Annotated in this window: 53 protein-coding genes, 4 tRNA genes, 1 other RNA gene and 3 pseudogenes (1 of these 61 running past the window's edge); 26 read left to right on the plus strand and 35 right to left on the minus strand. The window is 72.0% G+C overall.

Going from position 1 to position 55265, the window contains the following annotated elements; translation table 11 throughout:
- The first annotated feature begins 131 nt into the window (after positions 1-131).
- The 3 genes from ACIQFX_RS02855 to ACIQFX_RS02865 all read left to right on the plus strand — a co-directional run bounded on the left by ACIQFX_RS02855 (position 132) and on the right by ACIQFX_RS02865 (position 3651).
- Entirely contained in the window at positions 132-998 is an 867-nt protein-coding gene (locus ACIQFX_RS02855; RefSeq protein WP_402458569.1) for a DUF1906 domain-containing protein, read from the plus strand.
- A 306-nt stretch (positions 999-1304) separates the two neighbouring features.
- Positions 1305-1865, plus strand: a complete 561-nt coding sequence (locus ACIQFX_RS02860) for a SigE family RNA polymerase sigma factor (protein WP_402458258.1) — start codon at positions 1305-1307, stop codon at positions 1863-1865.
- A gap of 133 nt (positions 1866-1998) precedes the next feature.
- Entirely contained in the window at positions 1999-3651 is a 1653-nt protein-coding gene (locus ACIQFX_RS02865) for a long-chain fatty acid--CoA ligase (protein ID WP_402458261.1), read from the plus strand.
- 216 nt (positions 3652-3867) lie between these two features.
- On the opposite strand, the gene ACIQFX_RS02870 is transcribed toward ACIQFX_RS02865, so the two are convergent.
- Entirely contained in the window at positions 3868-7905 is a 4038-nt protein-coding gene (locus tag ACIQFX_RS02870; RefSeq protein ID WP_402458264.1) for a PAS domain-containing protein, read from the minus strand.
- Positions 7906-8017: 112 nt separating this feature from the next.
- Positions 8018-8449: an SSI family serine proteinase inhibitor gene (locus tag ACIQFX_RS02875; protein ID WP_402458266.1), complete on the minus strand. Its 432-nt coding sequence runs from the start codon at positions 8447-8449 to the stop codon at positions 8018-8020.
- Positions 8450-8689: 240 nt separating this feature from the next.
- On the opposite strand from ACIQFX_RS02875, the gene ACIQFX_RS02880 reads away from it, so the two are divergent.
- Both ACIQFX_RS02880 and ACIQFX_RS02885 read left to right on the plus strand, forming a co-directional pair.
- Positions 8690-8780, plus strand: a tRNA-Ser gene (locus tag ACIQFX_RS02880).
- 283 nt (positions 8781-9063) lie between these two features.
- A tRNA-Arg gene (locus tag ACIQFX_RS02885) sits at positions 9064-9136 on the plus strand.
- 138 nt (positions 9137-9274) lie between these two features.
- On the opposite strand, the gene ACIQFX_RS02890 is transcribed toward ACIQFX_RS02885, so the two are convergent.
- Both ACIQFX_RS02890 and sigJ read right to left on the minus strand, forming a co-directional pair.
- A complete protein-coding gene (locus tag ACIQFX_RS02890) occupies positions 9275-10462 on the minus strand; it encodes an NAD(P)/FAD-dependent oxidoreductase (protein ID WP_402458268.1) in 1188 nt (395 codons plus the stop codon).
- A 104-nt stretch (positions 10463-10566) separates the two neighbouring features.
- Positions 10567-11514: an RNA polymerase sigma factor SigJ gene (gene sigJ, locus ACIQFX_RS02895; protein WP_402458270.1), complete on the minus strand. Its 948-nt coding sequence runs from the start codon at positions 11512-11514 to the stop codon at positions 10567-10569.
- 120 nt (positions 11515-11634) lie between these two features.
- On the opposite strand from sigJ, the gene ACIQFX_RS02900 reads away from it, so the two are divergent.
- The 10 genes from ACIQFX_RS02900 to ACIQFX_RS02945 all read left to right on the plus strand — a co-directional run bounded on the left by ACIQFX_RS02900 (position 11635) and on the right by ACIQFX_RS02945 (position 23225).
- Complete coding sequence (locus ACIQFX_RS02900; protein ID WP_402458273.1) at positions 11635-12480, plus strand: BRO family protein; 846 nt, start codon at positions 11635-11637, stop codon at positions 12478-12480.
- Between the two features lie 128 nt (positions 12481-12608).
- On the plus strand, positions 12609-13475 hold the full coding sequence (locus ACIQFX_RS02905) for a DUF2797 domain-containing protein (RefSeq protein WP_402458276.1): 867 nt from the start codon (positions 12609-12611) through the stop codon (positions 13473-13475).
- A gap of 86 nt (positions 13476-13561) precedes the next feature.
- Positions 13562-13897: an antibiotic biosynthesis monooxygenase family protein gene (locus tag ACIQFX_RS02910; RefSeq protein ID WP_402458279.1), complete on the plus strand. Its 336-nt coding sequence runs from the start codon at positions 13562-13564 to the stop codon at positions 13895-13897.
- Positions 13898-13979: 82 nt separating this feature from the next.
- The gene (locus ACIQFX_RS02915) at positions 13980-14846 is read left to right on the plus strand and encodes an amidohydrolase family protein (RefSeq protein ID WP_402458572.1); all 867 of its coding nucleotides are present in this window, start codon (positions 13980-13982) and stop codon (positions 14844-14846) included.
- Between the two features lie 68 nt (positions 14847-14914).
- Complete coding sequence (locus ACIQFX_RS02920) at positions 14915-15670, plus strand: response regulator transcription factor (protein WP_402458282.1); 756 nt, start codon at positions 14915-14917, stop codon at positions 15668-15670.
- A 5-nt stretch (positions 15671-15675) separates the two neighbouring features.
- Complete coding sequence (locus ACIQFX_RS02925) at positions 15676-17196, plus strand: sensor histidine kinase (protein WP_402458285.1); 1521 nt, start codon at positions 15676-15678, stop codon at positions 17194-17196.
- A 26-nt stretch (positions 17197-17222) separates the two neighbouring features.
- On the plus strand, positions 17223-18581 hold the full coding sequence (locus tag ACIQFX_RS02930) for a glycosyltransferase (RefSeq protein ID WP_402458288.1): 1359 nt from the start codon (positions 17223-17225) through the stop codon (positions 18579-18581).
- Positions 18578-20764, plus strand: a complete 2187-nt coding sequence (locus tag ACIQFX_RS02935) for an ArnT family glycosyltransferase (protein ID WP_402458291.1) — start codon at positions 18578-18580, stop codon at positions 20762-20764. Before ACIQFX_RS02930 ends, ACIQFX_RS02935 begins: the two co-directional genes overlap by 4 nt.
- A gap of 86 nt (positions 20765-20850) precedes the next feature.
- Positions 20851-22401, plus strand: coding sequence for an MFS transporter (locus ACIQFX_RS02940; RefSeq protein ID WP_402458293.1), 1551 nt, complete (start codon positions 20851-20853; stop codon positions 22399-22401).
- 35 nt (positions 22402-22436) lie between these two features.
- Positions 22437-23225 (plus strand): TetR/AcrR family transcriptional regulator, encoded by a 789-nt coding sequence (locus ACIQFX_RS02945; protein WP_402458295.1) that lies wholly within the window; start codon positions 22437-22439, stop codon positions 23223-23225.
- A 111-nt stretch (positions 23226-23336) separates the two neighbouring features.
- Here ACIQFX_RS02945 and ACIQFX_RS02950 read toward each other — a convergent pair whose 3' ends face one another.
- Together ACIQFX_RS02950 and ACIQFX_RS02955 are read right to left on the minus strand one after the other, a co-directional pair.
- Entirely contained in the window at positions 23337-24926 is a 1590-nt protein-coding gene (locus ACIQFX_RS02950) for an MDR family MFS transporter (RefSeq protein ID WP_402458297.1), read from the minus strand.
- A 14-nt stretch (positions 24927-24940) separates the two neighbouring features.
- Positions 24941-25384 carry a MarR family winged helix-turn-helix transcriptional regulator gene (locus tag ACIQFX_RS02955; protein WP_402458299.1) on the minus strand — a complete coding sequence of 148 codons (444 nt, stop codon included), beginning with the start codon at positions 25382-25384 and terminating at the stop codon, positions 24941-24943.
- 158 nt (positions 25385-25542) lie between these two features.
- Between ACIQFX_RS02955 and ACIQFX_RS02960 the strand changes: the two genes are divergently transcribed.
- Positions 25543-25779 (plus strand): hypothetical protein, encoded by a 237-nt coding sequence (locus tag ACIQFX_RS02960; RefSeq protein ID WP_402458302.1) that lies wholly within the window; start codon positions 25543-25545, stop codon positions 25777-25779.
- Between the two features lie 121 nt (positions 25780-25900).
- Here ACIQFX_RS02960 and ACIQFX_RS02965 read toward each other — a convergent pair whose 3' ends face one another.
- The 9 genes from ACIQFX_RS02965 to ACIQFX_RS03005 all read right to left on the minus strand — a co-directional run bounded on the left by ACIQFX_RS02965 (position 25901) and on the right by ACIQFX_RS03005 (position 31633).
- Complete coding sequence (locus ACIQFX_RS02965) at positions 25901-26707, minus strand: hypothetical protein (RefSeq protein ID WP_402458305.1); 807 nt, start codon at positions 26705-26707, stop codon at positions 25901-25903.
- Between the two features lie 61 nt (positions 26708-26768).
- Positions 26769-27677, minus strand: coding sequence for an RNA polymerase sigma factor SigF (locus ACIQFX_RS02970; protein ID WP_402458308.1), 909 nt, complete (start codon positions 27675-27677; stop codon positions 26769-26771).
- A 235-nt stretch (positions 27678-27912) separates the two neighbouring features.
- Positions 27913-28758, minus strand: coding sequence for an RNA polymerase sigma factor SigF (locus tag ACIQFX_RS02975; protein ID WP_402458311.1), 846 nt, complete (start codon positions 28756-28758; stop codon positions 27913-27915).
- Positions 28759-28970: 212 nt separating this feature from the next.
- On the minus strand, positions 28971-29264 hold the full coding sequence (locus ACIQFX_RS02980; RefSeq protein ID WP_093875008.1) for a Dabb family protein: 294 nt from the start codon (positions 29262-29264) through the stop codon (positions 28971-28973).
- A gap of 9 nt (positions 29265-29273) precedes the next feature.
- Positions 29274-29438 (minus strand): hypothetical protein, encoded by a 165-nt coding sequence (locus ACIQFX_RS02985; RefSeq protein ID WP_017240520.1) that lies wholly within the window; start codon positions 29436-29438, stop codon positions 29274-29276.
- A gap of 496 nt (positions 29439-29934) precedes the next feature.
- Positions 29935-30019, minus strand: a tRNA-Ser gene (locus ACIQFX_RS02990).
- 67 nt (positions 30020-30086) lie between these two features.
- Complete coding sequence (tadA, locus tag ACIQFX_RS02995) at positions 30087-30515, minus strand: tRNA adenosine(34) deaminase TadA (RefSeq protein ID WP_402458575.1); 429 nt, start codon at positions 30513-30515, stop codon at positions 30087-30089.
- Positions 30516-30658: 143 nt separating this feature from the next.
- Positions 30659-31195, minus strand: a complete 537-nt coding sequence (locus ACIQFX_RS03000) for a hypothetical protein (RefSeq protein ID WP_402458577.1) — start codon at positions 31193-31195, stop codon at positions 30659-30661.
- 228 nt (positions 31196-31423) lie between these two features.
- Positions 31424-31633, minus strand: coding sequence for a hypothetical protein (locus tag ACIQFX_RS03005; RefSeq protein ID WP_402458316.1), 210 nt, complete (start codon positions 31631-31633; stop codon positions 31424-31426).
- 92 nt (positions 31634-31725) lie between these two features.
- Here ACIQFX_RS03005 and upp point away from each other — a divergent pair, with 92 nt between their 5' ends.
- Entirely contained in the window at positions 31726-32361 is a 636-nt protein-coding gene (upp, locus tag ACIQFX_RS03010; protein ID WP_017240523.1) for a uracil phosphoribosyltransferase, read from the plus strand.
- A gap of 83 nt (positions 32362-32444) precedes the next feature.
- On the opposite strand, the gene ACIQFX_RS03015 is transcribed toward upp, so the two are convergent.
- On the minus strand, positions 32445-33074 hold the full coding sequence (locus ACIQFX_RS03015; protein ID WP_402458320.1) for a LytR C-terminal domain-containing protein: 630 nt from the start codon (positions 33072-33074) through the stop codon (positions 32445-32447).
- A 117-nt stretch (positions 33075-33191) separates the two neighbouring features.
- A complete protein-coding gene (locus ACIQFX_RS03020; RefSeq protein WP_017240525.1) occupies positions 33192-33488 on the minus strand; it encodes a type II toxin-antitoxin system VapB family antitoxin in 297 nt (98 codons plus the stop codon).
- Positions 33489-33585: 97 nt separating this feature from the next.
- On the opposite strand from ACIQFX_RS03020, the pseudogene ACIQFX_RS03025 reads away from it, so the two are divergent.
- Positions 33586-34724: pseudogene (locus ACIQFX_RS03025) on the plus strand (helicase HerA-like domain-containing protein).
- Positions 34725-34780: 56 nt separating this feature from the next.
- On the opposite strand, the gene ACIQFX_RS03030 reads toward ACIQFX_RS03025, so the two are convergent.
- The 3 genes from ACIQFX_RS03030 to ACIQFX_RS03040 form a co-directional block, all read right to left on the minus strand.
- Positions 34781-36331: a M28 family metallopeptidase gene (locus ACIQFX_RS03030; protein ID WP_402458323.1), complete on the minus strand. Its 1551-nt coding sequence runs from the start codon at positions 36329-36331 to the stop codon at positions 34781-34783.
- Positions 36332-36702: 371 nt separating this feature from the next.
- Positions 36703-37263: an RBBP9/YdeN family alpha/beta hydrolase gene (locus ACIQFX_RS03035; RefSeq protein WP_402458325.1), complete on the minus strand. Its 561-nt coding sequence runs from the start codon at positions 37261-37263 to the stop codon at positions 36703-36705.
- A 237-nt stretch (positions 37264-37500) separates the two neighbouring features.
- The gene (locus tag ACIQFX_RS03040) at positions 37501-39789 is read right to left on the minus strand and encodes an ATP-binding cassette domain-containing protein (RefSeq protein WP_402458328.1); all 2289 of its coding nucleotides are present in this window, start codon (positions 39787-39789) and stop codon (positions 37501-37503) included.
- A gap of 109 nt (positions 39790-39898) precedes the next feature.
- Here ACIQFX_RS03040 and ACIQFX_RS03045 point away from each other — a divergent pair, with 109 nt between their 5' ends.
- On the plus strand, positions 39899-40678 hold the full coding sequence (locus ACIQFX_RS03045) for a TetR/AcrR family transcriptional regulator (RefSeq protein ID WP_402458581.1): 780 nt from the start codon (positions 39899-39901) through the stop codon (positions 40676-40678).
- Positions 40679-40788: 110 nt separating this feature from the next.
- Here ACIQFX_RS03045 and ACIQFX_RS03050 read toward each other — a convergent pair whose 3' ends face one another.
- On the minus strand, positions 40789-41448 hold the full coding sequence (locus tag ACIQFX_RS03050) for a TetR/AcrR family transcriptional regulator (RefSeq protein ID WP_402458331.1): 660 nt from the start codon (positions 41446-41448) through the stop codon (positions 40789-40791).
- Positions 41449-41610: 162 nt separating this feature from the next.
- Here ACIQFX_RS03050 and wrbA point away from each other — a divergent pair, with 162 nt between their 5' ends.
- Entirely contained in the window at positions 41611-42219 is a 609-nt protein-coding gene (gene wrbA / locus ACIQFX_RS03055; protein WP_402458333.1) for an NAD(P)H:quinone oxidoreductase, read from the plus strand.
- 76 nt (positions 42220-42295) lie between these two features.
- Here wrbA and ACIQFX_RS03060 read toward each other — a convergent pair whose 3' ends face one another.
- Entirely contained in the window at positions 42296-42583 is a 288-nt protein-coding gene (locus tag ACIQFX_RS03060) for a metal-sensitive transcriptional regulator (RefSeq protein ID WP_402458336.1), read from the minus strand.
- A 100-nt stretch (positions 42584-42683) separates the two neighbouring features.
- The gene (locus ACIQFX_RS03065) at positions 42684-43100 is read right to left on the minus strand and encodes a YciI family protein (RefSeq protein ID WP_402458339.1); all 417 of its coding nucleotides are present in this window, start codon (positions 43098-43100) and stop codon (positions 42684-42686) included.
- Positions 43101-43243: 143 nt separating this feature from the next.
- Here ACIQFX_RS03065 and ACIQFX_RS03070 point away from each other — a divergent pair, with 143 nt between their 5' ends.
- Positions 43244-43873, plus strand: coding sequence for a MarC family protein (locus ACIQFX_RS03070; protein ID WP_402458342.1), 630 nt, complete (start codon positions 43244-43246; stop codon positions 43871-43873).
- A 21-nt stretch (positions 43874-43894) separates the two neighbouring features.
- On the opposite strand, the gene ACIQFX_RS03075 is transcribed toward ACIQFX_RS03070, so the two are convergent.
- Together ACIQFX_RS03075 and ACIQFX_RS03080 are read right to left on the minus strand one after the other, a co-directional pair.
- Positions 43895-44125, minus strand: a complete 231-nt coding sequence (locus ACIQFX_RS03075) for an alpha/beta fold hydrolase (RefSeq protein WP_402458600.1) — start codon at positions 44123-44125, stop codon at positions 43895-43897.
- A 272-nt stretch (positions 44126-44397) separates the two neighbouring features.
- Positions 44398-44637: pseudogene (locus tag ACIQFX_RS03080) on the minus strand (hypothetical protein); the annotation flags it as partial.
- On the opposite strand from ACIQFX_RS03080, the gene ACIQFX_RS03085 reads away from it, so the two are divergent.
- Positions 44615-44785, plus strand: coding sequence for a hypothetical protein (locus ACIQFX_RS03085; protein ID WP_402458344.1), 171 nt, complete (start codon positions 44615-44617; stop codon positions 44783-44785). The pseudogene ACIQFX_RS03080 and the gene ACIQFX_RS03085 sit on opposite strands and share 23 nt — an antisense overlap.
- Before the next feature lie 9 nt (positions 44786-44794).
- Here ACIQFX_RS03085 and ACIQFX_RS03090 read toward each other — a convergent pair whose 3' ends face one another.
- The 4 genes and pseudogenes from ACIQFX_RS03090 to ACIQFX_RS03105 all read right to left on the minus strand — a co-directional run.
- Entirely contained in the window at positions 44795-45853 is a 1059-nt protein-coding gene (locus ACIQFX_RS03090; protein ID WP_402458347.1) for an aldo/keto reductase, read from the minus strand.
- 9 nt (positions 45854-45862) lie between these two features.
- Entirely contained in the window at positions 45863-46660 is a 798-nt protein-coding gene (locus ACIQFX_RS03095; RefSeq protein WP_402458584.1) for an alpha/beta fold hydrolase, read from the minus strand.
- A 302-nt stretch (positions 46661-46962) separates the two neighbouring features.
- On the minus strand, positions 46963-47244 hold the full coding sequence (locus tag ACIQFX_RS03100) for an ArsR/SmtB family transcription factor (protein ID WP_402458587.1): 282 nt from the start codon (positions 47242-47244) through the stop codon (positions 46963-46965).
- 31 nt (positions 47245-47275) lie between these two features.
- A pseudogene (locus ACIQFX_RS03105) lies at positions 47276-47944 on the minus strand (hypothetical protein); the annotation flags it as partial.
- A gap of 95 nt (positions 47945-48039) precedes the next feature.
- Between ACIQFX_RS03105 and ACIQFX_RS03110 the strand changes: the two are divergent.
- The gene (locus ACIQFX_RS03110; protein WP_402458350.1) at positions 48040-48294 is read left to right on the plus strand and encodes a hypothetical protein; all 255 of its coding nucleotides are present in this window, start codon (positions 48040-48042) and stop codon (positions 48292-48294) included.
- A 15-nt stretch (positions 48295-48309) separates the two neighbouring features.
- Here the strand turns inward: ACIQFX_RS03110 and ACIQFX_RS03115 are convergent, their stop codons facing one another.
- The 5 genes from ACIQFX_RS03115 to ACIQFX_RS03135 form a co-directional block, all read right to left on the minus strand.
- Complete coding sequence (locus ACIQFX_RS03115; RefSeq protein ID WP_402458353.1) at positions 48310-48519, minus strand: DUF4287 domain-containing protein; 210 nt, start codon at positions 48517-48519, stop codon at positions 48310-48312.
- A gap of 76 nt (positions 48520-48595) precedes the next feature.
- Positions 48596-50848, minus strand: coding sequence for an FtsX-like permease family protein (locus ACIQFX_RS03120; protein ID WP_402458355.1), 2253 nt, complete (start codon positions 50846-50848; stop codon positions 48596-48598).
- A complete protein-coding gene (locus ACIQFX_RS03125; protein WP_402458358.1) occupies positions 50845-51519 on the minus strand; it encodes an ABC transporter ATP-binding protein in 675 nt (224 codons plus the stop codon). Before ACIQFX_RS03125 ends, ACIQFX_RS03120 begins: the two co-directional genes overlap by 4 nt.
- A 57-nt stretch (positions 51520-51576) precedes the next feature.
- Positions 51577-51984, minus strand: coding sequence for a hypothetical protein (locus tag ACIQFX_RS03130; protein ID WP_402458360.1), 408 nt, complete (start codon positions 51982-51984; stop codon positions 51577-51579).
- 258 nt (positions 51985-52242) lie between these two features.
- The gene (locus ACIQFX_RS03135; protein WP_402458589.1) at positions 52243-52863 is read right to left on the minus strand and encodes a TetR/AcrR family transcriptional regulator; all 621 of its coding nucleotides are present in this window, start codon (positions 52861-52863) and stop codon (positions 52243-52245) included.
- A 261-nt stretch (positions 52864-53124) separates the two neighbouring features.
- On the opposite strand from ACIQFX_RS03135, the gene ACIQFX_RS03140 reads away from it, so the two are divergent.
- Entirely contained in the window at positions 53125-53553 is a 429-nt protein-coding gene (locus ACIQFX_RS03140) for a VOC family protein (protein ID WP_402458363.1), read from the plus strand.
- 126 nt (positions 53554-53679) lie between these two features.
- Here the strand turns inward: ACIQFX_RS03140 and ACIQFX_RS03145 are convergent.
- Positions 53680-53767 (minus strand) — tRNA-Ser (locus ACIQFX_RS03145).
- Positions 53768-54087: 320 nt separating this feature from the next.
- Between ACIQFX_RS03145 and ffs the strand changes: the two genes are divergently transcribed.
- Together ffs and ACIQFX_RS03155 are read left to right on the plus strand one after the other, a co-directional pair.
- Positions 54088-54186: signal recognition particle sRNA small type (gene ffs / locus ACIQFX_RS03150), an RNA gene on the plus strand.
- Between the two features lie 129 nt (positions 54187-54315).
- A protein-coding gene (locus ACIQFX_RS03155; protein ID WP_402458365.1) for a DNA polymerase III subunit gamma and tau crosses the window boundary here: on the plus strand, positions 54316-55265 show its start. It continues 1189 nt past the right edge of the window; the window shows 950 of its 2139 coding nt (coding positions 1-950); it begins with the start codon at positions 54316-54318; its stop codon lies beyond the right edge, outside the window.

Raw genomic sequence — 55265 nt, forward strand, 5'->3', positions numbered from 1 at the left:
CACCCGAGCCCTGCCCCGTACGCGCGCCCGAACCCGACCCTGTACCCGTCCCCGAGGCGTCGTCCGCGCCGCCGCCACCGTCCTCGACACCGTCGCCGCCTCCCGGGGCGCGGTCCGTGGTGGCCGCCCTGATGGCGGCGGTGGCGGGCGCGGCCCTCCTGACCGCCCCTGCTGCCGACACCTCCACCCGCGCCGAAGCCTCCACCCATGACACCCGTTCCGACACCACCGCCCATGCCGGTGCGCCCGCGCTCGCGTACTTCGCGGGCAAGGCCTTCGACACGTGTGAGGCGCCGCCGCTCGCGGTGATGGAGGCGTGGCGGAGTTCGACGTACGGGGCCGTGGGGATCTACATCGGCGGCCGGGGGCGGGGGTGCCCGGAGCAGCGGGAGCTGAGCCCGGAGTGGGTCGCCTCGGTGCACGCCATGGGGTGGCGGTTGCTGCCCCTGTTCGTCGGTTCCCAGGCGCCGTGCGTCATCTCCCCCGCCAAGCGGCCGTACGCGATCGGCGCCGACCCCGTGGGGCAGGGCACCAAGGAGGGGGCCGAGGCGGTACGCGCGGCGCAGGCCCTTGGGCTGGGCGCGAGCAGCCCGCTGTACCTCGACATCGAGGCCTACGGGCGGGATGACGCGCGGTGCGCCGCGACGACCCTCTCGTTCGTCCGGGCCTGGAACCGGGAGGTACAGCGCCTCGGCTACGTCCCCGGCTTCTACAGCAGCGCCGAGTCGGGGGTCAGGGACATGGAGGCACAGCGGAAGGCGGGCACGAAGGACCTGCCGGCGGTGATGTGGTTCGCGCGCTGGCGGGGCACGCCGTCGCTGTACACCGAGTCCGTACTGCATCCGCAGGCCTGGACGCCGCACGCCCGCATCCACCAGTACGTGGGCGACGTCGCCGAGTCGCACGGCGGTCGCCGTCTCTTCATCGACCGCAGCGAGGTGGACGCGCCCGTCGCCCGCGTCACGACCAGGACCGCGTTCGCGGCGACCCGGCCCTGACCGGTGCGGGAGCACTGAGCGACGCAGGCCCCGACCGGTGCGGGCGCGCTGGACAGGATCCGCCCGTCCGCTCCCACCGCGCTCCCCCCACCGCCCCCACCGCGCTCCCCCCACCGCCCCCACCGCCCCCACCGCCCCTCCCACGGTCGGTGACCTCCTCCCCAGGCAGGTTCCGACCCTGAGGCGGGGGTCGGGGGACTCCACCCAGAGGAGGTGAAGCCGTCCCCGCCCCTACAACCTGAGGCGGAGCGCGGTTCGGGACCTGGGGCCGATCCGCCGGGGTCCGCGCGCTCCTAGCGTGGAGTCATGACTCCGCCACCCTCTGGCCCCGTCTGCGCCGGTGCCTCGCAGTACGCGTCGTACCCGTCCTTCTCCTCGTACGTACGGGCGCGCGGGCCCGTGCTCCTGCGCACCGCGCGCTCCCTGACCGCCAACCCCTCGGACGCCGAGGACCTCCTCCAGACCGCGCTGACCAAGACCTTCGTGGCCTGGGAGCGCATCGAGGACCACCGGGCGCTGGACGGGTACGTCCGCCGGGCGCTGCTGAACACCCGCACGTCGCAGTGGCGCAAGCGGAAGGTCGACGAGTTCGTCTGCGAGGAGCTGCCGGAGCCCACGGGGCTGCCGGAGCCCGACCCGGCCGAGCGGCAGGTGCTGCACGACGCGATGTGGCGGGCGGTCCTGAAGCTGCCGGAGCGGCAGCGGCAGATGGTGGTCCTGCGGTACTACGAGGACCTGAGCGAGGCGCAGACCGCCGAGGTGCTGGGGGTGTCGGTCGGCACGGTGAAGAGCGCGGTGTCCCGGGCGCTCGGCAAGCTCCGTGAGGACCCGGAGCTGACTCCCGTACGGTGGCGAAACGGGTCGTAGGGCACGCCGCCCGTCCACTTCCGCCAGTGATCACTGGCAATTTCGGTACTCCCGGGTAGTGACATACCGCGCGGTACGTGCGCAGAATCTCCACACCCCTACTGCCACGTAGCGCCCACCGGGAGGACGCCCCGTGTACAGCACCATGCAGGACGTACAGCTGACCGTGAGCCGCATCCTCAAGCACGGGATGACGATCCACGGGAAGTCCACCATCACCACCTGGACGGGCGAGCCCGAGCCGCACCGCCGCACGTTCGCGGAGGCCGGGGCCCGCGCGCACCAGCTGGCCAACGCCCTGCGCGACGAACTCGGTGTCACCGGCGACCAGCGCGTGGCCACCCTCATGTGGAACAACTCCGAGCACGTCGAGGCGTACTTCGCGATCCCCTCGATGGGCGCGGTCCTCCACACGCTCAACCTCCGCCTGCCCCCCGAGCAGCTGGTGTGGATCGTCAACCACGCCGCCGACCGGGTCGTGATCGTCAACGGCTCCCTGCTCCCCCTCCTCGCCCCGCTCCTCCCGCACCTGCCGACGGTCGAGCACGTCGTCGTCGCGGGCCCCGGGGACCGTTCCCTGCTGGACGGCGCCGCCCCGCAGGTACACGAGTACGAGGAGCTGCTCGCCGGCCGCCCGACCACGTACGACTGGCCCGAGCTCGACGAGCGTTCGGCCGCGGCGATGTGCTACACCTCCGGCACCACCGGCGACCCGAAGGGCGTCGTCTACTCCCACCGGTCGATCTACCTGCACTCCATGCAGGTCAACATGGCCGAGTCGATGGGCCTCACCGACCGGGACACGACCCTCGTCGTCGTCCCGCAGTTCCACGTCAACGCCTGGGGCCTGCCGCACGCCACCTTCATGACCGGCATCAACATGCTGATGCCGGACCGCTTCCTCCAGCCGGCCCCGCTCGCCGAGATGATCGAGCGCGAGAAGCCGACGCACGCGGCCGCCGTCCCCACCATCTGGCAGGGCCTGCTCGCCGAGGTCACCGCCAACCCCCGCGACCTCTCCTCGATGGCCCAGGTCACCATCGGCGGCGCCGCCTGTCCGCCCTCCCTCATGGAGGCCTACGACCGGCTCGGCGTCCGCCTCTGCCACGCCTGGGGCATGACCGAGACCTCCCCGCTCGGCACGATGGCCCACCCGCCGCACGGCCTCACCGCCGAGGAGGAGTGGCCCTACCGCGTCACGCAGGGCCGCTTCCCGGCCGGCGTCGAGGCCCGCCTGGTCGGCCCCTCCGGCGAACACCTGCCCTGGGACGGCGAGTCGGCGGGCGAGCTGGAGGTGCGCGGCACCTGGATCGCCGGCTCGTACTTCGGCGGCGTCGACGCCGAGGAGATACGCCCCGCCGACAAGTTCAGCGAGGACGGCTGGCTGAAGACCGGCGACGTCGGCGTGATCAGCCCCGACGGCTTCCTCACCCTCACCGACCGTGCCAAGGACGTCATCAAGTCCGGCGGCGAGTGGATCTCCAGCGTCGAGCTCGAGAACGCCCTCATGGCCCACCCGGAGGTCGCCGAGGCCGCCGTCGTCGCCGTACCGGACGAGAAGTGGGGCGAGCGCCCGCTGGCCACCGTCGTCCTCAAGGAGGGCGGCACCGCGGACTACGAGACGCTGCGGGCCTTCCTCGGCGACGAGGGCGGCATCGCCAAGTGGCAGCTGCCCGAGCGCTGGGCGATCGTGCCGGCGGTGCCGAAGACGAGCGTCGGCAAGTTCGACAAGAAGGTCATCCGCAGGCAGTACGCGGAGGGCGAGCTGGACGTGACCCAGCTCTAGGCTCCGGCCGAGCGGCGGGTCCGCGTACGGAACCGGGTCCGCGTACGGAACCGGGTCCGCGTACGGAACCGGGCCCGCGGACGGAACCGGGCCCGCGGACGGGGCCGGTTCTCCGGACGGAAAAGGGAGGGCGGGGGCGCCCTCCCTTTTCCCTTGGTCCGTGCCTTCGTCCGCGTCTCTGCCAGGTTCTCTGCCCGGGCAGAGACGCGGGCCCGGTCAGTTGGTGCCGATCTTCGCGAGCAGGTCGACGATCCGGGCCTGGACCTCGGTGCTGTTCGACCGCTCGGCGAGGAAGAGGACCGTCTCGCCGGAGGACAGCTTCGGCAGCTCCTCCTCGTCGAGGTCGACCGAGGTGTAGACGACGAGCGGGGTGCGGTTCAACTGCCCGTTCGCCCGCAGCCAGTCGATGATCCCGGCCCGGCGCCGGCGCACCTGCATCAGGTCCATGACGACCAGGTTCGGCAGCGTCTCCGTGGCGAGCGCGACCGCCTCCGTGTCCGTCGCCGCCCGCGACACCTGCATCCCGCGCCGCTCCAGCGTGGCCGCCAGCGCGTCCGCGATGTCCTCGTGCTCCTCGATCAGCAGGACCCGGGACGGGTGCTGCTCGCTGTCGCGCGGCGCGAGCGCCTTGAGGAGTACGGCCGGGTCGGCGCCGTACGCCGCCTCCCTGGTCGCCTGCCCCAGCCCCGCCGCGAGCAGCACCGGCACCTCGGCGGCGACGGCGGCCTGGCGCAGCGACTGCAGCGCGGTGCGGGTGATCGGCCCGGTCAGCGGGTCGACGAACAGCGCGGCCGGGAAGGCGGCGATCTGCGCGTCGACCTCCTCGCGGGAGTGCACGATCACCGGCCGGTAGCCGCGGTCGCTCAACGCCTGCTGGGTGGCGACGTCGGGCGCGGGCCAGACGAGCAGCCGGCGGGGGTTGTCGAGGGGCTCCGGGGGCAGCTCGTCGTCGACGGGGCGCGGAGCCGGCCGGTTGGCCACCTCGATCGCGCCGCCGGGACCGTCGAGCGGCTCGGGGCCTTCGGCGGAGCCCTCGGCGGGCGCCCCTATGGCGTACGCGCGCCCCTCGGGCGCGGCCGGGACGAGCCCGAGCGCGGCCTCGGGCGAGGACTGCGGGTGCGGCCTCGCCTCGACCTCGGCACCGGCCGCCGCGGGCAGCGCCGCCGGCGCCGGCGGGTCCACCTCGGGCGGCGTCGCGAGCTTCCGTCGCCTCCCCGACCCGTTGGAGGGCGCGGCAGGAGCCATGGCGGGCGCCGCGGCGGTCGTCGGCGCGGGCGGCACGAAGGGCACGCCCTGCCCGAGCGTACGGACGCTGAACGCCCGCCCCTGCGTCGAGTCCTTCGGCATCGGCAGCTCGGGCGGCAGCGGTACGGAACCGGTGCCGGTCCCCGGACCCGTGCCCGTCCCGGAACCGGTGGCGCTCCGCGCCTCGACCCCGGCGCCGTCCCGCGGGGCGGGCGTCGCCACGGCCCGGCGACGCCCCGCCGCCTCGGCCTGCGCCCCGTCCCGAAGCTCCTCGGGCAGCGGGGACCTGGGCAGCGGATGCGGCTGCGGAGGCGTGTGGTCGGCGCCCGGCACACCCCGTACGGCCTCGTGCCGCCCCTCGTCGGCCACCGGCAGCGCACCGGCACCGGCCGCCGGAGCGACGGCCGCACCGGCCATGGGCAGCGGCGAGGACGCGGCGCCGGACACGGAATCGTGCCCGGGCGGAGAACCGGGTACGGGCACGTAACCGAGCCCGGGAACGGAACCCACGCCGGGAACGGCGGACGACCCGGGAACAGCGGCAAGACCGCCGTCCTCCGCAGCCTCGGGCCCACGGTCGGCATCGGCCGGCGGCAGCGCGAACGGCGTCCGCGGCCCCGCGTCGGCCGCGGCCGCGCGCTCCTGCGCCGCGGCCAGGGCCCTGCGGCGACGGCCGCTCGGCTGCTGCTGCTCCACGGGCGCGTCCTCGCCGGACGACACGGCCGGCAGGGCCCGGGCGAGCGCGGGAGCCCCCACGGGCTCGACGGCGACCCCCTGCGGCGGAACGGCGGCCCCCAGCGCGGCACGCCCCTGCGCGCCCTCGGCGGCGGTCACCACGGCACCCTCGGCGGGACGGCCCCGGCGACGCCCGGTGGGCTCCACGCGGCCCGCGGGGTCGACGACCCCGGCCGCACCGGACGGTACGACGGCGGGGGCGTCCACGGCGGCGTTCTGCTGGGCCGGGATCAGCTCGGCCGGAGCGGCGGCCTCTCCCGTACGCGCACGGCGGCGCCCACTCGGCTCGGCACCGGCCCGCGCGTCACCCTCGGGCGCGACCGCACTCTCCAGGAACGCGTCGGTGGAACTCCGCCGTGCCCGCCGCCGCCCACCACCGGAGGTCTCCGCCCCGGAGACCGGCACGGGGGCCGCGTCGGAACCAGTACCGACACCGACACCGACACCGACACCAACACCAACACCGACACCAACACCGAAACCGACACCGGAATCGGCACTCGCGCCGACCGCGGAGCCCGAAGTTGAATCGGAACCCGAACCGGAACCCGAGCTCGTGCCTGCACCCGAACCCGTACCCATGTCCGCGCTCGTGCCCGTGCCGGACGACGTGGCCTGGGCCGGCAGCGCGAGGGCCCCCCGGCCGCCGCCCTCGGGCGCGTCGCTCCGGGGCGCGGGCGGGACGGTGCCGCGACCGGCGCCGAGCGGCACTTCGAGGACGTACGCGCCGCCGCTCGTGCCCGGCACCTCGTGGGTCTGCACGACACCGCCGTGCGCCGCCACGATGCCGCGCACGACGGGCCCGTGGACTGGGTCGCCGCCCGCGTACGGGCCGCGGACCTCGATGCGTACGACGTCACCGCGCCGTGCGGCCGCGACGACGATCGTGGAGTCGGCGGGCACGGAGCCCTGGGCGGTCGCCCGGTTCTTGCCGGTCGCGTCGACGCCGGCGACGTCCGCGACGAGGTGCGAGAGCGCGGTCGCGAGCCGGACCGGGTCGACCTCGGCCTCGATCGGCGGCGCGTGCACCGCGAACTGCGCGCGGCCGGGTCCGATCAGCTCGACGGCCCCGTCGATGCCGGCCGTCACGACCCCGTCGAGGAGCGCGACCCGCTTCTCCAGCTCCTCCGCGCCCGCGTCGAGGCGCTGGTAGCCCAGGACGTTGTCCACGAGCGCCGTCATGCGGGCGTACCCGGCGGCGAGGTGGTGCAGCACCTGGTTGGCCTCGGGCCACAGCTGCCCGGCGTCGTCGGCGGCGAGGGTGCCCAGCTGGGTGCGGAGCTCCTCGAGGGGGCCGCGGAGCGACTCGGCGAGGACCGCGGTCAGCTGCTCGTGCCGGGCCGTCAGCGAGGCGTACCGCTCCTGCTGCGTCTCCCGCTCGGCCGCGTGCCGCTCGGCACGGTCGGCGAGCTCGGCGGCATGCCGCTCGGTGAGCTCGGCGAGCTCGGCGGCGTGCTGCTCGACGAGCTCCTCGTACGGCCTGCGGTCGGTGAAGGTCATCACCGCGCCGACGAGCTGGTCCCCGTCGCGCACCGGAGCCGTCGTCAGGTCGACCGGCACCCGGTCGCCCTTCTTCGCCCACAGGACCTGCCCGCGGACCCGGTGCTTCCGGCCGGACTTGAGGGTGTCGGCGAGCGGCGACTCCTCGTAGGGGAACGGCTCGCCGTCCGCGCGCTTGGCGAGGATCAGGGGGTGCAGCTCCTGGCCGCCGAGCTCGCCGGCCCGGTAGCCGAGGATCTGCGCGGCGGCGGGGTTGACGAGGACGACCCGGCCGTCGGTGTCCGTGCCGACGACGCCCTCGGCCGCGGCGCGCAGGATCATCTCGGTCTGGCGCTGCGAGCGGGCGAGTTCGGCCTCGGTGTCGAGGGTGCCGGTGAGGTCCCGCACGACGAGCATGAGGAGCTCGTCGCCGGTGTAGCCGCCGTACGAGTCGTAGGCCTCGCGGCCGTCCTCCAGGCTGGCGCTGGTCACCTCGACGGGGAACTCGCCGCCGTCGGTACGCCGGGCGATCATCCGGGCCGGCTTGGTGCGGCCCCGCTCGTCGGTGCCCTCGGGGCGGCGCATGGAGCCGGGGATGAGGCGCGAGTCGAAGCCGGGCAGCAGGTCGAGCAGGCCGCGGCCGACGAGCGCGGTGCCGGGCGTCTCGAACATGCCGAGGGCGATCGTGTTGGCGTTGACGACCGTGCCGTTGCAGTTGACGAGCACGAGGCCGTCGGGAAGGGCGTCGAGTATCGCTGCGAGGCGAGCAGCGCCTCGGGATGGCCTGCTGCTCACGACGACGCTTCCTCCCAGACCCACTGCACGTGCTTGCCCATCGACCGCGGCCCCATCTTGCCCCTCGGGCCGCAGCCTGTCACTGAGGGGAGTCTAAGGGAGCCTCCGGGCGTCATCCCCGGACGATCGGAAGGACCGGCTCCAGGTTCGCCCAGCGGTCGATCTCGCAACCGTTCGCGCGGGAGAACCGGGCGTCGACCTCACGGCCCTGCCAGGTGCCCGTGACGTGCGCGAGCGCGGGCCCGCCGTACACCTGGGTACACAGCGCGTCCCGCGGCACCGACTTGAACGGGTCCTCCCCCTCCTTCGCCAGCTGCTCCAGCCGCTCGCAGGCGTCCTCCGCCGCCGGATGGCTCCCCCCGGCCCGGTCGTCGCACGTCAGCTCGAACGTGCCGTCCGCCGTCGGATGCCCGCTCTTCTCGACCGTCACCGTCAGCGTCTCGGGCCCCGAGGCCTCCGAGAGCAGCGGCAGCGGCGGCAGCGGCCCCAACCCGGCCGTCCCGGCGGCGGTGGCGAGGGTCGCGAGGACGAGGCTGCGCAGCATGCGGATCTCCAGGAATACGAGGTGGCGTCACACACGGACGCACGGCGCGCCCGCCCCCTCTAACGCTCCGACCGCCGCCGCGTTGCGCAACCGGGTTGCTCCGTGCGGCCGCACGCCACGATCCACCCCAGGACTTTGCCCTGGACCCCCCATGCCTAGTACGGTGAGAATCGATTGGTGACACCCGGTTCGCCTGTGTCATCATCTGCACGCACCACCCGCGTATGCGCGAGGTGCGAAGGAGGCGTCGCCTAGTCCGGTCTATGGCGCCGCACTGCTAATGCGGTTTGGGCCTTCAAGCCCATCGAGGGTTCAAATCCCTCCGCCTCCGCCCCTACCGAAGCCCCGGCCCCCAAGGCCGGGGCTTCGGCCGTTTCCACCCTTCCCGCACCCCCTGTGACCCCGGTCTCTTTCCACCCCGCCCCCGCCCCCCGACCCCCCTCGCCATGCCCGCTCCCCACCCCTCCCCACCTCATCCCATCCCAACGTTTTCGCAGGTCACAAGGGGTGCGGGGAATGGATTTCACATGACGGCGGCAGTCATGTAATGTTCTTCCTGTCGCCGGGACAGCGGGCCGAAAGGGCCGGAAAACGGAGACAAGAACTAAAAACAAGCACTCGTAGCTTAACGGATAGAGCATCTGACTACGGATCAGAAGGTTGCAGGTTCGAATCCTGCCGAGTGCACACAGGTGAGAGGCCCCGGACGAAAGTCCGGGGCCTCTCGCGTTGTTCGGGTTCGGGTGGGGTGGGTGGGAAGAGGCCCCGCCGGGGGTTCGGGGGGCCTCTTGTGTTGTTCGGGGTGCGGCGGGGCCGGGGGCGGGGTCAGGCGGTGGCCTTGGCCGGGGTGGCCGGGTGGTGGAGGGCGGGGCGGCGGCGGGTGGGGAGGCCGAGGGTGGGGTTGGTGACGCCCCAGGCGGCGGCCTTGCAGACGAACTCCTTGTAGCGGGCGGCGATGCGGCCGGTGAGGGCGGCGCTGACCGCGCGGTCGTCGGCGGTGACGTACTGGATGAGGCCTTCGCGGCGGCCGAGCGAGATGCACTGGTTGAAGTAGCGCGGGGCGGTCTTGGGGAGCTTGCCGCCGGTGAGTCGGGCGGCGATGGTGTCGGCCGCCTGCCAGGCCATGGGGACGCCCGAGGCGCAGGACATGCGCAGCGGCTTGTCGCCGGGGCCCATGGCGAGGGCGGCGTCGCCGACGGCGTACACGTCGGGGTGGGAGACCGAGCGCATGGTGTCGTCGACGAGGATGCGGCCGGTCTCGGTGACGTCGAGGGTGGTGGCGCGGGCGATGGGGTGGACCGCGAAGCCGGTGGTCCAGACGGTGACCGCGGCGGGGACCGGGCCGTCGGTGGTGGTGATCCGGTCGGCCTCGACGCCGGTGACCGAGGTGTTCTCGTGCGCGGTGATGCCGAGGCGGTCGAAGACCTTCCGCACGTGCTGCCGGCCCTTGGGCGAGAGCCAGTCGCCGAGGCCGCCGCGGGCGGCGAGGGCGACGTCGAGGTCGGGGCGGGCCTCGGCGATCTCGGTCGCGGCCTCCAGGCCGGTGAGGCCGCCGCCGACGACGACCACGGACCGTCCGGCCTCCAGGCCGGCGAGGCGGTCGCGCAGCCGGAGCGCTCCGGGGCGGCTGGAGACCTCGTGGGCGTGCTCGGTGGTGCCGGGGGCGCCCTGGGTGTCCCAGCCGCTGCCGAGGGCGTAGACGAGGGTGTCGTACTCCAGCTCCTCGGTGCCGTTCGGGGCGGTGACGGTGACGGTCCGGCGCTCGGCGTCGACGGCGGTCACGGTCGCGAGCTTCAGTTCGACGCCGGTGCCGGCGAACATCTCGCTGAGCGGCCGGGGCTTGAGGTCCTGGCCGACCGCCAGCTGGTGCAGGCGGACGCGCTCGACGAAGTCGGGCTCGGGGTTCACCAGGGTGATGGTGGCGTCCTCGCGGCGCAGCTGCTTGGCGAGGCGCCCGGCGGCGGTGGCTCCGGTGTAGCCGGCTCCGAGGACGATGATGCGGTGCTGCTGCATGTGCCTGCTCCTGTCTCGCTCGCGGTGTCGTGACTTGAACCGGGCAGCCCGTCGATTCCTGACAGGTGGCGAGTGTGAAGCAGGTCACATGGCGGTGAGGGGTGTCAGAAAGCGGCCTCCATCAGCGGCGCGCCGTGGTCGGAGGCCGCCCAGATCCGCGTCGCGCGGTCGAGCTTGTCGGGGTTGACCTGGTTGCGGAAGGCGATGATGCCGTCGGGGCCGACCTCCAGGCACATGATGCCGACGACCCGGCCGTCGAGGACCGCGACGACGGCGGGGGCGCCGTTGGCGGTCGTGGCGTAGACGTCGGGCGAGCCGCCGATGATGGTGCGCTTGGCGGTGCTGGGCTTGAACAGGCCGCGCAGGAACGTCGCGACCGCGAGGGCGCCCTCGAACGCCTTCGCGCGGGCCGGGACCTTCCCGCCGCCGTCGCCGATCGCGACGGCGTCCGCGGTGAGCAGCCGGACGAGCGGCTCGGTCCTGCCGGTCGTGGCGGCCGCGAGGAACTCCTCGACGATCCGCCGGGCCTCGGCGTCGGTGATCTCGGTGCGGGCCTTGCCGGCGGCGACGTGCTTCTTGGCGCGGTGGAAGATCTGCTGGCAGGACGCCTCGCTGATGTCGAGGATCTCGGCGATCTCCCGGTGCGGGTAGTCGAAGGCCTCCCGCAGCACGTACACCGCGCGCTCGTTGGGGGAGAGGCGCTCCATGACGGCGAGGACGGCGTACGAGACGGATTCGCGCTGCTCGGCGGTGTCGGCGGGGCCGAGCATCGGGTCGCCGGAGAGCAGCGGTTCGGGCAGCCACTCGCCCACGTACGTCTCGCGCCGTGCGCGGGCCGAGGTGAGCTGGTTGAGGCACAGGTTGGTGAGGACCTTCGTCAGCCACGCCTCGGGGACCTCGATGCGGTCGACGTCGGCGGCCTGCCAGCGCAGGAAGGTGTCCTGCACGGCGTCCTCGGCCTCGCTCGCCGAGCCGAGGAGGCGGTAGGCGATGGCCTCCAGGCGCCGCCTGGAAGCCTCGAACCGGTCGACGTCGTTCAAGGTCAGAGCCATGGTTCGGATTTTAGTCCGAGAGCCCCGCTCGGCAAGGATCCACTTTTGGGTGAACCCGTCCGATTTCCATGTCAGTTGAATATGCCTTCGGCCTAGCTTGCGAGACGGAGGTGATGATCGATGGACGCGATCGACATCGATGACTTGGTGCGGGCGGCCACCGGGGCCCGGCTGCGGCGGCTGACCGCGCCGGACGGTTCGTACTGGTTCCCCGTCGCGGACGTGGCGAAGCGGCTGGGGTACGCGGGGTCCCGCGAGGCGCTGCGCGGCGCGGCGCTGCCCGCGGGGTGCCTGGCTTCCGCACGGGAGCTGGCCGGCGGCACCGGGATACTCGCCCGGTGCGGCATCCGTGCCTCGGCGCGGATGGTGAGCCTCCAGGGGCTCGTCCAGCTCGTCGGGGGTTGCCGCAGACCCGAGGCCGGGCCGTTCCGGGCGTGGACGGCGGAGATGGTGGCGGCGGTCCAGCGGGACGGCGGCTACCGGCTCGAACGCTCCCCGGTGGATGCCGGGTTCGTGCTGCCGCCGGACCTCGTCGACGTCCTCGTACGGCTGGAGGGGCGGTTCGACGAGCGGGCGACCGCCTGCGCCGAGTCCGCCGGGTCCGTCGGGTCCGCGGAGTACGCGGAGCTGCTGCGCGCGACCCGGCGCAGCCTCTCAAGGGTCGCCGACTCCCTTGAGCGGCTCGCCGTGCCGCGCCAGCGCACCTCGGACTCCGTCGTCGAACTCACCCCGCAGGAGCTCGTCGACTCCTGGGCGATCACGGGGGACGTGCGGACCGTCGCCACCTGCCTCGCGCCCGCGCTCGTCCGGGGCGGCGTCCGCTACCGGGCCCAGGACGTCACCCGCAGCACCGGCCTGTCCGGCGAGCGCGTACGGGACTGCGTACGGCTCCTCATCGAGCGCGGCTGCATGCGGGAGGTCGGCGGCCCCGACCCGGACGGCGCCCGGATCTACGTCCTGCCGTGACCCGCCCGGGGGGAGGGGCGAGAGGAGGGCGTGGAGGGGACGGGGGCGTGTCGGAGACTGGACCGTGCGACGCGGGTCGGGGTGACCGGATGGCCGGGGCGGCTCGGGAGGGCGAGGAGGTGCGGGGCGTGGAGTGGCGGTGTCGGGGGCTCGGCTGGGCCGGCGGGGTGCCCGGACTGCGGTGGCGGGGCGGGAGGGTGAGCGCGCTCCGCTACGGGCAGGAGCTTTCGTTCCGGGCCGTCGGTGTGCGGCGGTGTCCCGGGGCCCGGGGGAATCCGTGCCCGGTGGAGGCCGTGGTGCCGGGGCGGGCCACCGGCGGGCGGTGTCCGGAGTGCGCGCGGCTCGACCGGGCCCGTTCGGTGGCCGCGGACACCGTCGCCGACGACCCGCAGCCGTACCGCGTGTACCTGGCCTGGTTCGGGCCCGGGATGACCAAGGTCGGCATCACGGCGGAGGCCCGGGGCGAGGCGCGGCTCCTGGAGCAGGGGGCGGTCACGTTCAGCTGGCTCGGCCGGGGCCCGCTGATGGCGGCGCGGCGCACCGAGGAGGTGCTGCGGCAGGCCCTCGGCGTGCCGGACCGGGTGGCGTACGAGCGGAAGCGCGCCGTGCGGCACGTCCTGCCGCCCGCCGGTGAACGCGCCGGCGAGGTGGGGGAACTGCACCGGCGGGCCGGGGGCGTCGGCGGGTGGACGGAGACCCTGGAGCCGCTGGGGTTCGCCGCGCGCGACCATGCCGGCGCCTTCCACCTGGACGGGTTGCCGCCGCTCGCCGGCACGGTCGCCGAACTGGTCGACGGCGGTGTCGTCACCGGTCGGCTGCTCGCCGCCGCCGGACCCGACCTGCACCTCCTGGCGCCCGACGGGCGCTGCCTCGCCCTCGACACCCGGGTCATGGGCGGCTGGGTCCTGGAGGCCGCGGGGGCGGGGGAGGGCTTCTCGGTGCCGGTGACGGCGGCGGCTCCGGTGGTCGGGAGCGCCCAGGAAGGGCTGTTCTGAGCCCCCGTACCCCTCTTCGTAAAGTCTTGGATCCCTTTCCCCGGGCGGCGTGGACATCCCGCCGCCGTCCCGGCGAGGGTGATCACATGACTCCGAAGCTGGTGGCGGGCATCGAACCGCCCTACTACACCGCCGTGTTCACTTCCGTCCGTCCCGACGCCCCCGAGGGATACGCCGAGACCTCCGCCCGGATGCACGAGATCGTCCAGGAGGTCCCCGGTTTCCTCGGCTACGAGTCGGCCCGCACCCCCGGTGGCATCGGCATCACCGTCGCCTACTTCCGCGATCTGGAGTCGCTCGACTCCTGGCGCCTCGACACGGAGCACCAGGCGGCCAAGGCGCACGGACGGGAGCACTGGTACGAGAGCTACAGCGTCCACATCGGCAGGGTCGAGCGGAGTTACGGCTTTGAGCGCGAGTGACAGCGGCAGCGGTGGCGGCGGTCACGACGACAGCGGCAGCCACAGCGACAGCCACGACGCCAGTCGTGGCGACACGACGGCGCTGCTGCGGCGGCTCGGGATCCCCGGGCTCGTGGACGTGCACACGCACTTCATGCCGCAGAACGTCCTCGACAAGGTGTGGGCGTACTTCGACGCCGTCGGTCCGCTGACCGGCATGGAGTGGCCCATCACCTACCGCGAGGAGGAGGACCGGCGGCTCGCGCTCCTCCGCGGGTTCGGGGCGGTCGCCTTCACGGCGATGCTCTACCCGCACAAGCCCGGCATGGCCGCCTGGCTGAACTCCTGGGCCGCCGACTTCGCCGCCCGCACCCCCGACTGCCTGCACACCGCGACCCTCTTCCCCGAGCCGGGCGTGAGCACGTACGTCCACCAGGCGCTCGACGCCGGGGCCCGGGTCTTCAAGGTGCACCTCCAGGTGGGCGGGTTCGACCCGACGGACATCGAGCTCGACAGCTCCTGGGGAGCCCTTGCCGACAGCGGTACCCCCGTCGTCGTGCACTGCGGCTCCGGGCCCACGCCGGGGAAGTTCACCGGGCCGGAGCCCATGGGGCGGCTGCTCGCCCGGCACCCGAGGCTGCGGGTGATCGTCGCGCACATGGGGATGCCGGAGTACGGGGACTTCCTGGACCTGGCGCAGCGGTACGAGGGCATCCGGCTGGACACCACCATGGCGTTCACGGACTTCAGCGAGCGGCTCGCGCCCTTCCCGGTGGCCGAACACAAGCGGCTGGTCGACCTCGGCGACCGGATCCTCCTCGGCTCGGACTTCCCGAACATCCCGTATCCGTACGTCCACCAGCTCGACGCCCTGGAACGGCTCGGGCTCGGGGACGACTGGCTCCGGCGGGTCCTGTACGAGAACGGGGCCGCGCTGTTTCACGTGAAACAACGGCTGCCCGCCGCCTGAGGCCTTTCTCAGGGAATTCACAGGAAAGGGAAAGGGGGATCTCAGCGGCGCCGGACAGCGTGGGTGCCATGACCGTGACCACGCGAAGCACCAGCGCCGGCGTCGGCACCCGTGCCGACATGCTCCGTGCCGACGGCACCGCCGTCCGCGTCCTCGTCGTCGACGACGAGGCCTCGCTCGCCGAACTGCTCTCCATGGCCCTGCGCTACGAGGGCTGGCAGGTCCGCAGCGCGGGGGACGGGGCCGCGGCCCTGCGGACCGTGCGCGAGTTCCGGCCCGACGTGGTGATCCTCGACATCATGCTGCCCGACGTCGACGGGCTGAGCCTGCTCGGCCGGATCCGGCGCGAGCTGCCCGACGTGCCGGTGCTGTTCCTGACGGCGAAGGACGCCGTCGAGGACCGGATCGCCGGGCTCACGGCGGGCGGCGACGACTACGTCACCAAGCCCTTCAGCCTGGAGGAGGTCGTCGCCCGGCTGCGCGGACTCATCCGCAGGTCGGGGGCCGCACAGGCGCGCAGCGAGTCGCTGCTCGCCGTCGGGGACCTCACCCTCGACGAGGACAGCCACGAGGTCACCCGGGGCGGGGAGTCGATCCACCTCACCGCCACCGAGTTCGAGCTGCTGCGCTACCTCATGCGCAATCCGCGCCGGGTCCTCAGCAAGGCGCAGATCCTGGACCGGGTCTGGTCGTACGACTTCGGCGGCCAGGCCAACGTCGTCGAGCTCTACATCTCGTACCTCCGGAGGAAGATCGACGTGGGCCGGTCCCCGATGATCCACACCCGGCGCGGGGCGGGCTATCTCATCAAGCCTGGGGAGTAGCCCCCGTGCGCGGACGAGGTGGGCGGCCCTGGTCGCTGCGGACCCGGCTCGTCGTGTCGGCGGTCGCGCTGATCGCGGTCGTCGCGGCGGTGATCGGGACGGTGACGACGATCGCCTTCCGGTCGTACCTGTACGACCAGGCCGACGAGCAGGTGCGGGCGGTCTCGAACCGGGCCGCCGGGCCGCCGGCCGCCATGCCCGCGCCCGATCCGGTGCGGGACCGCGAGCCGCTCGCCTTCCTCGTCGGGCCGGGCGTGCCGGGCGGCACGCTCGGCGCCGTCCTCACGGGCGGAGCGGTCTCCACCGCCGGATACCAGGCGGAGGCCGACGACAGCGGCGTGTACGGCCCGAAGTTCCGGGTCAAGGAGCTCGACGCGGCCCAGCGGGCCGCCCTCGCCGCCGTCCCCAGGGACAGCCGCCCGCACACCGTCGAGCTGCCCGGCGGCCTCGGCTCGTACCGGGTCGAGTACGCGGTCGGGACGCACGGCGAGTTCCTCACGGGCATACCGCTCGCCGAGGTCGAAGACGCCCTGTCCACCCTCGTGCTCGTCGAGCTGAGCGTCACCGGCGCCGGGCTCGTCGCGGCCTCGCTCGCCGGGACGGTGCTCGTGCGGGTGGCGCTGCGCCCGCTGCGACGGGTCGCCATCACGGCCCGTCAGGTCGCCCGACTGCCGCTGCACAGCGGCGAGGTGGCGCTGAACCAGCGCGTCCCGGAGGCGGAGGCCGACCCGCGGACCGAGGTCGGACAGGTCGGCGCGGCCCTGAACCGGATGCTCGACCACGTCCACTCGGCCCTCGACGCCCGCCAGCAGAGCGAGACCCGGGTGCGGCAGTTCGTCGCCGACGCCAGCCACGAACTGCGCACGCCGCTCGCCTCGATCCGGGGGTACGCGGAGCTCACCCGGCGCGGCCGGGAGGAGTGCGGGCCCGACACCCGGCACGCGCTGGGCCGGATCGAGTCCGAGGCGACCCGGATGACGGGCCTGGTGGAGGACCTGCTGCTGCTCGCCCGGCTCGACGCCGGACGGCCGCTCTCGTACGAGACGACCGACCTGGTCCCGCTCGTCGTGGACGCGGTGAGCGACGCCCGCGCCGCCGGGCCCGAGCACCACTGGCGCCTCGAACTGCCCTCGGACACCGGGGTCGTACGGGCCGACGGCGCCCGGCTCCAGCAGGTCCTGGTCAACCTCCTCGCCAACGCCCGCACCCACACCCCGCCCGGTACGAAGGTCACCGCCCGGGTCCGTACGGACGCCTCGGTGGTGTGCGTCGAGGTCGAGGACGACGGCCCCGGCATCCCGCCGGAGCTGCTGCCCGCCGTCTTCGAGCGGTTCGCGCGCGGTGACGCCTCCCGCTCCCGGCACGCCGGATCCACCGGCCTCGGGCTCGCCATCGTGCGCGCGGTCGTCCACGCGCACGGCGGCGAGGTGGGCGTGGAAAGCGTTTCGGGGCGGACCGTGTTCGCGGTGCGCCTGCCCGCGACGGAGGACTCACAGGCAGGGCACAGGCTCATCACACAGGCGTGACAGCGGGCCCGGCGAAGGTCGGTGCCATGCGAACCACAACGATCGCGGGACCCGCGTCCACGGCCTCCGGAAGGCCCGACGGACGGTCCGGGGGAAGGCCCGACGGAACGCCCGGTGGAAGGTCCGAAGCCCTCCCCGCCCGGGAGCACCTGCCGGTGAACGTCGCCGGACGGCCCGTCCTGGACGTGGTGATCCCCGTCTACAACGAGGAGAAGGACCTGGAGCCGTGTGTCCGCCGGCTCCACGAGCACCTCCTCAGGACCTTCCCGTACGGCTTCCGCATCACCGTCGCCGACAACGCCTCCACCGACACGACCCCCGAGGTCGCCGCCGCCCTCGCCGCGGAGGTGCCCGAGGTGCGCTCCGTACGGCTGGAGCAGAAGGGGCGCGGCCGGGCGCTGCGGACGGTGTGGTCGGGCTCGGACGCGCCCGTCCTGGCCTACATGGACGTCGACCTGTCGACGGACCTGAACGCGCTGCTCCCGCTGGTCGCGCCGCTCATCTCGGGCCACTCCGACCTGGCGATCGGCTCCCGGCTCGCCCGCTCCTCGCGGGTGGTGCGCGGGCCGAAGCGGGAGTTCATCTCGCGGGCGTACAACCTGATCCTGCGGGGTTCGCTCGCCGCCCGGTTCTCCGACGCGCAGTGCGGGTTCAAGGCGATACGGCGGGAGGTCGCCGAGCGGCTCCTCCCGATGGTCGAGGACACCGGCTGGTTCTTCGACACCGAGATGCTGGTCCTCGCCGAGCGGGCCGGGCTGCGCATCCACGAGGTGCCGGTCGACTGGGTCGACGACCCCGACTCGACCGTGCACATCGTGAGGACGGCGACCGACGACCTGAAGGGCGTGCTGCGGGTCGGCCGGGCGCTCGCCACCGGTTCGCTGCCGCTCGACCGGCTCGCCCGCCCCTTCGGCGACGACCCCCGGGACCGCGACCTGAGCGGAGTGCCGGGCGGGCTCGCACGCCAACTGGTCGGCTTCTGCGTGGTCGGAGCGCTGTCCACGCTCTTCTACCTCGCGCTGTACTCGGCCTTCCGGCTCGGCCTGGGCCCGCAACTCGCCAACGCCGGCGCGCTCCTCGTCTCGGCCGTCGCCAACACGGCGGCCAACCGGCGCCTCACCTTCGGGGTGCGGGGCCGGGACCGGGCGGTCCGCCACCAGGCGCAGGGGCTCGTGGTCTTCGCCATCGGCCTGGCCCTGACCAGCGGTTCGCTCGCGGCGCTCGGCGCGGCGACGGGCGATCCGGCGCACTCCACCGAGCTCGCCGTCCTGATCGTCGCCAACCTCGCCGCGACCGTCCTGCGCTTCCTCCTCTTCCGGCTCTGGGTCTTCCCCGACCGGCCCACCTCGCAGACCTCGGCGACCTCAGCAAGGAACGAACGATGACCACCTTGTCCCCGACGGCCCCGGCGGCCCACGCCGCGACCGGGAGCGGCCGGCTCGCCCGCCTGTGGCGCGGGCGCGCCGAGGACGCCCCCTGGGTCCGGCCCGCCTTCCTCGGCCTGCTCGTCGCCACCACGCTGCTGTACCTGTGGAACCTGAGCGCCTCCGGATACGCCAACTCCTTCTACTCCGCAGCAGTCCAGGCGGGCGGCGAGAGCTGGAAGGCGTTCTTCTTCGGCTCCCTCGACGCGGCCAACGCCATCACCGTCGACAAGCCGCCGGCCGCCCTGTGGCCGATGGCGCTCTCCGTCCGCCTCTTCGGGCTCGGTTCCTGGCAGATCCTCGTGCCCGAGGTGCTCATGGGCGTGGGCACGGTCGCGGTGCTGTACGCGGCCGTCCGGCGCCGCTTCGGCGCCGGCGCGGGCCTGATCGCGGGAACGGTCCTCGCGCTGACGCCGGTCGCCGCGCTGATGTTCCGCTTCAACAACCCGGACGCGCTGCTCGCGCTGCTCATGACGGTCGCCGTGTACTGCGTGCTGCGCGCCCTGGAGCGGGAGAAGAGCGCGAAGTGGCTGGTGTGGGCGGGCGTGGCCTTCGGGTTCGCGTTCCTCGCGAAGACCCTCCAGGCCTTCCTGATCCTGCCGCCGCTCGCCCTCGTCTACGGGGTGTGCGCGCCGGGCGCCCTCGGCCGCCGGATCGGCCGGCTGGCCCTCGCCGGGCTCGCGATGCTCGTCTCGGCGGGCTGGTGGGTGGCGCTGGTCGAGCTGTGGCCGGCGTCCTCGCGCCCGTACGTCGGAGGCTCGCAGAACAACAGCTTCCTGGAGCTGACCTTCGGCTACAACGGCCTCGGCCGCATCAACGGCAACGAGACCGGCAGCGTCGGCGGCGGAGGCCGCGGCGGCGGCCAGGGCGGCGGATGGGGCGAGACCGGGATCGGCCGGATGTTCAACGACTCGATCGGCGGTCAGATCTCCTGGCTGCTCCCGGCCGCACTGGTCCTGCTCGTCGCGGGGCTCGTCGTCACCTGGCGGGCGCCCCGCACCGACACGGCCCGCTCGGCGTTCCTGGCGTGGGGCGGCTCGCTCCTGATCACCCTCGCCGTCTTCAGCTTCATGGCCGGCATCTTCCACGAGTACTACACGGTGGCCCTCGCCCCGTACGTCGCCGCGCTCGTCGGCATGGGCGCGGCCGTGCTGTGGGAGGAGCGCACCCGGTGGTTCGCCTCGGCGGCGCTCGCCGGGACGGTGGCCGTCACGGCCTGGTGGGGCTGGACGCTCCTCGGCCGCACCCCGGACTGGCTGCCGTGGCTGCGCTGGGCCGTCCTGGTCTCGGGCGCGGTGGCCGCGCTCGGGCTGCTGTTCGCGGGCCGCACCGACCGCCGCCTCGGGCTCGCGATGGCCGGTCTCGGCCTGGTGTCGGGGCTCGCGGGCCCCTTTGCGTACACCCTGGAGACGGTGAACGCCGGCCACCAGGGCTCGATCGTGACGGCGGGCCCCGCGGGCGAGGCGATGGGCGGTCGCGGCCCGGGCGGTGGCGGCCGGATGTTCGAGGGCGGCGGGATGGTTCCCGGCGGCGGGGACGGCTGGAACGGCCGGGACGGTCAGGGCGGAGTGATGCCCGGCGGCCAGGGTGGTCAGGGCGGTCAGGGTGGCGTGATGCCCGGCGGCCAGGGCGGCGGCACCCCGCCGCAAGGCATGCCCCAGGGAATGCCTCAAGGGATGCCGCAGGGCATGCCTCAAGGGATGCCGCAGGGCATGCCTCAGGGAATGCCCCAGGGTGCCACCCGTGGCGAAGGCCCCGGCGGCGGTGGCGGCATGGGCGGGCTCCTCAACGGCGCCAGCGTCGGTGCGGAGGCCAAGGCGGCCCTGCTCGAGGACGCCGACGACTACACCTGGGTCGCCGCGGCGGTGGGCGCGCAGAACGCGGCCAGCTACCAGCTCGCGACCGAGAAGCCGGTGATGGCGATCGGCGGGTTCAACGGCAGCGACCCGTCGCCGACGCTCGACCAGTTCAAGCGGTACGTCGCCGCCGGGAAGATCCACTACTTCGTCTCCGGCGGAGGCGGGGGTGGCGGCGGCATGGGCGGCAACGGCACGAGCGCCCAGATCACCGCGTGGGTCCAGGACACCTTCGAGACGGTCACGATCGGGAGCTCCACCTTCTACGACCTGACGCAGGAGAAGTAGCCCGACAGAAATCGCTATACAGCGTACGAGAGCCCTTGTACGGTGTACGAGACTCAGCCCCGTACACCGTACAAGGAGTGCTGCCCATGACGGCGACGACCGCCGCGACCGAACCGACCGCCACCGGCGGTCACCCCCAGCGCTGGCTGATCCTCGGCGTCATCTGCCTCGCCCAGCTCACCGTGCTGCTCGACAACACCGTGCTCAGCGTCGCCATCCCGTCGCTGACCTCCGAACTCCACGCGTCCACCACCGACATCCAGTGGATGATCAACGCGTACTCGCTCGTCCAGTCCGGCCTGCTGCTCAGCGCGGGCAACGCCGCCGACCGCTACGGCCGCAAGAAGATGCTCGCCATCGGCCTCGCGCTCTTCGGCCTCGGCTCGCTCGCCGCCGGCCTCGCCGACTCCACCGCGCAGCTGATCGCCGCCCGCGCGGGCATGGGCGTCGGCGGCGCGCTCCTGATGACCACGACCCTCGCCGTCGTCATGCAGATCTTCGACGACTCGGAGCGGGTCAAGGCCATCGCGCTCTGGTCCACCGTCGCCTCGCTCGGCTTCGCCGGCGGCCCGCTGGTCGGCGGCGTGATCCTGAACCACTTCTGGTGGGGAATGATCTTCCTGATCAACATCCCGGTCGCGGTCGCCGCGCTCGTCGCCGTCCTCAAGCTGGTCCCCGAGTCGAAGAACCGCCAGGGCGAGCGTCCCGACCTGCTCGGCGCGCTGCTCTCCACCATCGGCATGACCGCCGTGGTGTACGCGATCATCAGCGGCCCCGAGCACGGCTGGCTCTCCGCCGAGGTGCTGGTCCCGGCCGCCGTCGGCGTCGCCGGCCTCGGCGCCTTCGCCCTGTGGGAGCTGCACACCCCGTACCCGATGCTCGACATGCACTTCTTCCGCAACCAGAAGTTCGTCGGCGCCATCGGCGGTTCGATCCTGGTCGTCTTCGGCATGGGCGGCTCGCTCTTCCTCCTCACCCAGCACCTGCAGTTCGTGCTCGGCTACGAACCCCTTGAGGCGGGGCTGCGGATGGCGCCGCTGGCGCTGACGATCGTCGGCCTCAACCTGACCGGCGTCGGCCCGAGGATCGTCATGAAGCTCGGCACCCCGCCCACCGTCGTCGTCGGCATGACCCTGGTGGCCGCCGGCCTCACCTCGATCTCGCTGCTCGGCGGCGGCACGGACGGCAGCTACGCGGGCATGCTCCTCGGCCTGGTCCTGATGGGCGGCGGCATCGCCGTCTCCTCCCCGGCCATGGCCAACGCGATCATGAGCTCGATCCCGCCGGAGAAGGCCGGTGTGGGCGCCGGGATCAACGGCACCCTCGCCGAGTTCGGCAACGGCCTCGGCGTCGCGGTCCTCGGAGCCGTCCTCAACGCCCGCTTCGCCGCGCTCGTCGCCGTCACCGCGACCTCGCTCCCGGCCGCCCTGGCCGCCGCGGGGGGCGAGGCGGAGCGCCGGGAGATCTCCGACGCGTTCGCCTCCGGCCTCCAGACCAGCCAGCTGGTCGGCGCCGTCGCCGTCTTCGTCGGCGGCCTGGTCGCCGGTGCTCTCCTCCTGCGGGCCGAGCGCGCGGAGCGGGCCGCGGCCGAGCGTGCGGAGACGGTCGCGGGCGCCGAGAAGCCGGTCGCTGCCTAGCATGGTGACGGACCGCTGACAGACGGAGGAACGCGATGGTCAAGGCAGCCGATCGGGCCAGGAACCCGGCGCGTTCCAGCGTCTGGTTGGAGGAGAGGGCCGCCCGCAGCGGCGGCGGCCCCGCCGGGCTCGACCGCGACCGGATCGTCGCCGCCTCGATCAGGATGCTCGACGAGGAGGGGCTGGCCAAGCTGTCGATGCGCAAGCTCGCCACCGAGCTGGGCGTCACGGCCATGTCCCTCTACTGGTACGTGGACACCAAGGACGACATCATCGAGTTCGCGGTGGACAGCGCGTACGGCGAGGTCGACCTCGCCGCGGTCGACGCGGCCGGGGACTGGCGGGACCGGCTCCGGGTGCTCGCGCTGGAGTACCGGCGGATGCTGGTCCGCCACGCGTGGATGTCGCCGTGCGCCGGTCAGTACCTGAACATCGGCCCGAACGCGGTGGCCGTCGGCCAGAAGATCCACGAGACGATCAGGGACACCGGACTCCCGCTGGACCGCCAGCCCAGCGCGATGTCGGCGGTCTTCCAGTTCGTGTACGGCTACGGGACGATCGAGTCCCAGTTCGGCCGGCGCGCGGCCCAGGCCGGCATGTCGCAGGACGATTTCTACGTGGACGCGATCAAGGCGTTCCGCGACGACCCGGAGTTCGTCGACCAGGTGGGCGGGATGCGGGACCTCCTCGACGAGCGGGCCTCGCACGGCAGCGTCAGCGCCATCTGGGACCGCGACTTCGCCTACGCGCTGGACGTCCTGGTTGCGGGGATCGAGGCGATGGTCACGCGGGAGGCCGAAGGGTCCCGCCCCACGGAGGAATGACGGAGCGGTGGCCGCCCCAGGGGGAAATGACGGAGCGGCGGGCCGTCCCCTGCCCGCCGCTCCGTACCGGACCCGGCCGCGCCTCCGCTCGAAGCGCGCCCGGGAGCTCTGTTACTTCTCGTCCGCCTTCACGGTGTTGCTCTTCAGGGCTACTTCCTTGATGAACAGGGTCACGACGAAGGCGAGCAGCGCGAAGGGCGCCGAGTAGAGGAAGACGTCCGCGACACCGTGTCCGTACGCGCTCTCCATGACCGTGCGGATCGGGGCCGGCAGCTTGTCCATGTCGGGGATGCCGCCGCCCGAGCCGCCCTGGCCCATGGCGCCCGCGGCCTTCGGGCCGAGCTCGGCCAGGCCGTCCTTGACGTAGTCCGTGACCCGGTGGGCCATGACCGCGCCCAGCGCCGAGACGCCGATCGCACCGCCGAGGGAGCGGAAGAAGGTGACGACGGAGGAGGCGGCGCCGAGGTCGGCGGGGGCCACCTGGTTCTGGGTGCAGAGCACCAGGTTCTGCATCATCATGCCGAGGCCGAGGCCCAAGACCGCCATGAAGACGGCGATGTGCCAGTACGTCGTGTCGTAGCGGATCGTGCCGAGCAGACCGAGGCCGCCGGCCGCCAGGGCGCCGCCGCTGACCAGCCACGCCTTCCACTTGCCGGTCCTGGTGATGATCAGGCCGGAGACGGTGGAGGAGACGAACAGGCCCGCGATCATCGGGATGGTGAGGACGCCGGACATCGTCGGCGACTCGTTCCGCGCCAGCTGGAAGTACTGGCTGAAGAAGACCGTGCCGGCGAACATCGCGACACCCACGAAGAGCGAGGCGAGCGAGGCCAGGGTGATCGTGCGGTTGCGGAAGAGGCGGAGCGGGATGATCGGCTCGCTCGCCTTCGACTCGACGAGGACGAAGAGCCCGCCGAGCGCGACCGCGCCGAGGACCATGACGGCCGTCTGCCAGGACATCCAGTCGTACTTGTCGCCCGCGAAGGTGACCCAGATCAGGAGCAGCGAGACGGCGGCGCTGATGAAGAAGGCACCGGCCCAGTCGACCTTGACCTGGCGCTTCACGACGGGGAGGTTGAGGGTCTTCTGCAGGACGATCAGCGCGATGATCGCGAAGGGCACGCCGACGTAGAAGCACCAGCGCCAGCCGAGCCAGTCGGTGTCGGTGATGACGCCGCCGAGCAGCGGGCCGCCGACGGTGGCGACGGCGAACGTCGCGCCGAGGTAGCCGCTGTAGCGGCCGCGCTCACGCGGGGCGATCATCGCGGCCAGGATGATCTGCGAGAGGGCGGTCAGACCGCCGACGCCTATGCCCTGGACGACCCGGCAGGCGATGAGCATGCCGGTGCTCTGCGAGAGGCCGGCGACGACGGATCCGGCGACGTAGACGATCAGGGCTGTCTGGACGAGCAGCTTCTTGGAGAAGAGGTCGGCGAGCTTGCCCCAGAGCGGGGTGGTCGCGGTCATCGCCAGGAGGGCGGCGGTGACCACCCAGGTGTACGCGGACTGGCCGCCGCCGAGGTCGGTGATGATCTGGGGGAGGGCGTTGGAGACGATCGTCGAGGACAGGATGGCGACGAACATGCCGAGCAGGAGCCCGGACAGCGCTTCCATGATCTGCCGGTGCGTCATCGGGGCGGTGTCGCCGCCGCTGCCGGTGTCACCGTCCCGCACACCGGTGTCGGGCGTGGTCGTAGCCATGAACTTCCTTTTTCTCAGGCGTGGTGGGCCCGGCAGTCCCCGAAGGAGTCGCGGAGGCGGGCGAGCAGGTGGGTGAGGAGTTCGACGTCGTCGTCGGACCACTCCGCGAGGTGGCGGGAGAAGGCCTCGGTGACCCGGCGGTCGAGCTCGCCGAGCATCGCGTGGCCCGCTTCCGTGAGCCGCAGGATGCGGGAGCGCTTGTCGTCCGGGTCGGGCAGTCGCTCGATCCAGCCGTGCTCCACGGTGTGGGCCACGTGGCGGCTGCACACGGACATGTCGACCGCCATGAGTTCGGCGAGCCGGCTCGTCCGCATGTCGCCGTGGTGGTTGACCAGGGCGAGTACGGCCGCCGAGCCGCCTTGGCATTCGACGGGCAGGGCGCGGGCGAGCCCGCGCTTCACGGCCCCGATCGCGCTCACCGAGCGGGCGAGTTCCTCGTACCGGTTCCGTGTCGCCATCGGACACCCCCGTCCATCTTGTTGCTTAGGGCAACCATAGAGATGGATGGTTGCTTCAGGCAAACTAAATCGGTCAAACGGCGCTAAAGAATCGGCAAAGGAGGAGCGCGGGCCGGAGGGTTGGGGCCACCGGCCCCCTTTCGCTAGGGTCCTGGCCCATGGCACACAACCCCCAAGCACCGTACGGCCAGGGCCAGCCCCCTCAGGGCCCCGAGGGTTACGACCCCGCCGGCAGCACGCAGATGTTCCGCGCCTTCGTCGACGAGGGCACCCCGCAACAGCGGCAGCCCCAGACCGTCGCCACCTCGGGCGGCGGCCCGAAGGTCGGCGTGATCGCGGCCGTCGTCGCGGTGATCGTCGTCCTCGCTGCCGTCGCCTGGCTGGCACTCGGCTGACGCCGCACCCCCGAACCCCGAGTGGGCCGCTCCGCACCTCGCGGACCGGCCCACTTTTCTTTGGAGGTCCCCGGAGCCGCCCTGCGGTACGAGACGCGCGGCAGCGGTCCCGCCCTGCTGGTCACTGCCATGCGGCGGTGACGGAGCGGGTGTCGATGCGCATGCCGAGCGGGACGCGCCAGGATTCGAGGCAGACCGTGTAGGTGCGGGTGCGTGCCGCTCCGGCGGCGATCGGGGTGGGGAGGGGCTGGTGGGAGGTGACCGTCGCCCAGTCGACGCCGAGAGTGCCGATGACGTGGGTGGCGAAGGTGGCCGTGCCGGAGGTGGCGGCGGATCCCCCGGTGTTGCGGAAGGTCACGGTGACCCGCTCGCACCAGCGCCGGTCGCCGTCGGCGAGGTCGGGGGCGGAGACGGTGAGCACGGCGGGCCCGGGTGCCGGGGGCGGCGTGGGGGACGGCGCGGGCGTGCCGCTGCCGGGCGCCGTGGGTCCGGGCGTCGCGGAGGGCGTACGGGGCGGGGTGGCCGTACCGCCGGTTCCGGGCGCGGCCGTCGGAGGCGTACCGGATCCGGAACCCGAACCGGACCCCGTGCCTGTACCCGATCCCGTGCCGGAGGGCCCGAGGGCGCCGTCCCGGGGGTCCGAGGGGCCCGGCAGGGGGCCGTTCCCGGCCCCGGGAGGGGCGCCCGGGTGCGTGGAGGGCGCGGGGGACGGGGAGGACGTGCTGGAGGTCAGGCCCGGCGTCGTGGGGCCGTCCAGGGGGACGAGGGTGACGGCGCCGGAGGGGGCGACCGCGCCCTCGGGGGAGGGGCCGGCGCCGACCGCCGCGTACCCCTCGCCGTCCCCGCCGCCGCAGGCGGTCAGCGCTCCACCGAGGCAGAGCGCCACCATCACGAGTCCCGGTCCCGTTCCCGGCTTCCTTGGCCTCATGGGTCCAGTATTCCTGACGGATCGTCAAGTAAACCGGGTTTTACGGAAGTCGGCGGGAGGTTCAGTCGGAGATGAGGCCCTCGCGCAGCTGGGCGAGGGTGCGGGTGAGCAGGCGCGAGACGTGCATCTGGGAGATGCCGACCTCCTCGCCGATCTGCGACTGGGTCATGTTGGCGAAGAAGCGCAGCATGATGATCTGCCGCTCCCTGGGCGGGAGTTTGGCGAGCAGGGGCTTGAGCGACTCGCGGTACTCGACGCCTTCGAGGGCGGTGTCCTCGTAGCCGAGGCGGTCGGCCAGCGAGCCCTCGCCGCCGTCGTCCTCGGGCGAGGGGGAGTCGAGCGAGGAGGCGGTGTACGCGTTGCCCACGGCGAGGCCGTCGACCACGTCCTCCTCCGACACCCCCAGCACGGCGGCGAGTTCGGGGACGGTGGGGGAGCGGTCGAGCTTCTGCGCGAGCTCGTCGCTGGCCTTGGTGAGGGCGAGGCGGAGCTCCTGGAGGCGGCGCGGGACCCGCACCGACCACGAGGTGTCGCGGAAGAAGCGCTTGATCTCGCCGACGACGGTCGGCATGGCGAACGTCGGGAACTCCACGCCCCGTTCGCAGTCGAAGCGGTCGATCGCCTTGATGAGGCCGATGGTGCCGACCTGGACGATGTCCTCCATCGGCTCGTTGCGGGAGCGGAAGCGGGCGGCCGCGTAGCGCACGAGGGGGAGGTTGAGCTCGATGAGGGTGTCGCGGACGTAGGTCCGCTCCGGGCTGTCGGCGGCGGCGCCCTCGGTGTCGAGCGCGCGCAGCCGCAGGAACAGGGAGCGGGAGAGGGTGCGGGTGTCGAGGGCTCCCGACGGCACGACCACGGGCGGCGGAGGCGTGGCCTCGGCGCTTTCCTGTGCGGTCGGCGCCGTCGTCTGCGTGGGCACGGGAACGGGCGTGAGCGTGAGCACCTTCGAGCTGCCCAGTTCTGTGGACATGCCACCCCCTTGAGGTCGCGGACGGTCGCGGTGGCCGCGACCATCTGAGGAACGCAGCTTCCACCTGAATACCGGCGGCGGGGCTGCGGCAAACTCGGTTCCAGCAGAATGTCACATGTCGGCAACGCGCTGTAGTGACTTGTCGACAAGGTGAGGGTGCATATCCGCAGGAAACAAGGGGTGTAAGGCATTTGGGGCAGCGCAGAACTGCTCCGAACCGGTCTACCCGTTCTGGTTACGCCTCGATTCTGTTTGCGGATCTCAAACGCGCGAAGCTCCGGGCGAGGAGCCTTGACACGTGCATCTGGGAGACGCCGAGTTCCTGGCTGATCTGGGACTGCGTCAGATTGCTGTAGTAGCGCAGCATCAGGATCCGCTGCTCCCGCTCGGGCAGTTGGACGAGCAGGTGGCGGACGAGGTCGCGGTGCTCGACGCCGGCCAGGGCGGGGTCCTCGTAACCGAGCCGGTCGAGCAGTCCGGGCAGTCCGTCGCCCTCCTGCGCGGCCTCCAGGGAGGTGGCGTGGTAGGAGCGTCCGGCCTCGATGCAGGCGAGCACCTCGTCCTCGCCGATGCGCAGCCGCTCGGCGATCTCGGCGGTCGTGGGGGAGCGGCCGTGAGCGGTCGTCAGGTCCTCGGTGGCGCCGTTCACCTGGACCCAGAGCTCGTGCAGCCGGCGCGGCACGTGCACGGTCCGGACGTTGTCGCGGAAGTACCGCTTGATCTCGCCGACGACGGTCGGCATGGCGAAGGTGGGGAACTGCACGCCCCGGTCGGGGTCGAAGCGGTCGATGGCGTTGATGAGGCCGATGGTGCCGACCTGGACGACGTCCTCCATCGGCTCGTTGCGGGAGCGGAAGCGGGCCGCCGCGTACCGCACGAGGGGGAGGTTGGCCTCGATGAGGGCCCCGCGCACGCGGTGGTGCTCGGTGGTGCCCGGCTCCAGGTTCTTGAGCTGCCCGAAGAGCACCTGGGTCAGTGCGCGGGTGTCGGCGCCCCGGGTGCTCTGGGGGCGGGGGCGCGGGGTGTCCGCGCCGCCTGCCTCCTGCTGGGGCGGGACTTGAGGCGCTGTACTGGCCGGCACGTTCACGCCACCCCTTTGGCTGGTCCTGCTGGTCGACTGGGTCAGTTACGGTCAACTCATCCGTCAAAAGCGGTCATAGCATCACAAGACATGTCCACTGTGTGCAAGCACCGCATAGGCCCGTGTTGAGGGCATGTTGGCGGAAAAAGGGGAGGTCACGCACGGAAAAGGCCCCCCGCCACGACGGCGGGGGGCCCCTCTACGGGCGAGGACTAGAAGGCGTAGTCCGCGATCACCCAGGTGGCGAACTCGCGCCACTGCGCGACACCGGCCTGGTGCGCGGGGTGGTCCAGGTAGCGCTGGAGCGCGTCGGTGTCCTCGACGGCCGAGTTGATGGCGAAGTCGTACGCGATCGGCCGGTCCGTGATGTTCCAGTCGCACTCCCAGAACCGCAGCTCGGGGATCTGCCCGCCGAGCGCGCGGAACGCCTCTACGCCGGCGACGACGCGCGGCTCGTCGCGGGCGACGCCGTCGTTGAGCTTGAAGAGGACCAGATGGCGGATCACGGAGGGCTCCTAGTTGATGAGTTCGGTCATGAACTCGCCGACACCCTGGGCGGCGCTGGAAATGCCCTCGAACCCTACCTGCACGAGATCGGCGGCCCGGGCCGGGGACGTGACGATCGTGTACAGCACAAAGACCATGACCGCGTACAGCGCGACCTTCTTCGCTTGCACCATTGCCCAGCCCTCCCCTGTTCCCCCGCCGTACGACCGCGCCACTCTAACCGAGCCTTTATGGACCAAGGACCCGGAGATCGAGGCCCTTTGCCACCCCCCGGAAGGGTGACGGGCGAGGAGTATGGATGTCGAGCCCGGAGGATCTGGCAGGAATCCGAAGGGCTCCTGGAACCGGCCCGCACTGCGGGGTCCGCGCCGCGAGCTTCCCCCCCTGAACGCGGCGCAGGACTTGTAGGTCCGGTTCTCATCGGGGGGAACGGCTTGTCCCCCCGATGCCGTTCCCCCCGTCCTACGGAGAAGGCCCCGGCCGCGCGGCGAGCGCGCCCGGGGCCTTTCCCGTACGTGCACCGGGACCTTCTCGTGCGCACCAGGGCCTTTCCCGTACGTGCACCGGGGCCTTTCCCCGCACGCCCGGGCGTTCTCCCCCGCAAGCGCTCAGGCGCCCCCGGACACGCCGAAGGGCCCGGCGCTGATGCGCCGGGCCCTTCGATCGAAGCGGTAGCGGAGGGATTTGAACCCTCGGTGAGTTTCCCCACACTCGCTTTCGAGGCGAGCTCCTTCGGCCGCTCGGACACGCTACCGAGAGAGAGCTTAGCCGAAGTTGGCGCTGCGATGAAATCCGTATCGAAGGCCAGGTCGGAGCGGGGGTCAGCGGTCGCGGAAAAAGGCCGTCAACTGCTCCGCGCACTCCTCGCCCAGCACGCCGTGGATCACCTCGGGGCGGTGGTTGAGGCGCCGGTCCCGCACGAGGTCCCAGAGCGAGCCGGCCGCGCCGGCCTTCTCGTCGACCGCGCCGAACACCACCCGCTCGACCCGGGACTGGACGAGGGCGCCCGCGCACATCACGCACGGCTCCAGGGTCACGACGAGCGTGCACCCCGTCAGACGCCACTCGCCGGTGGCGGCGGCCGCCCGGCGCAGGGCGAGCACCTCGGCGTGCGCGGTGGGGTCACCGGCCGCCTCCCGCTCGTTGTGCGCCCGTGCGAGGACCTCCCCGTCCGGGCCGAGCACGACCGCGCCGACCGGCACGTCACCGGCCGGACCGGCCGCGTCGGCCTCCGCGAGCGCCAGCCGCATGGCGTCCCGCCAGGGGTCCCGTACGGGGTCGGGAACGGCCCCCGGGACGCGGTCGGTCCCGGGGGCGTCGCCCGCGCGGTCGGCCCCGTGGGCGTCCCGTACGGGATCGGTTCCGGGGTTCGGAGCTGGTACCGCTCGTGCCACTAGCGCACGGCCTCCAGCACCTCGGACGCGCCCAGCGCGTCCGCGATCACCGAGAGGGCGTCGCTGTCGAGGGCGCGGAGCTCGCGCTCCGAGAGGCCCAGGTCCGCGAGGACCAGGGCGTCGCCGACGGGAGCGGACGGCACCGCCCCGGCGGCCTCGTCGCCGTCCTCGTCGTCCACGTCGGCCTCGTCGGAGAGCGGCTCCCCGTCCTCCGTGCCGTCCAGGTCCAGGGACGCCAGCTCGTCGAGCTCGGCGTCGAGGTCGTCGCCGAGGATCTCCCGCGTGAGGATCTCCCCGTACGAGGAACGGGCGGCGGCGGCGCCGTCCGAGACGTAGATCCGAGGGTCTTCCTCACCCTCGATCCGTACGATCCCGAACCACGCGTCCTCCTGCTCGATGTAGACGATCACCGTGTCGTCGTCCGAGGCCTCCCGGGCGAGCTCGGCCAGATCCGACAGGGTCTCCACGTCGTCGAGCTCCGTGTCGCTCGCTTCCCACCCGTCTTCGGTGCGCGCGAGCAGTGCGGCGAAGTACACCTGACTCTCTCCCACTGATCAGAGGTGTGACGTTCCGGCGGCGCGCTCCTGGTGCCCCGCCCAATCGGCATCGTGACAGAAACAGGGCGCGCAGGAGAGGTCTTCGGTCCTTGCGTCGTGCATCAGTCTGATGGACACCGCCATCGGGCGGGCGTGCGACCCCGGCGCACACGGGGGGCGCACGGCCGGGCCCGGCCGGTTCTCCGCCGCAGGCGGGCCCCGCGGCCCTCACCAGCGGAAGGTCCGCATGCGCATGGCCTGGCGCATCCGGGCGGCCCGGGCGCGCCGCGGCTGCACGCGTTCGCGCAGCGCCTTGGCCTCGTTGAGTTCGCGGAGGAACTGGGCGCGGCGCCTGCGGCGCTCCGCGTCGGTCTCCGGTACCTGCGTCCGGGCCGCCCTCTTGGCGGATCCGTCGGCCGGTTCTTCCAGGTCGGGCATCGGCCACACCACCCCATCGCTGGGTCCCTGTGCCCCCACCTTCCCCCAGCGGCGTGGGTCGACGCCAGTGCGCGGCGGGCTACTGTTGGGTCATGCGTCTCCACGTCGTCGACCACCCCCTGGTCGCCCACAAGCTCACCACCCTGCGCGACAAGCGCACGGACTCCGCGACCTTCCGCCGTCTCGCCGACGAGCTGGTCACCCTGCTCGCCTACGAGGCCACCAGGGACGTCCGGACCGAGCAGGTCGACATCGAGACCCCCGTCACGCCCACGACCGGCGTGAAGCTGTCGCACCCGCGTCCGCTGGTGGTCCCGATCCTGCGCGCCGGGCTCGGCATGCTCGACGGCATGGTCCGGCTGCTCCCGACCGCCGAGGTCGGCTTCCTCGGCATGATCCGCAACGAGGAGACGCTGGAGGCGTCGACCTACGCCACGCGGATGCCGGAGGACCTCTCCGGCCGCCAGGTGTACGTCCTCGACCCGATGCTGGCGACCGGCGGCACCCTCGTCGCGGCGATCCAGGAACTCATCAAGCGCGGCGCGGACGACGTCACCGCCGTCGTGCTCCTCGCCGCCCCGGAGGGCGTCGAGGTCATGGAGCGCGAGCTCGCCGGCACGCCGGTCACCGTCGTGACGGCCTCGGTCGACGAGCGCCTCAACGAGAACGGCTACATCGTCCCGGGCCTGGGCGACGCGGGCGACCGCATGTACGGCTCCGCCGAGTAGAGGTCGCAGCCGGCTCCGCCGAGTAGAGATCTACAGCCGGCTCCGCCGAGTAGAGGTCGCAGCCGGCTCCGCGGAGTACTTCCTCAGCACTTTCCGGTCGGTACGGGCGCGGGCTTGGTCAGGGCGACCAGGGCCGCGTCCGCCGTCGTTTTCGGGGAGAGCGTCTTGAACGCGGTCCCGATGATCAGGTCGACGTCCGCCGTGCCCCGGGTGTCCGTCTTGGTCGTGGCGCCCGCGAGCTGGGTGCCGAGGACCGGGAAGGCGCCCTTGGTGGCCGCGGGGGCGCCGAGGAGCAGACCGGCGCCCGGGACCTTCTTGTCGTAGGCGGCGGGCGCGTTGCCCACCTTGCCGATCTTGAAGCCGCGTTTCTTGAGCTCGTCGGCGGTCGTCTTGGCGAGGCCGCTGCGCGGGGTCGCGTTGTAGACGTTGACCGTGATCTGCCCGGGCTTGGGGAGGGCGACGGCGGGCGCGGTGGTCGCCTTGGCGACGGGCTTGCAGTCGGCCTGCTTGCCGGCGGTCGTCTTCGTGCCGTCGCCGCCGGAGAAGACGTCGACGAGCTGGAGCGTGCCCCAGCCGGCCGCGCCGAGCACGACCACTGCGGCGGCGGACGCGAGGATGATCCTGCGCCGGCGGTGGGGGCGGCGCATGCGCGGGTAGACGTCCCCCGTGATGCGGTACTTTCCGCCCATTCCGGGGGGAGTGAGCATGCTCATGAACGCAGCGTAGTGCCGCCCGTCGGCGATGCCTACTTGATGATCATGTGATCGCGTCCGGATGGGGTCGAACTGACCCCGAAAGGGTCAGCGGAGAGGGGCCGGTCGGGCTCCGCCTCAGTCCATCTCGAGGACGCGGGCGTGCAGCACCTGGCGCTGCTGGAGCGCCGCGCGCACGGCGCGGTGCAGCCCGTCTTCCAGATAGAGGTCGCCGCGCCACTTCACGACGTGCGCGAAGAGGTCGCCGTAGAACGTGGAGTCCTCGGCGAGCAGCGTCTCCAGGTCCAGCTGGCCCTTGGTGGTGACCAGCTGGTCGAGGCGGACCGGGCGCGGGGCGACGTCCGCCCACTGCCGGGTGCTTTCCCGGCCGTGGTCGGGATACGGCTTTCCGTTACCGATGCGCTTGAAGATCACACGGAAAGCCTACCGGGCGAGCGGCTTCCGGCGCAGCCACGCGCGAGCAGTGGGATGCTGCTGCAAACCATGACAAAACCGAAATCGGGGTCCCGTCATGAGCGTCAGCGAGCAGCCGCCGCCCGCCGAAGCAGCCGGGTCCGCCCCGGCGGCCCCGGACCCGTCGACACCCGCGCAGGCCCCGGCGGCACAGGCCCCGTACCCGGCGACAGGGGCCCCGGACCCCGTGGCGGGGCCCGCCGCCGAGATCGCCGCCGGGTACGCCTTCGACGGCGCGGCACTCGATCTGGGGGCACTCCTCTGGGACGGCACATGTCACCCGGACGCGCCGATCCGCATCCCGCTGCCGGTCCTCAACCGCCACGGTCTCGTCGCCGGCGCCACGGGCACCGGCAAGACGAAGACGCTCCAGCTGATCGCCGAGCAGCTGTCCGCGCACGGGGTGCCGGTCTTCCTCGCCGACGTCAAGGGCGACGTCGCCGGGGTCTCCGCCCCCGGCGAGGACGGCGAGAGGGTCAGGCGGCGCGCGGCCGAGGTCGGCCAGGAGTGGCGGGCGACCGGCTTCCCCTGCGAGTTCTACGGCCTCGGGGGCGTCGGCCCCGGCATCCCGGTGCGCGCCACGGTGACCGGCTTCGGGCCCGTACTGCTCTCCAAGGTCCTCCGGCTCAACCGGACGCAGGAGCAGTCGCTCGGCCTGATCTTCCACTACGCCGACTCCAAGGGCCTCGAACTGGTCGACCTCAAGGACCTGCGGGCGGTGGTCACCGTACTGAGCGAGAAGGGGGCCCCGACGCCGGTGGCGGCGACACGGCTGCGGGCGCCGGAGTCGCTGATGGGCCCGGTCGACGCGGCGGCGCTGGACGCGGCGGTGAAGGGTTCGCCGCTGTACGGGCGGTACGCGGAGGCGGTGGACCGTGCGTCGGCGTACGAGAGGCTGACGGCCGAGCAGCGGGCGGCGGAGGCGGCGGCGGAGGCGGCGGCCGCCGAGGAGGCGGAGAAGGCCGAGAAGAAGGCCGAGAAGGATGCCGAGAAGGAGGCCGAGAAGGAGGCCGAGAAGAAGGCCGAGAAGGAGGCCGCGAAGGCCGGAGCGAGGGCCCCCGACAGAAGGAGGAGCCCTCGCTGGCCGAACAGGTGGTGGGCAGCGGGATCTTCACGCCCCTGGCCCGGTCGATCGGCACCCAGCTGGGCCGGGAGATCAGCCGTTCGATCTTCGGGACGGCCCGCCGCCGGCGGTGACGCCCGGCGGCGGGATGCAGGGCGGTGACCGCCCTGTCGTGACTGCCCGGTGGTGACTAGGCGGTGGCCTCGTCGTGGTCGTCGTGCAGGCCGCCGCCGCTGCCCGAGCCGGTGGTCGGCACGGAGTCGACCGGCTTGCGCAGCGAGGAGATGTCGTGGGCGTAGGTGCCGACGGCGTTGGCGATGACCTTGATGTTGGCGTCGAAGGCCGTCATGTTGACGTTCTTCAGGTCGTCGCCCTTGGCGTGGTAGTTCACGTCGTACGCGACGCCCGCCGTGCCGCCGAACAGGGCGGCCTGGGCCGGGGTCTTGATGCCCTCGGCGCCGGTGAAGGTGCCGCCGGAGGGGATGCCGACCTCGATGAACGGGCCGTAGTCGGAGCGGCCGCTGAAGTCGGTGCCCTCGTGCGGGAGACCGCGCTTGTCCATGAAGTCGGTGATGTCGCGCTCCAGCTGCGCGGAGCCCTCGGGGCCGGCACCGGCGCCGACGCCGTCCGAGTTGTCGCCGTCGTAGACGAACAGGCCGTAGTTCGGCGAGGCGATCATGTCGAAGTTGAGGTAGAGCTTGATCTCGCCCTTGTCGAGCGCCGTGAGGGTGTTCACGTAGTGCTCGGAGCCGAGGAGGCCGTTCTCCTCCGCGGACCACCAGGCGAAGCGGACCTTGTTGCGGACCTTGTCCTTCGACTTGGCGAGCTCCAGGGCGGTCTGGAGGAGGCCGGCGGAGCCGGAGCCGTTGTCGTTGATGCCGGGGCCGGCGGTGACGGAGTCGAGGTGCGAGCCGAGCATCACGGTGTTGGCGGCGTTGCCGCCGCGGGTCTCCGCGATGACGTTGTTGGTGGAGCGGAGCTCGCTGAGCTGGCGGATCTCCAGCGAGAGCGAGACCGGGCCGTTCGCCAGGTCGGCGGCGAGCGCGGCGCCCTCGGCCTGGGTGAGGCCGCCGGTCGGGATCTTCCCCGCGGCCGGGTCACCGAGGGTGCCGGACAGGGCGCCCTCGGTGTTGTTGTAGATGACGGCCGCGGCGGCTCCGGCCGCGGCGGCGTTCTGCTGCTTGGCGGCGAAGGTGCAGCCGCCGCGCTTGATCAGCGCGATCTTCCCGGTGAAGGTGCCGGAGGCGAAGTCGCCGGGCTCGCAGCCCGTGGTGCCGTCGGCGTCGACGGGGACGGCCGCGAGGGCCGCGGTGATGCCGCCGACCGGGGTGGACTTGGTGTACGTCATCGCCTTGATGTCGAGCGCGCGGGGCGCGGGGGCGACGACGGAGGCCTTCTCGGCGAGCGTCTGCGTGTACTGGAACTCGAACTTCTGGTAGCGGACGTCGTATCCGGCCTTCTTCAGCTGCGCGTACACGTACGCGGCCGAGGCGTCGTGGCCGAGGGAGCCGGCCGCGCGGTGACCGTCGGCCGAGTCGGCTATCGCCTGGAACTTCTGCAGGTGCTTGTAGGCGTCCTGTGCGGTGGTTTCGCGGACCAGCTTCTTCGCCAGCTTGGCGGCATCGCGGGCGGGTGCGGCCGTGGGGTCCTGCCCCGCGGTGGCGGGGGAGGCGAGGACCAGCGGTGTGGCGAGTGCGGCGGCGGCCAGGATGGCCGCGGCACGGCGCTGGGTTGCGTTCACAGAAGTCCTTCCCGTTACGGACGAGGTTGAGGGGAAGTTAGCGATATCGAGGGCATTCTGTGAACAGGTTCTGCGTAATTCCTTTCTGCTTGAACAGGATTGCCATCTGGAATTATCAATTCCCTGACGTTTTGCCCTCCTTGACGGCTTTCGCCGCCTTCGCCTCCTGCTGGTGCGCCCGCACCTTCGTCGGCGACTACGGTCCCGTGACGTCCGCCGCCGAGCGGGGGCCGCCCGAGCAGCGCGTCCGGGTCCGGCCGCCGGGCCGGGTGGATGTCGGGCGGCTTCGGCACGGCACTCATGTCCCGATCATCGGCCCGGAGCCGCCCGCCCGCCCGGTGGGTTCACCCCTTCGAACGCGGGAAGCGGGCTTACCGGCCCTTGACGCGCACGTCCGGGTCCTCGCACCACTCCAGGAGCGAGCCCCAGTCCCCGTACCCCGCGTCGAGGTCGAGGTGCTCGCCGCCCGGCACGAGGTCCGTGTCGAGGCCGAGCGGGGTGCCGTAGTGCACGTCGGCGCCCTCGGGGCAGTACGGGTCCCCTTCGCCGTACACGAGACGGGCCGCGAGGCCCCGCTCCGCCAGGTCGAGGCCGTCGGCGAAGGCGGCGATGGCCGGGATCGAGGCGGTCACCCGTGGTGAGGGCGGGGCGACCAGGAGCACCCGGTCGGCATCGGGCCGCCGCTCGCCCGCCCGCAGCCAGAGCAGGACCGACAGGCTGTGCGCGAGGACGACGAACTCGCCGTCGGCCGGACGCCGCCCGTGCTCCTCCAGGGCCGCGAGCCAGTCCGCCAGGACGGGTGCGTCCGGCTCGGGCAGCTGCGGGTAGCGGACCTCGTGGCCGCGTTCCCGGAGCCGGTCGGCGAGCCAGTGCTGCCAGTGGCCGGGCGGACGGTGGTTCTGGAAGCCGTGGAGGATCAGATACGTGGTCACGGCACGATCCTGCGTCCGGCGCCCGCCCCCGTCCACCGCCGTCCACGGAGCGGTCGGCCGGGGACGGGCGGTCCGGGGCGGCGGGCGGCACTTGAGAGCGGCCCCAGGCGGGGCGGCCGGGGGCGGGGCCGGCCGGCCCCCGGCGTACTCCCGCAGGTGGCGGGCGGCCGGCCGCCGGCGTACTCCCGCAGGTGGCGGGCGGCCGGCCGCCGGCGTACTCCCGCAGGTGGCGGGCGGTCAGCCGCCGACGTACTCCCGCAGGTGGCGGGCGGTCAGGGTGTCCCCCTTCTCGACCAGCTGCGCGGGGGTGCCCTCGAAGACGACGCTGCCGCCGTCGTGACCGGCGCCGGGGCCGAGGTCGACGAGCCAGTCGGCGTGGGCCATCACGGCCTGGTGGTGCTCGATGACGACGACCGTGTTGCCGGCGTCGACGAGCCGGTCGAGGAGCGCGAGGAGCTGGTCGACGTCGGCGAGGTGGAGGCCGGTGGTGGGCTCGTCGAGCACGTAGACCGCGCCCTTCTCGGCCATGTGGATGGCGAGCTTGAGCCGCTGGCGTTCGCCGCCGGAGAGGGTGTTGAGGGGCTGGCCGAGGCGGAGGTAGCCGAGGCCGACGTCCTTGAGGCGGCCGAGGATGGTGCGGGCCTGGCCCTTCGCCGTGAAGAAGTCGTACGCCTCCTCGATCGACAGGGACAGCACCTCGTGGATGTTCTTCCCGTCGAGCCGGTACGTGAGGACCTCGGGCGTGAACCGCTTGCCCTCGCACTTCTCGCAGACGGAGGCCACACCGGCCGCGATGGCCAGGTCGGTGTAGATCAGTCCGAGGCCGTTGCAGTTCCCGCAGGCGCCCTCCGAGTTGGCGCTGAACAGCGCGGCCTTGACGCCGTTGGCCTTGGCGAAGGCCGTGCGGATCGGGCCGAGGAGCCCCGTGTACGTCGCCGGGTTCGAGCGGCGCGAGCCGCGGATCGGGGACTGGTCGGCGACGACCACGCCCTCCCGGCCCGGCAGGTTGCCGTGGATCAGCGAGGACTTGCCGGAGCCCGCCACGCCGGTGACCACGGTCAGCACCCCGGTCGGGATCTCGACGCTCACGTCCTTGAGGTTGTGCTGGGTGGCCCCGGTGATCGCGAGGGCGCCGGTCCGGGTCCGCACCTCCTCGCGGAGCTTCGCCCGGTGCGAGAGGTGGTCGCCGGTGAGGGTGCCGGAGCGGCGCAGGCCCGGCACGTTCCCGCTGTAGCAGATCTCGCCGCCCGCGGTCCCGGCCCGCGGCCCGAGGTCCACGACGTGGTCGGCGATCTCGATGACCTCGGGCTTGTGCTCGACGACGAGGACGGTGTTGCCCTTGTCGCGCAGGCGGAGCAGCAGGTCGTTCATGCGCCGGATGTCGTGCGGGTGCAGTCCGGTGGTCGGCTCGTCGAAGACGTACGTGACGTCGGTGAGCGGCGAGCCGAGGTGGCGGACCATCTTCACCCGCTGGGCCTCGCCGCCGGACAGCGTGCCGGACGCCCGGTCGAGGCTCAGGTAGCCCAGTCCGATCTCCACGAGCGAGTCGAGCAGCTCGCGCAGGCCCGCGAGGAGCGGCGCGACGGAGGGGTCCTCGATCCGGCGGACGAACGCGGCGAGGTCGCTGATCTGCATCGCCGAGCACTCGGCGATGTTCACCCCGTCGATGCGGGAGGACAGCGCGGCCCGGGTGAGCCGGGCCCCCTCGCACTCGGGGCAGGTGCGGAAGACGACCGCGCGGTCGACGAAGGCCCGGATGTGCGCCTGCAGGGCGTCCCGGTCCTTGGCGAGGAAGAGCCGCTGGACCTTCGGCACCAGGCCCTCGTAGGTGAAGGTGTTGCTGCCGACCTTCACCTTGCAGGTCGGCTTGTGGAGGAAGGCCTCCCACTCCTCCTCGGTGAAGTCCGCGAGCTTCTTGTCGGCGGGGTAGAAGCCGGACTCGGCCATGATCCGCCAGTACCAGGAGTCCACGGCGAAGTTGGGGACGGTGATCGCGCCCTCGGCGAGGCTCTTCCCGCGGTCCACGAGCTCGTCGACGTCGATGTCCGAGACCTCGCCGGCGCCCTCGCAGCGCGGGCACATGCCCTCGGGGAGGTTGAAGCTGAACGCCCCGGACGTGCCGACGTGCGGGGTGCCGAGGCGGCTGAAGACGATCCTCAGCATCGTGTACGCGTCGGTGGCCGTGCCCACCGTGGAGCGGGAGTTGGCGCCCATCCGCTCCTGGTCGACGACGATCGCCGCGCTCAGGTTGTGCAGGCCGTCCACGTCCGGGCGGGCCAGGGACGGCATGAACGACTGGAGGAAGGCGCTGTACGTCTCGTTGATCAGGCGCTGCGACTCGGCGGCGATGGTGCCGAAGACGAGCGAGGACTTCCCGGAGCCGGACACCCCGGTGAAGACGGTGAGGCGCCGCTTGGGCAGGTCGACGTCGACGTTCTTGAGGTTGTTCTCGCGGGCCCCGCGGACCTGGATGACGTGGTGGCCGTCCGCCGCTGCGGTTTCGTTCGTTCCGACGGGGTGGTTCATGTGTGCGCCCTCCGTGGTCGTCCCAAGCTCGAACGGACAGGGTACTCTATACAGCGTACAAAGTTACGGTGCAGTACGTCTGACCTGCGATAATGAGGGTATGAGTGCCATGGCGACCGCCGGCGGGAAGAACAGCAGCGGGGCAGGCGACCCGGCCCGCACCCTGGAGCTGCTCTGGCGCGCCGAGGCCCCCGCCCCCGCGGCGCGGCGCGGCCCCCGCCAGGGCCTCACCGTCGACGCGGTCGTCGACGCCGCCCTCGACCTCGCCGACGGCGGAGGCCTCGACGCCCTCACCATGCGGGCCGTCGCCCAGCGCCTCGGCGTCACCCCCATGACCCTCTACACGTACGTCCCCGGCAAGAGCGAACTCCTCGACCTCATGCTGGACACCGTCTTCCTGCGCATGGACCGCCCGCCGTTCGGCCCCGCCGAACCCTGGCGCGCCCGCGTCACCGCCGTCGCCGACGCGAACCGCGCCCTGCACCTCCGCCACCCCTGGCTGGTCGACCTGCGCATCGTCCGCGCCCCGCTCGGCCCCGGCGTCATGGCCAAGTACGAGTACGAACTCGGCGCCTTCGAAGGGCTCGGCCTCGACGACGTGGCCCGCGACTCGGCCCTCACCTTCGTCCTGGGCTCCGTACAGTCCGGCGCACGGGCCGAACTCGACGCGCGGGCCGTGGAACGCGAGAGCGCCCTGTCCGACGGCGAGTGGTGGGACGCCCACGAGCCCCTCCTCGCCCGCGTCTTCGACGCCCGGCGCTTCCCCCTCGCCAGCCGCGTCGGCGAAGCCGCCGCCCTCGCCTACGGCGGCCTCTACGACCCGGAACACGCCTACGCCTTCGCCCTCGCCCGCGTCCTGGACGGATTGGCGGCCTTGGGTACGGACTGAGCGCGGGGCGGGGCCTGAGAGGCGAGGTACGGCCCGGAGCCGGGGCTCGCGGCCGACCCGCGCGTCGCGTCAGCCCCGCAGGTCAGCCCTGCAGAGCCGTCCCCGCAGGGTCAGCCCCGCAGGGTCAGCAGCGCCCGTGCCCCCGCCTTGAGGCGGTCGCCCGAGAGGTCCTGCTCGACCGTCAGGTGGTGCATGACGTCCGGGGAGAAGGCCGCGAGCAGCAGGTGCGCGAGGAGCGCGCTGTCGGAGCCGGGCCTGAGCTGCCCGATGAGCAGGGTCACGTGCGTGTGCATCACCCGGTAGGCGCCGCTGTGGTAGCGGGCGCGGGGCGCCGCGGAGTGCGCTGCGAGCAGCAGTTCGCGCTGTTCGCCGACCCGGTCGACGAGCGCGTCGAGGAAGGCGTCGAGCCGCTCGGCGGCCGGGGCGCCGGGGCCCAGCGGCGGAGGCCCGCTCATGTACGCCTCCTGGAACTGGCGCTCCCGGTCGTCGAGGAGGGCCCACAGGAGCTGGGAGACGTCGCCGAAGCGGCGGTAGACGGTGCCGACGCCGATGCCGCTGGCGTGGGCGACCTGGTTCATGGTGACGGCGTCGGGGCCCTGCTCGGCGACGATCCGGGCGGCGGCGTCGAGGATCTTGCGCCGGTTGCGGGCGGCGTCGGCGCGCTCGGGGGCGGGCGTGTCGACGGTGGGGAGCAGCCCGGGACCGGACAGGGGCGTGATCTCGGGCCCCGCTGCCGCCCCGGCTCCGGCCTGCGGTTTCTCCGTGCTCATCTGTCGACTCCCGCTCTTTCTTTCCGCTCGCCCGTGTTCCCCCTAGGTCGCTGCTCGTTGTTGAGCATACCCGCCCCCCTTGCGAACCGGATAGCAATCCGCTTAACTCGGGGACATCGAAGCGGAAAGCAATCCACTTTCTTGGATCGAGGAGAGTCCGCCATGTCCGTCAAGGTCGCCGTCATCTACTACTCGGCCACCGGCTCCGTCCACCGGCTGGCCCAGGCCGTCGCCGAAGGAGCCGAGAAGGCCGGCGCCGAGGTGCGCCTGCGCCGCGTGCCCGAGCTCGCCCCCGACGCCGCCATCGACTCGAACCCGGCCTGGCGCGCCCACGTCGACGCCACCGGCGACGTGGAGGTCGCCACCCTGGACGACCTGGAGTGGGCGGACGCGTACGCCTTCGGCTCCCCGACCCGCTTCGGCAACGTCTCCGCGCAGCTGAAGCAGTACATCGACACCTCGGGCGGGCTCTGGCAGCAGGGCGTCATGGCCGACAAGCCCGCGACCGCCTTCACCAGCGCGCACAACGTCCACGGCGGCAACGAGTCCACGCTCCTCGCCCTTTACAACACCTTCCACCACTGGGGCTCGGTCATCGTCTCGCCCGGCTTCACCGACCCGGCCGTCTACGCCGCCGGCGGCAACCCCTACGGCACCGCCCATCCCGGCGCCCACGGCACCCCCTCGGAGGACGTCCTCCACGCCGCCCGCTACCAGGGCACCCGCCTCACCCGCTTCGCCAAGCGCCTGAAGGGCCTCGCGGACGACTGACCGCACCCGCCACGACGAAGAGCACCCACGGGGCCCTCCCCGGGGGTGCTCTTCGTCGCTCCGTCCCGCCTCCCGGCTACGCCAGCGACAGGAACAGCTTCTCCAGCCTCGCCCGCATCGCGTGCGGGTCCTCCCCGTCCTTGCGCCCGCTCTCGATGTCGGTCAGGCACTGCTGCAGCCCGGTCGCGATGATCGCGAACCCGGCCCGGTCGAGCGCCCGCGACGCCGCCGCCAGCTGCGTCACGACCTCCTCGCAGTCGCGCCCCTCCTCGATCATCCGGATCACGCCCGAGATCTGCCCCTGCGCTCGGCGCAGCCGGTTCAGCACGGCCTTCAGCTCGGCGCCCGCGAGATCGAGTTCCACAGCGACTCCTCCACAGATACCCCACGGGGTAATTTACTCCCCGGCACGGGGTTCCGTCGAAGACCAAGGATGACACCACCCCGCCCCCACCCCTCCCGGGTCAGTCCAGGGTCGGGACCGTCTCGTCGATGGGGCGGATGACGACGGGGTGGTCGGGGGAGCCGGGAGGGACGGGGCAGCGGGCGACCTGGGCGGCGATCTCGGTGACGCGGTCGAGGGTGGGGCAGTCGAGGATCCAGTAGCCGGCGAGGACCTCCTTGGTCTCGGCGTAGGGGCCGTCGGTGACGACGGGGTCGCCGTTGGCGTCGACGGTGACGAAGCGGGTCGTGGAGGGGGCGGCGAGACCCTGGGCGTCGAGCATCTCGCCGGTGGAGGTCAGCTCCTCGTTGATCGCGTTCATGTGGTCGAACATGGCCTGGAGCTGCGCCTTGTCCCAGGCGGGGCTGCCGGCCGAGCCGCGGCCCGCCATGCCCTCGTAGTCGGCCTGCGACCCCTGGACCATCACCAGGTACTTCATGACGTCCTCCTCGTCGGCGTGTACGTCCGTCCCGCTGGGACGTGTTCTCGCAGGAGAGTCGTAGCCGGGCGCCGGTTCTCGACACCGCGCGGGCATCAGCCCGAAAAACGGGAGAAATCACCCGACCGCTTCATGATTCCCGTGTGAACGCATTCACCTTCTCCGCGGCCTTCATCGCCTTCTTCTCGGTCGTCGGCCCGCCCAAGGTCGTCCTCGCCTTCGCCGGCCTCGCCCAGGTCCACCCCGTCCGCCAGCTGCGCAGCATCGCCCTCATCTCCTCGGGCGCCGCCGTCCTCGTCGGCGTGGTCACCGGCATCACGGCCCCCTGGATCCTGAACCTCTTCCACATCAGCGAGCCCGCCCTCCAGCTCGCCGGCGGCGCCATCTTCTTCCTCTACGCCGTCGGGCTCGTCCTCGGCATGCACCTCGGCTCCGACGGCCCCCACCAGGACGCCCCCGACCTGGTCAGCGGCGTGCGCGAGCTGCTCATGCCGTACGTGGTGAGCCCGCTGGCCATGACCGCCGTACTGATCGAGGCGGCGGCCCGCGACTCCTTCAGCTGGCGTTCGACGGTCGTCGGCGCGTACGTGGCCGTCATCGCCCTCGACCTGATCTGCGTCCTGCTCCTCACCCACGTCCTGCGCCGCACCCACCACGCCACCATCGAGCTCCTCGGCCGCCTCCTGGGCCTCCTCCTCGCCGCCGTCGGCGTCGACCTCGTCCTCGACGGCCTCTACGACCTCGGCGTCACGGGCATCGAAGTCCGCCACTGACCACTGCGCCGACGGCCGGCTTCACGGGGCGGGCACGGTCGCGGCGGAGTCCAGGAACTCCGTCACCGTCGCCACGAACTCGTCCTCCTTCTCGAACAGCACGACGTGACCGGCGTCGATCTCCGCGTACCTGCCGCCGACGATCGCCGCGTGCGGCCCACGGCTGTTCTCCACCGGGACGGTCGCGTCCCGCGTCGCGCCCACGACCAGCGTCTTCCCGGTGATCCGGGGCAGCAGCGCGCGGATGTCCACCCCCCCAGGTCGAGCGCCACGTGCCGCAGGGTGCCCGGCGTGGGCGGCATGTTCGGGACGAGCTCCTCGACGCCCTCGCGGCCGATCATGTTGAGGAAGTCGCGGCTGAACCCCGTCATCGTCACGCTCCGCCCGAACCCCGCCGGGTCGAACGCGCCGAGGCGCTGCCACAGCGTGAACAGGTTCCGCGTGCACTCGTCGCCGTCGGTGTACGCCCAACCCGCCACCAGCACGAGCCGGTTGACCGGATCCGGGCGCAGCGCCGCGACCGCCGCCGACACCGGCGCCCCCATCGAGAAGCCGAGCAGGTCCACCGGACCCGTACCCGCGTCCTCGATCACCCCGATCACCTGCGCCGCCAGCGTCTCGACCGTCAGCGTCTCGACCGCCAGCGTCTCGACCGCCAGCGTCTCGACCGTCAGCGCGCCGCCGGCGAGGAGTTCGCCGAGCTGGGCCCTCCACGAGGTCGCCGTCCGCCGGCACAGCCGGATGCGCGTCGTCCATCCGGTCATCGGTCCGGTGGACCTCGACAGCCAGGTGCTCCTGGCGCCCGAGGGCGAACAGCGCCTCGTCCTCCACACCCCGCCGCCGGGCACGGACGCGGGGGAGCGCCTGGCCCTGCTGAGGGTGGTGGGTGCGGAGCAGTTCACGGCCCCGTAGGGCCGTCGGTCAGCCGGCGGCCCGCTCCTCCAACGGCCGCCTACGCAGCGAGGGCCGGGTGAGTACGGGCGAACGCCAGGCACCGTCGGGGTGGTAGAGGTTCGTGCCGGGCGGCACGATCGCGTCGATCCGGTCGAGGACCTCGTCGGTGAGGAGGACGGGCGCGCCCTTGAGCAGGCCCTCCAGCTGGTCCATCGTCCGCGGCCCGATGATGACGGAGGTGACCGCCGGGTGCGCGGCCACGAAGGCGAGGGCGAGTTCGGGCAGGCTGCAGCCGATCTCGTCGGCGAGGGCGACGAACTCCTCGACGGCGTCGAGCTTGGCGGCGTTGACGGGCAGGGAGGGGTCGAAGCGGTGCGGGGTGAGCGCCGGCCGCCCGCTGGTGAGGTCGATGGGGGCGCCCTTCCGGTACCGGCCGGTGAGGAAGCCGGAGGCGAGCGGGCTCCAGGTCAGGACGCCCATCCCGTACCGCTGGGCCACCGGCAGCACGGACGTCTCGACCCCGCGCGCGAGCAGCGAGTACGGCGGCTGCTCGGAGCGGAACCGGCGCAGCCCGCGCCGCTCGGCGACGGCGTGCGCCTCGACGATCTCCTCGGCCGGGAAGGTGGAGCAGCCGAACGCCCGGATCTTCCCCTGGCTGACGAGGTCGCCCAGGACGTCGAGGGTCTCCTCGATGTCCGTGCTGTGGTCGGGCCGGTGCACCTGGTAGAGGTCGATCCACTCGGTGCCGAGCCGCTTGAGGCTGTTCTCGACGGCGAGCGTGATCCAACGCCGTGACGAGCCGCCCTTGTTGGGCCCCTCGCCGCCCATCGGGAAGTACACCTTGGTGGCGAGGACCGTCTCCTCCCGCCGCCGGGGATCGCGCAGCGCCTTGCCGACGATCTCCTCGGACTCGCCCGCCGAGTACATGTCGGCGGTGTCCACGAAGTTGATGCCCTGGTCCAGGGCCGCATGGATGATCCGTACGGACTCCTGGTGATCCGGATTCCCCACCGCACCGAACATCATGGTGCCGAGGCAGTACGTGCTGACGTCGATCCCGGTCCCGCCGAGTACCCGATAGCGCATGCGCGCACTCTAGGAACTGGAGTGCACTCCAAGGCAAGGGGGAACTTCGGCCGACGAACCGCCCCCCGCCCCACCCTCCTCCCGCAGGAAGCCGACGACCAGCCGGTGCAGCACGTCGACCCGCTCCAGGTGTACGTCGTGCCCGGTGCCCGGCACGCTCGCGCCGTACAGCCCGGGCCGGATGCGCACCATCTCCGCGTACTCCTCGCCGCCGATGATCCCGCCCTGCGCCCCCTCCCCGAGGACCGCGAGCGCGGGGCAGGCGACGGCCGCCCACTCGCCCCAGAACGCGCCGGCGGCGTTGTCGTCGAGGGACCGCACCATGAACTCGGGGTCGAAGCGCGGCCACAGCCCGCCGTCACGCTCCTCCAGCCCGCTCGCCCACCCTTCCCCCACGGCTTCCTTCCCGCCGCCCAGGTACGCGACGGCCGCCTCCCGCGAGGCGAACGGCACCGGCCACGACCGCAGCCACGCCCCGATCCCCTCCTGCGTACCCGGGTCCGACGCGCCCGGCCCCGCCTCGACGAGGACGAGCGCCCGCGACAGCCCGGGATGGGCGGCCGCCGTCAGGAACGCGGTGTGCCCACCGAGCGACTGGCCGACCAACACGGGCCGCTCAAGACCGAGTTCGCCGACGACCGCGACGACATCGGCGACGTACGCGGCCCGCGAGGCGTCCCCGGGACGCCGCTCGCTCGCCCCGTGCCCCCGCTGATCGAGGGCGACGACCCGGTACCCGGCCTCCCGCAACAGGCGCGCACCGGCGTCCCACTCGCCCGCATGCCCGGCGAGCCCGTGCAGCATCAGCACATCGGGCCCGGACCCTCCCCAGTCACGGCACACCAGCCGCACCCCGCCCCGCACCACGACCCGCTCGGACCAGGAACCGGAACCGGACGGCGAAGAGGGTCCGGCCAGAGAAGAGGAATCGGAACGCAAAGGCGCACCGGACGGCGATGACGAACCGGGCTGCGCAGACGCACCGGACGGCGAAGGCGAACCGGGCTGCGCAGACGCACCGGACGGCGAAGGCGAACCGGGCTGCGCAGACGCACCGGACGGCGAAGGCGAACCGGGCTGCGAGGAAGAGGCCATCCCGGCATCTTCCCCTACGGGTTGAGGAGTTGGTCGGCGACGGCGGTACGGGCGTACAGCACGGAACGCCCGCTGCGGTGGGCGGTGACCAGGCCGGCGTTCCGCAGGGCGATGAGGTGCTGGGACACGCCCGCGGCGGAGAGACCGCGGTGGGTGGCGAGCTGGGTCGTCGAGCTCGGTGAGCAGCAGGGTCCGCGAGCGCCCGAGGACGGCGGCGACGGCGTCCGTGGCGTCGGTGGTACGGGGTGCCCAGACGGTTCCGATGCCCCGCGCGGGGTAGGCGAGTTGGGGCGGATCGGGGTGGACGGACCGGGTGAGGACCCGGGGCCAGGCGAAGACGGACGGGATGAGCAGCAGCCCGGAGCCGGCCTGGTCGCGGGTGAGCGAGCAGTGGCGGCGTACCAGTCGCAGCGTGCCGTCGTCCCACCGCACCGTCTCGTGCAGCTCGCTCAGCACCCGCGCCGAACCGTGCTCGGCGACCTGCCGGGCCCGATGGAAGACGTCGGCCTCCAGGACCTTCTGGATCCGGGCCCAGTAGGGGGCGAGGGCGATCTCCCCGTACGACTCGATCTCGTCGGCGACCTTGCCCAACGCGTCCTCGGGCACCTCCCGGAGCAGCCGCGTCCGGGGGTTCCCGCGCGGGTCGCTCACCTCGCGCGCCAGCACGTCGAGGTCGTGGCGGACCTGGCCGGCCGGAGTGCGGCGGATCGCGTCGAGCTCGGACTCCAGGGTGGGGAAGGGGCCGGCGGGGGTCGGGGTGAGGAAGTCGGCCAGGTAGCCGTGGCCGGGGACGAGCGCGTCGAGCCACCCGCGGTCGAGGCCCGCCCGCGCGATCCGCGGCCGGACCTGGGCGACCCACCGCCGGTGCGGGGCGGTGTCGGGCTGCCGGACGAGGATGCGGAAACTGGTGACGACCTCCCCATGGGGGAGACGGCGAAGCGGGTCTGCGCGAGGTCGGCGGCGGAGAAACTGAGCCCGGATTCCATACGTCCACATCCCCGAACTCACACGGCCCCCCCGGCCGTCCCGAATGGATTCGGCTCCAGCTCAATCATTGGAGGCGCCCGGGATCCGAGGCGCAGCCTCCTCCCATGCCCTCCTCCTTCCGCGGCCTCCCGCCCGTCGTCTGGACGCTCTTCGCCGGCACGATCATCAACCGCCTCGGCTACCTCGTCACCCCGTTCCTGGTCTTCTTCCTCGCCTCGCGCGGAGTGACCGGCACCGACACCTCGTACGTCCTCGGCGCGGACAACCTCCTCGGCCCGGCCGTCGTCGCCGGCATGGCCGCCACCCTCGCCCTCACTTCCCGCGTCACCCGCCGCACCACCCACACCCTGGCCGCGTGACGAGCCCCCGCCCCGCTACTTCCCCTCGGCCAACGTGTGGGCCACCAGCGCGTTCGCGTGCCCGTGGCCCATACCGTGCTCCGCCTTCAACCACGTCACCAACTCCATGTGCTTCTCCAGCGGCGACGTCCTGATCAGCTCCTTCCACTCCTCGATCGGCCTCCCGTACTTCTTCTCGATCGACGGAAAGTAGCTCGCAGGCCCCTTCACGACGTTCTCGGCCACGACGCTCTCCTCATCCTCGGACGGTCACCTACTTCTCAGACCGCCGTCCCACCCCGAACTCATCGCTCCCGGCCCCTCAGTCCCGCCGAATCTGCTCCGGCTCCACATGCCTCCGCACCATCGGCACCGACGCCACCCCCGCCACCACCATCACGACCAGCGCACACCCCACCAGAACCGGCAACCCCTCCCAGTCCCAATGCACCGCTCCACCCCCCGTAATCAGATAGCTCGACTCCGCCAACCACCCCGCCACCACCGCCGCACCCAGCCCCACACCCAGCGGCACCACCACCTGCACCACCTGCACCACCTTCAACGTCCCCGCCCTCGCCCCCAACAACACCAACGCCGCCACCTCCCCCCGCCTCTCCATCCCCCGATCCGCCACCGCCACCACAAACGCCGCCACCCCGATGACCAGCCCCAACACCATCCCCACCACCAACAAACTCCGAATCACCCTCAACTGCGCCATCGAATCGATCACAATCCCCACCGGATCCACCACAGCCGTAGGCGCAACCCCCCCGATCCCATCAAGCACCGCCCGCACGGTCTCAGGATCCGAACCACTGAGCAGCGTGAGCGTGCCGTGCGAATCCGCCAGGCCTGACGGAACCAGCGAAGGAGGTACGAGAAGCGCGCCCGCCTTGAAAGCGGACACCCCCCATGTCCGCAGCGACACCCGCTCGGCGGGCACGGTCATCAGAACCTTCCGACCGTCCTTCAACGCGAAGGGGTACTTCTCTCCCGCCTTCGGGTCGTACTCGAACGGCGTGCTCTCGTCCCGCAACTGCATGACACGGCCGTCCACACAGCCACGAGCCTGCCGCGCGTAAACCGCGAGCTGCCCACACGTGCCGACCACCAGGTCGGCGCGCGCCACTTCGCTCCCGTCCAGCGGATTCCACGAGCTGTACGAGACCGTCGCCGCCCGCACCCCGGGAATCTCGACCAGCGCCTCCCGCTGCGCCGGCGAGAGGTCCTTCAGCTGAATGTCGTACTCCTGAAGCGGCCCGCTCCGCCGACTCACCTGGTCCAGCTCGATCAGCACCCCCTGCGTCAGCGCCGCCCCGAACACCAGCAGCACGAGCCCCGTCGCCACCCGCAACGACGCCCCCGGATCCACCTCCGTCCGCCGCATCGCCAACGCCACCGGCAGCGACCTCGCCACCCCGGCCACTCGCCGCGCAATCCACGCGGTCACCGGCGCCAACCCGAAAACGAGCCCAGCACCGGTCAACAACACAGCACCAGGCACCAACAGCGACCCCGCCGCCCCACCCGACGGATCCCGCCCCATCGCGCTGGCCACGCAATACCCCGCAACAATCCCCAGCCCAGGCACCAAAAGCAGCATCCCGAACTTCCTCGGCGCCTTCCGCTCCCCCGTCCTCCGCACACTGATCGGCGACAACGCAGCCCGCCGAGCACCGAAATGCCCCACCACCCACGCCAGCGCCGGACACCCCAACAAACACACGACCACCGTCGACGCCTCGGGCCGCCCGTCACTCGGATACCAATGCAGCCCAGGAAGCCCGACCCGTGCCATCACCTCATTGACCCCGAGATACCCCACGACCCCCAAAACGGCACCAACAAACGCGGCGACCACGTTCTCCCCCGCATTGACCCGCATCGTGTCCCTCACACTGAGGCCCACCAGCCGAAGCGCCGCCAACCGCCGCGCACGCGACTCCCCTGAGAGCCGCGCACAGACGGAGAGAAAGATGACTAGGGGGAGCAGCACGATGCACCCGAGGGTGAAGCGCAGGATGCTGATGGTCGATGGTTCGACGATCTGTCGCCACGATCGACTGGTGCCGAAGCTACCCAGCTCCCCTGCTTCAGTCAGCTCATCAGGGGTGGTGCCGATATAGGCGTACAGATCTTCGCTGTCGCCCAATCCCTCCGGTGAAATGGTGCCAGTGACGCGACCGGGGACGAGACCCGCTGCGCTTGGATTGGCAGCCAAAATCTCAGCAAGCTTCGGAGAGACCACTGCTTCGCCAGCAGCAGGAAGCCGCTTGATGCCCGGGGGCACTGGAGCAGGACCTGCACCTCTCCGTGCGACGAAAACCCGATGAAGCGGCTGCGACCCGTAGGGATCCCGAAATTCCTGGTATAGAAAGCCACTTGTTCCCTTACTCGGCTCGCGCGCAGCTGTACGTGCATCATGAGAGGTAAGGATCGATGGGATCGTGAGGACTGCGGCCAGGCACGCCACTCCGAGTGCCGCCCCAAGCGTCATCAGTAAGAAGCGGGCCCGTCCTCGACGCCCGCTGCCGCGCAGCAGCCGCATTCCGAGGATGAACGGGTTCATGCGGCCACCCTCTGAGCCAGAAGACCGTCCGACATTGTGTACTGCGTGTCGGCCCTCGCGGCGACTTCGGCATCGTGCGTGACGATGACCACGGCTGTCTTCTGCCTCCGTGCGAGCTGAAGGAACTCCTCCAGCACGGCAGAGGCATTGGCGCTGTCGAGGGCCCCGGTCGGCTCATCCGCGAACACCACGTCAGGGCGATGGACCAGAGCTCGTGCCACCGCTACACGCTGGCTCTGGCCGCCTGACAGCTTTGAGGTTCTGCGTCGCAATAGATCGCCCATCCCGAGCCGTCCCAGCACCTGGCCGGCCATTGCATGGGCATGCGTCTTACTGATTCCGGCGAGCCGGAGGGGAAGGGCAGCGTTCTCTTCCACGGTCAGCTCGGGCAGAAGCTCCCCGTACTGGAAGACGAAGCCCAGGCGTGTGCGTCGTAAAGCACTCAGCTCCCCATCCGGGAGCGAAGAGAGTTGCATGCCGTCGAAAGTTACGGTCCCGCTGGTCGGTGGCAGAATTCCTGCGAGGCAGTACAGCAGCGATGACTTACCTGATCCGCTGCTCCCCATGATGGCGGCCACTTCACCGCGCTCGAGTGTGAAATCTGCGTTCCGTACGGCTTGCTCGGTGCCGTAGAGGAGATCCACGCCCTCGGCGCGGAGGATGACGTCCATCGTGGTGCGCTCCTTGGGGGTGGGGAGCCGCGCGAGGCGGCTCCCCAGAACCGATGACTACTTGCGCGAGAACAGCCGCTCCGGTGAGCAGTAATCAGGCCGCAGCGAGCCGCGGTCAATGCACGCGTGCATACGCACCTGCTTGGTCTTGAGAACCGCACCGTCGGAGAACACTTTGTCCACCTTGAGGTGCTTCCTCTGGACGCCCGTCAGGTGGCCCCATGCGTAGCCCTCGACCTTGATACGGAGGTAAACGTTGTGGCCGTCGTCCTTGTTCTCGTCGCGCAGAGTGCCCTTCACGTGCAGGCCGCTCGGAATCTTGGTCGTGGGCTGCCACTGGTACGTGCCGACGAAGCCGACCCCCGGCATCCGCATCACCAAATCGTGTGCAGAGTCGGCCACCGCCACCCCCATCCCCCCGAAGAACAACCCCGCAGCCACCACAGCAGTAGCCAACTTCCGCATCGATAACCCCTGTTTGATCGTGCCGACTGGTCATCACAGAAAGTATCGGCATGACTACATAAGGATGCGCGCAGTAACGTCCCTCCGTCTCATGACCCCCCGATCCGGTGAACAGGGGTATTCGGCATGACGGGGAGGGGGTTGGGGTTCGAGGATGAGAAGAAGGCTGCCCCGCGTAGCGGCGGAGGCGGCTGTCTGTTCGTGCGGGGCGTTCGCGTTCCGAGGGGCCCCATCAATCGTGGTGGGGTCCTTCGGTGTTCATCGGGTCGCGAGCGCGGCGTCGAGGAGGGTGCGGAGGTGGTCGGCCTCCGGGAGGAGGGTGGCTTCGATGTGGTCGTTGTCGTGGCCGGCGAGGGTGAGTTCCTGGATGCGCCGGAACAGCAGGCGGTCGGCGGCGGCGATGAGGGCGGCGGCGGCGCGGGGGGCGATGGCCTCCGGTGCGGTGTCCGTCGGTGCCGCTGCGTCTGCCAGTGCCTTGGCGAGTGCGTCCTCGCGGAGGTCGTGCAGTTCGCGCAGGCGGGCGGTGAGGGTGGGGCTGTCGGCGACCATGCGGGCGAAGGCGGGGCCGGTGAAGCCGACGACGGGGTCGTGGGCGAGGAGGGCGGCGCGGAAGGTGCGGCCGAGGGCGGCGAGCGGGGTTTCGTCGGGACGGCGCTCGGCGACGGTTCGGGCCAGGCCCTGGGTGAACGCCTGGTGGTGGTCGAGGGCCAGGTCTTCTTTGCGGGGGAAGTAGTTGGTGACCGTCTTCTTGGCGACGCGGGCCGCGGTGGCGATCTCGGCGATGGTGGTCGGCTCGAAGCCCTGCTCGATGAAGAGCTTGGTGGCGCAGTCGGAGATCAGCTGCCTGGTCTCCTGCTTCTTGGACTCACGGAGCCCCATCTCGGTAGTCATGGGGGAATCTTACTCTCGTCGTAAAAATATGCTTGACGGTGCGATGTGGGCGGGGCTAAGTTTACGTCCGTAGCAAAAATCGCCTGAGTGGATGTACGGGCGACGACGCTGCCGTGCCGTCCGTCCTCACGCGCGCCACTCGCGCCACGTACGCCAGGAGTCCGTATAGACAGCCACGCCCCCGCCGGGCCGACGCAGCCGCAAGGCACCTCTCCTCTCCATCCCCACCCGCACCCGTCAGGAGCCGCCATGAACGTCACCACCTCCACGCTGTCCCTGACCGTCGCCGACGTGGACGCTTCGCGCGACTTCTTCCGTACGCACTTGGGGTACGAGGTCGCCATGGCCGCCGACGGCTTCGTCTCGCTGAGCCGCGGTGACGCCGCCGCCGACATCGTGCTGCTCCGTCGGGGAAGTGAAGTGCTCCCGCCCGAGCAGCGCGACCAGCAGGCGGCGGGCCTGATCCTCGCTCTCACCGTCTCCGGCATCGAGGCCGCGGAACGGCGCCTCTCCGAGGCCGGCGCCCCCATCACCATGCCGCTGCGCGAAGAACCCTGGGGTGAGCGCCTCTTCCAGCTCACCGACCCGAACGGCATCGTCGTCCAGCTCGTCGAATGGGTCACCCCGGACGCGTCGACCACGGCAGAGACGCCTGACGCACCGGACGCGCTCAACTGAGCAGGCCCCCATGCCCTGTCTCAGGTCCTGCCCCAGGTCGAGTAATCGGCAGGCGATGACCCCGGCAACGTCGAAGGGCCCCACCGCGAACGGTGGGGCCCTTCGACATCGTGCCCGGTGAGGCACTGGCGGAGGATACGAGATTCGAACTCGTGAGGGGTTGCCCCCAACACGCTTTCCAAGCGTGCGCCCTAGGCCTCTAGGCGAATCCTCCGCCGCAAACAATACAAGACGTTGAGGGGTGCTCGCGAACGTGATCGGTACGAGGGTCGCCGGGGCGGGATCGAGGCCGGGATCGGCGGAGGGGGCGGGGGCGAGATCGAGGCCGGGATCGGCTGAGGGGTCGAGGGTGGGATCGAGGCCGGGATCGGTGGAGGGGCCGAGGGTGGGATCGAGGCCGGGATCGGCGGAGGGGTCGAGGGTGGGATCGAGGTCGGGATCGGTGGAGAGGGTGGGAGAAGGGGCGGGGGAAGGGTGGTGGAGAGATAGGGGGAGGGAGGGGCACGGAGGGCTCTGGGGATCGGGTACGCTGGGCGGAGCCCCTCACGCGGTGCTATCTGACTGAACTCCCCCAGGGCCGGAAGGCAGCAAGGGTAGGTCGGCTCTGGCAGGTGCGTGGGGGGCGCTTGCGTTCCCGGGGCAGTCGGCGAGGCCGAGCCAGGCGGCGGGTCCGAGGGGCGGACCCGGCGGTGCGTGGTGGCGGGTCCGGCGGGGGTGGTGGGTTTTCCCGGGTTGTCGGTGGGCGCCTATAACCTCGTACTTGTGTCGTCTCTCGCGCTCTACCGCCGCTATCGCCCCGAGTCCTTCGCCGAGGTCATCGGGCAGGAGCATGTCACTGACCCGTTGCAGCAGGCGCTGCGGAACAACAGGGTCAATCACGCGTACCTGTTCAGTGGGCCGCGCGGGTGCGGGAAGACGACGAGTGCGCGGATCCTGGCGCGGTGTCTGAACTGCGAGCAGGGGCCGACGCCGACGCCGTGCGGGGAGTGTCAGTCGTGCCGGGACCTGGCGAGGAACGGGCCGGGGTCGATCGACGTGATCGAGATCGACGCGGCGTCGCACGGTGGTGTGGACGACGCGCGTGACCTGCGGGAGAAGGCGTTCTTCGGGCCGGCGTCGAGCCGGTACAAGATCTACATCATCGACGAGGCCCACATGGTCACGTCGGCGGGGTTCAACGCGCTCCTGAAGGTGGTCGAGGAGCCGCCGGAGCACCTCAAGTTCATCTTCGCGACGACGGAGCCCGAGAAGGTCATCGGGACGATCAGGTCGCGGACGCACCACTACCCGTTCCGGCTGGTGCCGCCGGGGACGCTGCGGGACTACCTGGGCGAGGTGTGCGGGCGGGAGGGCATTCCGGTCGCGGAGGGGGTGCTGCCGCTCGTCGTGCGGGCCGGCCAGGGGTCGGTGCGTGACTCGATGTCGGTGATGGACCAGCTGCTCGCGGGGGCAGCCGACGACGGTGTGACGTACGCCATGGCGACGTCGCTGCTGGGCTACACGGACGGGTCGCTGCTCGACTCGGTGGTGGATTCGTTCGCCTCCGGGGACGGGGCCGCGGCCTTCGAGGTGGTCGACCGGGTCATCGAGGGGGGCAACGACCCGCGGAGGTTCGTCACGGACCTGCTGGAGCGGCTGCGGGACCTGGTGATCCTGGCGGCGGTGCCGGACGCGGCGGAGAAGGGGCTCATCGACGCCCCCGCCGACGTGAT

Source organism: Streptomyces sp. NPDC093089, assembly GCF_044754405.1.
Taxonomy (GTDB): Bacteria; Actinomycetota; Actinomycetes; order Streptomycetales; family Streptomycetaceae; genus Streptomyces.

What these genes read in the sequence shown, in the direction of transcription:
- ACIQFX_RS02855 (WP_402458569.1), top strand. Translation starts at nt 132, where the DNA reads ATGGCGGCGGTGGCGGGCGCGGCCCTCCTGACCGCCCCTGCTGCCGAC.
- ACIQFX_RS02860 (WP_402458258.1), top strand. Translation starts at nt 1,305, where the DNA reads ATGACTCCGCCACCCTCTGGCCCCGTCTGCGCCGGTGCCTCGCAGTAC.
- ACIQFX_RS02875 (WP_402458266.1), bottom strand. Translation starts at nt 8,449, where the DNA reads ATGCTGCGCAGCCTCGTCCTCGCGACCCTCGCCACCGCCGCCGGGACG.
- ACIQFX_RS02890 (WP_402458268.1), bottom strand. Translation starts at nt 10,462, where the DNA reads ATGCAGCAGCACCGCATCATCGTCCTCGGAGCCGGCTACACCGGAGCC.
- sigJ (WP_402458270.1), bottom strand. Translation starts at nt 11,514, where the DNA reads ATGGCTCTGACCTTGAACGACGTCGACCGGTTCGAGGCTTCCAGGCGG.
- ACIQFX_RS02900 (WP_402458273.1), top strand. Translation starts at nt 11,635, where the DNA reads ATGGACGCGATCGACATCGATGACTTGGTGCGGGCGGCCACCGGGGCC.
- ACIQFX_RS02910 (WP_402458279.1), top strand. Translation starts at nt 13,562, where the DNA reads ATGACTCCGAAGCTGGTGGCGGGCATCGAACCGCCCTACTACACCGCC.
- ACIQFX_RS02920 (WP_402458282.1), top strand. Translation starts at nt 14,915, where the DNA reads ATGACCGTGACCACGCGAAGCACCAGCGCCGGCGTCGGCACCCGTGCC.
- ACIQFX_RS02930 (WP_402458288.1), top strand. Translation starts at nt 17,223, where the DNA reads ATGCGAACCACAACGATCGCGGGACCCGCGTCCACGGCCTCCGGAAGG.
- ACIQFX_RS02935 (WP_402458291.1), top strand. Translation starts at nt 18,578, where the DNA reads ATGACCACCTTGTCCCCGACGGCCCCGGCGGCCCACGCCGCGACCGGG.
- ACIQFX_RS02940 (WP_402458293.1), top strand. Translation starts at nt 20,851, where the DNA reads ATGACGGCGACGACCGCCGCGACCGAACCGACCGCCACCGGCGGTCAC.
- ACIQFX_RS02945 (WP_402458295.1), top strand. Translation starts at nt 22,437, where the DNA reads ATGGTCAAGGCAGCCGATCGGGCCAGGAACCCGGCGCGTTCCAGCGTC.
- ACIQFX_RS02950 (WP_402458297.1), bottom strand. Translation starts at nt 24,926, where the DNA reads ATGGCTACGACCACGCCCGACACCGGTGTGCGGGACGGTGACACCGGC.
- ACIQFX_RS02955 (WP_402458299.1), bottom strand. Translation starts at nt 25,384, where the DNA reads ATGGCGACACGGAACCGGTACGAGGAACTCGCCCGCTCGGTGAGCGCG.
- ACIQFX_RS02960 (WP_402458302.1), top strand. Translation starts at nt 25,543, where the DNA reads ATGGCACACAACCCCCAAGCACCGTACGGCCAGGGCCAGCCCCCTCAG.
- ACIQFX_RS02965 (WP_402458305.1), bottom strand. Translation starts at nt 26,707, where the DNA reads ATGAGGCCAAGGAAGCCGGGAACGGGACCGGGACTCGTGATGGTGGCG.
- ACIQFX_RS02970 (WP_402458308.1), bottom strand. Translation starts at nt 27,677, where the DNA reads ATGTCCACAGAACTGGGCAGCTCGAAGGTGCTCACGCTCACGCCCGTT.
- ACIQFX_RS02985 (WP_017240520.1), bottom strand. Translation starts at nt 29,438, where the DNA reads ATGGTGCAAGCGAAGAAGGTCGCGCTGTACGCGGTCATGGTCTTTGTG.
- tadA (WP_402458575.1), bottom strand. Translation starts at nt 30,515, where the DNA reads ATGCGGCTGGCGCTCGCGGAGGCCGACGCGGCCGGTCCGGCCGGTGAC.
- ACIQFX_RS03005 (WP_402458316.1), bottom strand. Translation starts at nt 31,633, where the DNA reads ATGCCCGACCTGGAAGAACCGGCCGACGGATCCGCCAAGAGGGCGGCC.
- upp (WP_017240523.1), top strand. Translation starts at nt 31,726, where the DNA reads ATGCGTCTCCACGTCGTCGACCACCCCCTGGTCGCCCACAAGCTCACC.
- ACIQFX_RS03015 (WP_402458320.1), bottom strand. Translation starts at nt 33,074, where the DNA reads ATGAGCATGCTCACTCCCCCCGGAATGGGCGGAAAGTACCGCATCACG.
- ACIQFX_RS03040 (WP_402458328.1), bottom strand. Translation starts at nt 39,789, where the DNA reads ATGAACCACCCCGTCGGAACGAACGAAACCGCAGCGGCGGACGGCCAC.
- ACIQFX_RS03045 (WP_402458581.1), top strand. Translation starts at nt 39,899, where the DNA reads ATGGCGACCGCCGGCGGGAAGAACAGCAGCGGGGCAGGCGACCCGGCC.
- ACIQFX_RS03050 (WP_402458331.1), bottom strand. Translation starts at nt 41,448, where the DNA reads ATGAGCACGGAGAAACCGCAGGCCGGAGCCGGGGCGGCAGCGGGGCCC.
- wrbA (WP_402458333.1), top strand. Translation starts at nt 41,611, where the DNA reads ATGTCCGTCAAGGTCGCCGTCATCTACTACTCGGCCACCGGCTCCGTC.
- ACIQFX_RS03065 (WP_402458339.1), bottom strand. Translation starts at nt 43,100, where the DNA reads ATGAAGTACCTGGTGATGGTCCAGGGGTCGCAGGCCGACTACGAGGGC.
- ACIQFX_RS03085 (WP_402458344.1), top strand. Translation starts at nt 44,615, where the DNA reads ATGCGCGTCGTCCATCCGGTCATCGGTCCGGTGGACCTCGACAGCCAG.
- ACIQFX_RS03090 (WP_402458347.1), bottom strand. Translation starts at nt 45,853, where the DNA reads ATGCGCTATCGGGTACTCGGCGGGACCGGGATCGACGTCAGCACGTAC.
- ACIQFX_RS03110 (WP_402458350.1), top strand. Translation starts at nt 48,040, where the DNA reads ATGCCCTCCTCCTTCCGCGGCCTCCCGCCCGTCGTCTGGACGCTCTTC.
- ACIQFX_RS03120 (WP_402458355.1), bottom strand. Translation starts at nt 50,848, where the DNA reads ATGAACCCGTTCATCCTCGGAATGCGGCTGCTGCGCGGCAGCGGGCGT.
- ACIQFX_RS03125 (WP_402458358.1), bottom strand. Translation starts at nt 51,519, where the DNA reads ATGGACGTCATCCTCCGCGCCGAGGGCGTGGATCTCCTCTACGGCACC.
- ACIQFX_RS03130 (WP_402458360.1), bottom strand. Translation starts at nt 51,984, where the DNA reads ATGCGGAAGTTGGCTACTGCTGTGGTGGCTGCGGGGTTGTTCTTCGGG.
- ACIQFX_RS03135 (WP_402458589.1), bottom strand. Translation starts at nt 52,863, where the DNA reads ATGGGGCTCCGTGAGTCCAAGAAGCAGGAGACCAGGCAGCTGATCTCC.
- ACIQFX_RS03140 (WP_402458363.1), top strand. Translation starts at nt 53,125, where the DNA reads ATGAACGTCACCACCTCCACGCTGTCCCTGACCGTCGCCGACGTGGAC.